The 56748-nt window shown below is 71.3% G+C and carries 47 protein-coding genes and 1 pseudogene (1 of these 48 only partly in view); 22 read left to right on the top strand and 26 right to left on the bottom strand.

What is annotated here, in order from left to right:
• Positions 1–431 carry the start of a sugar kinase gene (locus tag GTY47_RS31605; RefSeq protein ID WP_010045728.1) on the bottom strand. 604 nt of this gene lie to the left of the window's left edge, so only the first 431 of its 1035 coding nucleotides appear in the window; it begins with the start codon at positions 429–431; its stop codon lies off the left edge, out of view.
• A gap of 145 nt (positions 432–576) precedes the next feature.
• Here GTY47_RS31605 and GTY47_RS31600 point away from each other — a divergent pair, with 145 nt between their 5' ends.
• Positions 577–1854: an amino acid deaminase gene (locus tag GTY47_RS31600; RefSeq protein WP_010045726.1), complete on the top strand. Its 1278-nt coding sequence runs from the start codon at positions 577–579 to the stop codon at positions 1852–1854.
• A gap of 12 nt (positions 1855–1866) precedes the next feature.
• Positions 1867–3477 (top strand): D-aminoacylase, encoded by a 1611-nt coding sequence (locus tag GTY47_RS31595; RefSeq protein WP_010045725.1) that lies wholly within the window; start codon positions 1867–1869, stop codon positions 3475–3477.
• A gap of 28 nt (positions 3478–3505) precedes the next feature.
• Here GTY47_RS31595 and GTY47_RS31590 read toward each other — a convergent pair whose 3' ends face one another.
• Together GTY47_RS31590 and GTY47_RS31585 are read right to left on the bottom strand one after the other, a co-directional pair.
• A complete protein-coding gene (locus GTY47_RS31590) occupies positions 3506–4432 on the bottom strand; it encodes a serine protease (protein ID WP_010045721.1) in 927 nt (308 codons plus the stop codon).
• A 162-nt stretch (positions 4433–4594) separates the two neighbouring features.
• The gene (locus GTY47_RS31585) at positions 4595–5353 is read right to left on the bottom strand and encodes a hypothetical protein (RefSeq protein WP_010045720.1); all 759 of its coding nucleotides are present in this window, start codon (positions 5351–5353) and stop codon (positions 4595–4597) included.
• A gap of 126 nt (positions 5354–5479) precedes the next feature.
• On the opposite strand from GTY47_RS31585, the gene GTY47_RS31580 reads away from it, so the two are divergent.
• Positions 5480–6691 (top strand): pyridoxal phosphate-dependent aminotransferase, encoded by a 1212-nt coding sequence (locus GTY47_RS31580; protein WP_010045719.1) that lies wholly within the window; start codon positions 5480–5482, stop codon positions 6689–6691.
• Between the two features lie 114 nt (positions 6692–6805).
• Positions 6806–7228, top strand: a complete 423-nt coding sequence (locus GTY47_RS31575; protein WP_010045718.1) for a hypothetical protein — start codon at positions 6806–6808, stop codon at positions 7226–7228.
• 199 nt (positions 7229–7427) lie between these two features.
• Here the strand turns inward: GTY47_RS31575 and GTY47_RS31570 are convergent, their stop codons facing one another.
• Both GTY47_RS31570 and GTY47_RS31565 read right to left on the bottom strand, forming a co-directional pair.
• A complete protein-coding gene (locus GTY47_RS31570) occupies positions 7428–9161 on the bottom strand; it encodes an Ig-like domain repeat protein (RefSeq protein ID WP_173937253.1) in 1734 nt (577 codons plus the stop codon).
• Positions 9162–9400: 239 nt separating this feature from the next.
• Positions 9401–11230: a phosphoenolpyruvate carboxykinase (GTP) gene (locus GTY47_RS31565; protein WP_010045716.1), complete on the bottom strand. Its 1830-nt coding sequence runs from the start codon at positions 11228–11230 to the stop codon at positions 9401–9403.
• Positions 11231–11556: 326 nt separating this feature from the next.
• On the opposite strand from GTY47_RS31565, the gene GTY47_RS31560 reads away from it, so the two are divergent.
• The 4 genes from GTY47_RS31560 (at position 11557) to GTY47_RS31545 (ending at position 15320) form a co-directional block, all read left to right on the top strand.
• Positions 11557–12270, top strand: coding sequence for a hemolysin III family protein (locus tag GTY47_RS31560; RefSeq protein ID WP_010045713.1), 714 nt, complete (start codon positions 11557–11559; stop codon positions 12268–12270).
• A 108-nt stretch (positions 12271–12378) separates the two neighbouring features.
• Positions 12379–13929 carry a DHA2 family efflux MFS transporter permease subunit gene (locus tag GTY47_RS31555; protein WP_029181575.1) on the top strand — a complete coding sequence of 517 codons (1551 nt, stop codon included), beginning with the start codon at positions 12379–12381 and terminating at the stop codon, positions 13927–13929.
• Entirely contained in the window at positions 13926–14561 is a 636-nt protein-coding gene (locus tag GTY47_RS31550; RefSeq protein WP_029181574.1) for a TetR family transcriptional regulator, read from the top strand. The genes GTY47_RS31555 and GTY47_RS31550 overlap by 4 nt, the downstream gene beginning before the upstream one ends.
• A gap of 33 nt (positions 14562–14594) precedes the next feature.
• Positions 14595–15320 (top strand): Mut7-C RNAse domain-containing protein, encoded by a 726-nt coding sequence (locus GTY47_RS31545; protein WP_010045703.1) that lies wholly within the window; start codon positions 14595–14597, stop codon positions 15318–15320.
• On the opposite strand, the gene GTY47_RS31540 is transcribed toward GTY47_RS31545, so the two are convergent.
• From GTY47_RS31540 to GTY47_RS31520, 5 genes are all read right to left on the bottom strand, one after another.
• The gene (locus tag GTY47_RS31540; RefSeq protein ID WP_029181573.1) at positions 15317–17722 is read right to left on the bottom strand and encodes a galactose oxidase-like domain-containing protein; all 2406 of its coding nucleotides are present in this window, start codon (positions 17720–17722) and stop codon (positions 15317–15319) included. The genes GTY47_RS31545 and GTY47_RS31540 overlap by 4 nt on opposite strands.
• Positions 17719–18912: a glycosyltransferase family 2 protein gene (locus GTY47_RS31535; protein WP_010045699.1), complete on the bottom strand. Its 1194-nt coding sequence runs from the start codon at positions 18910–18912 to the stop codon at positions 17719–17721. Before GTY47_RS31535 ends, GTY47_RS31540 begins: the two co-directional genes overlap by 4 nt.
• Positions 18909–20558, bottom strand: a complete 1650-nt coding sequence (locus GTY47_RS31530) for a phospholipid carrier-dependent glycosyltransferase (protein WP_010045696.1) — start codon at positions 20556–20558, stop codon at positions 18909–18911. The genes GTY47_RS31535 and GTY47_RS31530 overlap by 4 nt, the downstream gene beginning before the upstream one ends.
• Positions 20555–21844 carry a glycosyltransferase gene (locus GTY47_RS31525; protein ID WP_010045693.1) on the bottom strand — a complete coding sequence of 430 codons (1290 nt, stop codon included), beginning with the start codon at positions 21842–21844 and terminating at the stop codon, positions 20555–20557. The genes GTY47_RS31530 and GTY47_RS31525 overlap by 4 nt, the downstream gene beginning before the upstream one ends.
• Before the next feature lie 137 nt (positions 21845–21981).
• Positions 21982–24015, bottom strand: a complete 2034-nt coding sequence (locus GTY47_RS31520) for a thioredoxin domain-containing protein (RefSeq protein ID WP_010045688.1) — start codon at positions 24013–24015, stop codon at positions 21982–21984.
• A 228-nt stretch (positions 24016–24243) separates the two neighbouring features.
• Here GTY47_RS31520 and GTY47_RS31515 point away from each other — a divergent pair, with 228 nt between their 5' ends.
• Positions 24244–27441 (top strand): tetratricopeptide repeat protein, encoded by a 3198-nt coding sequence (locus tag GTY47_RS31515; protein ID WP_010045687.1) that lies wholly within the window; start codon positions 24244–24246, stop codon positions 27439–27441.
• 92 nt (positions 27442–27533) lie between these two features.
• Here the strand turns inward: GTY47_RS31515 and GTY47_RS31510 are convergent, their stop codons facing one another.
• Together GTY47_RS31510 and mca are read right to left on the bottom strand one after the other, a co-directional pair.
• Positions 27534–27812 carry a hypothetical protein gene (locus GTY47_RS31510; RefSeq protein WP_078602942.1) on the bottom strand — a complete coding sequence of 93 codons (279 nt, stop codon included), beginning with the start codon at positions 27810–27812 and terminating at the stop codon, positions 27534–27536.
• A complete protein-coding gene (gene mca, locus GTY47_RS31505; protein ID WP_010045685.1) occupies positions 27805–28686 on the bottom strand; it encodes a mycothiol conjugate amidase Mca in 882 nt (293 codons plus the stop codon). The genes GTY47_RS31510 and mca overlap by 8 nt, the downstream gene beginning before the upstream one ends.
• A 146-nt stretch (positions 28687–28832) precedes the next feature.
• Between mca and GTY47_RS31500 the strand changes: the two genes are divergently transcribed.
• Positions 28833–29231: a DUF4307 domain-containing protein gene (locus GTY47_RS31500; RefSeq protein ID WP_010045684.1), complete on the top strand. Its 399-nt coding sequence runs from the start codon at positions 28833–28835 to the stop codon at positions 29229–29231.
• Positions 29232–29410: 179 nt separating this feature from the next.
• The gene (greA, locus tag GTY47_RS31495; protein ID WP_010045682.1) at positions 29411–29908 is read left to right on the top strand and encodes a transcription elongation factor GreA; all 498 of its coding nucleotides are present in this window, start codon (positions 29411–29413) and stop codon (positions 29906–29908) included.
• A gap of 58 nt (positions 29909–29966) precedes the next feature.
• On the opposite strand, the gene GTY47_RS31490 is transcribed toward greA, so the two are convergent.
• The 3 genes from GTY47_RS31490 to ilvA form a co-directional block, all read right to left on the bottom strand.
• Positions 29967–30824 carry an ABC transporter permease gene (locus tag GTY47_RS31490; protein WP_010045680.1) on the bottom strand — a complete coding sequence of 286 codons (858 nt, stop codon included), beginning with the start codon at positions 30822–30824 and terminating at the stop codon, positions 29967–29969.
• Positions 30821–31798 (bottom strand): daunorubicin resistance protein DrrA family ABC transporter ATP-binding protein, encoded by a 978-nt coding sequence (locus GTY47_RS31485; RefSeq protein WP_010045678.1) that lies wholly within the window; start codon positions 31796–31798, stop codon positions 30821–30823. Before GTY47_RS31485 ends, GTY47_RS31490 begins: the two co-directional genes overlap by 4 nt.
• A gap of 149 nt (positions 31799–31947) precedes the next feature.
• Complete coding sequence (gene ilvA, locus GTY47_RS31480) at positions 31948–33177, bottom strand: threonine ammonia-lyase (protein ID WP_010045676.1); 1230 nt, start codon at positions 33175–33177, stop codon at positions 31948–31950.
• A 163-nt stretch (positions 33178–33340) separates the two neighbouring features.
• Between ilvA and GTY47_RS31475 the strand changes: the two genes are divergently transcribed.
• The 3 genes from GTY47_RS31475 to GTY47_RS31465 all read left to right on the top strand — a co-directional run bounded on the left by GTY47_RS31475 (position 33341) and on the right by GTY47_RS31465 (position 34848).
• Positions 33341–33847: a MarR family transcriptional regulator gene (locus GTY47_RS31475; protein WP_029181572.1), complete on the top strand. Its 507-nt coding sequence runs from the start codon at positions 33341–33343 to the stop codon at positions 33845–33847.
• Between the two features lie 181 nt (positions 33848–34028).
• Positions 34029–34532 (top strand): sigma factor-like helix-turn-helix DNA-binding protein, encoded by a 504-nt coding sequence (locus tag GTY47_RS31470; RefSeq protein WP_010045672.1) that lies wholly within the window; start codon positions 34029–34031, stop codon positions 34530–34532.
• 64 nt (positions 34533–34596) lie between these two features.
• Complete coding sequence (locus GTY47_RS31465) at positions 34597–34848, top strand: hypothetical protein (RefSeq protein WP_010045670.1); 252 nt, start codon at positions 34597–34599, stop codon at positions 34846–34848.
• Positions 34849–34865: 17 nt separating this feature from the next.
• On the opposite strand, the gene GTY47_RS31460 is transcribed toward GTY47_RS31465, so the two are convergent.
• The gene (locus tag GTY47_RS31460) at positions 34866–36020 is read right to left on the bottom strand and encodes a cystathionine gamma-synthase (RefSeq protein WP_010045668.1); all 1155 of its coding nucleotides are present in this window, start codon (positions 36018–36020) and stop codon (positions 34866–34868) included.
• Positions 36021–36193: 173 nt separating this feature from the next.
• On the opposite strand from GTY47_RS31460, the gene GTY47_RS31455 reads away from it, so the two are divergent.
• From GTY47_RS31455 to GTY47_RS31435, 5 genes are all read left to right on the top strand, one after another.
• The gene (locus tag GTY47_RS31455) at positions 36194–37315 is read left to right on the top strand and encodes a hypothetical protein (RefSeq protein ID WP_010045665.1); all 1122 of its coding nucleotides are present in this window, start codon (positions 36194–36196) and stop codon (positions 37313–37315) included.
• Positions 37316–37412: 97 nt separating this feature from the next.
• The gene (gene msrA, locus GTY47_RS31450; RefSeq protein ID WP_010045662.1) at positions 37413–38081 is read left to right on the top strand and encodes a peptide-methionine (S)-S-oxide reductase MsrA; all 669 of its coding nucleotides are present in this window, start codon (positions 37413–37415) and stop codon (positions 38079–38081) included.
• Between the two features lie 142 nt (positions 38082–38223).
• Positions 38224–39360, top strand: coding sequence for an AI-2E family transporter (locus GTY47_RS31445; protein WP_050810317.1), 1137 nt, complete (start codon positions 38224–38226; stop codon positions 39358–39360).
• Between the two features lie 103 nt (positions 39361–39463).
• Positions 39464–40141 carry a DUF4389 domain-containing protein gene (locus GTY47_RS31440; RefSeq protein ID WP_010045656.1) on the top strand — a complete coding sequence of 226 codons (678 nt, stop codon included), beginning with the start codon at positions 39464–39466 and terminating at the stop codon, positions 40139–40141.
• 117 nt (positions 40142–40258) lie between these two features.
• Complete coding sequence (locus GTY47_RS31435) at positions 40259–41176, top strand: DUF5829 family protein (protein WP_010045652.1); 918 nt, start codon at positions 40259–40261, stop codon at positions 41174–41176.
• A 36-nt stretch (positions 41177–41212) separates the two neighbouring features.
• Here GTY47_RS31435 and GTY47_RS31430 read toward each other — a convergent pair whose 3' ends face one another.
• The 3 genes and pseudogenes from GTY47_RS31430 to GTY47_RS31420 all read right to left on the bottom strand — a co-directional run.
• Positions 41213–41974 (bottom strand): NAD(P)H-binding protein, encoded by a 762-nt coding sequence (locus GTY47_RS31430; RefSeq protein ID WP_010045650.1) that lies wholly within the window; start codon positions 41972–41974, stop codon positions 41213–41215.
• Positions 41975–42085: 111 nt separating this feature from the next.
• Positions 42086–42469, bottom strand: coding sequence for a VOC family protein (locus tag GTY47_RS31425; protein ID WP_010045648.1), 384 nt, complete (start codon positions 42467–42469; stop codon positions 42086–42088).
• Positions 42470–42614: 145 nt separating this feature from the next.
• A pseudogene (locus GTY47_RS31420) lies at positions 42615–43652 on the bottom strand (NAD(P)-dependent alcohol dehydrogenase); the annotation flags it as partial.
• Between the two features lie 180 nt (positions 43653–43832).
• Between GTY47_RS31420 and GTY47_RS31415 the strand changes: the two are divergent.
• Positions 43833–44753, top strand: coding sequence for a helix-turn-helix transcriptional regulator (locus GTY47_RS31415; protein ID WP_010045643.1), 921 nt, complete (start codon positions 43833–43835; stop codon positions 44751–44753).
• Between the two features lie 87 nt (positions 44754–44840).
• Here the strand turns inward: GTY47_RS31415 and GTY47_RS31410 are convergent, their stop codons facing one another.
• The 3 genes from GTY47_RS31410 to GTY47_RS31400 form a co-directional block, all read right to left on the bottom strand.
• The gene (locus tag GTY47_RS31410; RefSeq protein ID WP_029181570.1) at positions 44841–48155 is read right to left on the bottom strand and encodes a S8 family peptidase; all 3315 of its coding nucleotides are present in this window, start codon (positions 48153–48155) and stop codon (positions 44841–44843) included.
• A 315-nt stretch (positions 48156–48470) separates the two neighbouring features.
• Complete coding sequence (locus GTY47_RS31405) at positions 48471–49721, bottom strand: Ig-like domain-containing protein (RefSeq protein WP_010045640.1); 1251 nt, start codon at positions 49719–49721, stop codon at positions 48471–48473.
• Between the two features lie 276 nt (positions 49722–49997).
• Positions 49998–50330 carry a hypothetical protein gene (locus tag GTY47_RS31400; protein WP_050810316.1) on the bottom strand — a complete coding sequence of 111 codons (333 nt, stop codon included), beginning with the start codon at positions 50328–50330 and terminating at the stop codon, positions 49998–50000.
• Between the two features lie 109 nt (positions 50331–50439).
• Here GTY47_RS31400 and GTY47_RS31395 point away from each other — a divergent pair, with 109 nt between their 5' ends.
• A complete protein-coding gene (locus GTY47_RS31395) occupies positions 50440–50754 on the top strand; it encodes a hypothetical protein (RefSeq protein WP_231911128.1) in 315 nt (104 codons plus the stop codon).
• Positions 50755–50829: 75 nt separating this feature from the next.
• On the opposite strand, the gene hutH is transcribed toward GTY47_RS31395, so the two are convergent.
• From hutH to GTY47_RS31380, 3 genes are all read right to left on the bottom strand, one after another.
• Complete coding sequence (gene hutH / locus GTY47_RS31390) at positions 50830–52368, bottom strand: histidine ammonia-lyase (protein WP_029181568.1); 1539 nt, start codon at positions 52366–52368, stop codon at positions 50830–50832.
• A 93-nt stretch (positions 52369–52461) separates the two neighbouring features.
• The gene (locus tag GTY47_RS31385) at positions 52462–53616 is read right to left on the bottom strand and encodes a GGDEF domain-containing protein (RefSeq protein ID WP_029181567.1); all 1155 of its coding nucleotides are present in this window, start codon (positions 53614–53616) and stop codon (positions 52462–52464) included.
• Positions 53617–53699: 83 nt separating this feature from the next.
• Positions 53700–54500: an enoyl-CoA hydratase-related protein gene (locus GTY47_RS31380; RefSeq protein WP_010045628.1), complete on the bottom strand. Its 801-nt coding sequence runs from the start codon at positions 54498–54500 to the stop codon at positions 53700–53702.
• A gap of 215 nt (positions 54501–54715) precedes the next feature.
• On the opposite strand from GTY47_RS31380, the gene GTY47_RS40485 reads away from it, so the two are divergent.
• Positions 54716–55372 (top strand): hypothetical protein, encoded by a 657-nt coding sequence (locus GTY47_RS40485; RefSeq protein ID WP_010045626.1) that lies wholly within the window; start codon positions 54716–54718, stop codon positions 55370–55372.
• A gap of 48 nt (positions 55373–55420) precedes the next feature.
• On the opposite strand, the gene GTY47_RS31375 is transcribed toward GTY47_RS40485, so the two are convergent.
• The gene (locus GTY47_RS31375) at positions 55421–56524 is read right to left on the bottom strand and encodes an adenylate/guanylate cyclase domain-containing protein (RefSeq protein ID WP_010045620.1); all 1104 of its coding nucleotides are present in this window, start codon (positions 56522–56524) and stop codon (positions 55421–55423) included.
• Positions 56525–56748 lie beyond the last annotated feature (224 nt).

The raw sequence follows: 56748 nt of genomic DNA, 5'->3' as shown, positions 1-56748 counted from the left end.
TGCAGCACCCGGCCGGCGCGGACCGCGTCCAGGTCCGTGTTGCGGGCCGACATGGCCGAGGCCGCGGACCCGGACCGGTAGTAGGCCACCTCGTGCGCGCCGGTGGCCCGGTCCCCGGCGGTGCGGAAGTAGATGCCGGTGGGGCGGGCGGGGTCGCGCCGGACGTGTGCCACGTCCACCCCGTACCCGCCGATCGCCTCGACCAGGTGGTCGCCGAACGGGTCGTCCCCCACCCGGCTGACCCATCGCGCGGAGTGCCCGGTGGCGGCCAGCACGCACGCCGTGTTGGACTCCGCGCCGCCGATGCCCCGGTCGAAGGAGGGGACGTCGGCGAGCCGTCCCGGCCGGGACGGCAGGAACGTGACCATGGACTCGCCGAGCGCGACGACGTCCACGACGTCGGGGGCGTTGCGGGGTCCGGTGGGGGTCACGATGCTCGTAGCTCCTGGTTGCTCGGCGGGGGCGGCGTGTGCGGCCGCTTTCGTTGACCCCGGGTGGCCGAGATGTTAGACAGCGTTGAGCGATATACGCAATGAATGTTGCAGCTTATGCAACACCGCTGATCAGGGAGGCTCCATGTCAGCCGATACCGCCGCCGAGTCCCTCGCCCGGCTCGCCGCCGAGCGTGTCGACCACCGCTTCAAGGGCCTCCCGCCGGACGCCGACGGCCTGACCGTGGGCGAGCTGGCCGCCCAGCGCCGGAACCTCTTCACCGGTGGCTTCGCCACGCCCGTGCTCGCGCTGTCCGCCGAGCGCCTGGAGCACAACCTGAGGCTGATGGAGACCTACGCGGACCGGCACGGCCTGGCCTTCGCGCCGCACGGCAAGACCTCCATGGCGCCGCAGCTGTTCCAGCGTCAGATCGACCACGGGGCGTGGGGCATCACGCTGGCGGTGCCGCACCAGGTGCGGGTGGCGCGCGCGTTCGGCACCCGGCGCGTGTTCCTGGCGAACGAGCTGGTCGACCCGGCGGCCCTGCGCTGGGTCTCCGCCGAGCTCGACGCCGACCCGGAGTTCCGCTTCATCGCCTACGTCGACTCGGTGCGCGGGGTGGAGCTGATGGACGCCGCGCTGGGCGAAGCCCGGCGCCCGCTGGACGTCGTCGTGGAACTCGCCGCCGGGGAGGGCGCCCGTACCGGTGTGCGTACGGAGGCGGAGTGCGCGGCGGTCGCGGACGCGGTGGCCCGCACGCGGTCCCTGCGGCTGGTCGGCGTCGCGGGCTACGAGGGCGAGGTGCCGAAGGCCGACCCGGAGCGGGTGACGGCGTGGCTGCGGCGGCTGGTCGCGCTGGCCGCCGGCTTCGACGAGGCCGGACGGTTCTCCGGTGTGGACGAGATCGTCGTCAGCGCGGGCGGCAGCGCCTGGTTCGACGCGGTGGCCGACGTCTTCGCGGAGATCCCCGAACTCTCCCGGCCCGTCCTGAAGCTGCTGCGCTCGGGCGCCTACGTCTCGCACGACGACGGCCACTACCGCAAGCTGACCCCGTTCAACCGGGTGCCCGAGGAGGGCGCCCTGGAGCCGGCGTTCCGGCTGTGGACGCAGGTCGTGTCGCGGCCCTCCGCCGAGCAGGCCTTCGTCAACGCGGGCAAGCGGGACGCGGCCTACGACCTCGACCTGCCCTTCGCCCAGGTGATCCGCCGGGACGGCGCCGAGCGCCCGGCCACCGGCGTGTCGGTGACGGCCCTGTCCGACCAGCACGCCTGGCTGAGCACCACGCCGGAGGCGGATCTGGAGGTGGGCGACTGGGTCGGTCTGGGGCTGTCCCATCCGTGCACGTCGTTCGACAAGTGGCCGCTGATCCCGGTCGCTCAGGCGGACGGCACGGTCGTCGACTACGTCCGTACGTTCTTCTAGGAGGCCGGCGCGATGGAAGAGCTCGTCATCCGGGACGCGGACGTCGTGGACGGCTCCGGCGAACCCTCCTACCGGGCCGATGTCGTGGTCGACGGCGGCCGGATCGTGGGCATCGTCAAGGAGGCCGCCGCGGCCGGCTGCCAGCGGCCGAAGGCGCGCCGGGAGCTGGACGCCGAGGGCCTCGTCCTCGCCCCCGGCTTCGTCGACATGCACGCCCACAGCGACCTGGCCCTGCTGCGGGACCCCGACCACAGCGCCAAGGCCGCGCAGGGCGTCACGCTGGAGGTCATCGGCCAGGACGGGCTGTCGTACGCGCCGGTCGACGACCGCACGCTCGGCGAGGTGCGCCGGGCGATCGCCGGGTGGAACGGCTCCGGCGACGACATCCACTTCGACTGGCGGACGGTGGGCGAGTACCTGGACCGCCTCGATGGCGGCATCGCCGTGAACGCGGCCTACCTCGTCCCGCAGGGCACGGTCCGCGCGCTCGCCGTCGGCTGGGAGGACCGGGAGGCCACCCCGCGGGAGCTGGACCGGATGCGGCAGTTGGTCGCCGAGGGCATGGAGCAGGGCGCCGTCGGCATGTCGTCGGGGCTGACGTACACGCCCGGCATGTACGCGAAGGACGCCGAACTGACCGAGCTGTGCCGGGTGGTGGCGTCCTACGGCGGCTACTACTGCCCGCACCACCGCTCCTACGGCGCGGGCGCCCTGGAGGCGTACCGGGAGATGGTCGCGCTGACCCGGGAGGCGGGCTGCTCCCTGCATCTCGCCCACGCCACCATGAACTTCGGCGTGAACAAGGGCCGCGCGCCCGAGCTGCTGGCCCTGCTGGACGAGGCGCTGGCGGCCGGGGCGGACATCAGCCTCGACACGTACCCCTACACACCGGGCTGTACGACGCTCGCGGCCGTGCTGCCGAGCTGGGCGAGCGAGGGCGGCCCCGAGCAGGTCCTCAGGCGGCTGGCGGACGAGGAGACGGCCGGGCGGATCCGCCACGACCTGGAGGTCACCGGCTCGGACGGCTGCCACGGTGTGCCCATCGAGTGGGACACGATCGAGATCTCCGGCGTGGGCGATCCGGCCCTGGCCGATTTCGTCGGCCTAACGGTCCAGGAGTCGGCGGACGCGCGGGGCGAGGCCCCCTGGGTGACCGCGCGCGGGCTGCTGCTGGCCGACCGGCTGGCGCCGACGATCCTCCAGCACGTCGGCCACGAGGAGAACGTCCGGGCGATCATGCGCCACCGGGTGCACACGGGCGGCTCGGACGGCATCCTCCAGGGCGCCAAGCCGCACCCGCGCGCCTACGGCACGTTCCCGCACTACCTCGGCCACTACGTGCGGGAGTTGGGGGTGCTGTCGCTGGAGGAGTGCGTCGCGCACCTCACCTCGCGCCCGGCGGCCCGGCTCCGGCTGCCGGACCGGGGCCTGGTGCGCGAGGGGTACGTCGCCGACCTGGTGCTCTTCGACCCGGCGACGGTCGCGGCGGGGTCGAGCTTCGCCGAGCCGCGCGTGCTCCCGACGGGCATCCCGTACGTGCTGGTCGGCGGGCGGTTCGTGATCGAGGACGGGCGCCGCACCGACGCCCTGGCGGGCCGGGCGGTCCGCAGGACTCCCGCGTGACCGCCCGACCCGGGGACCTGCCCTGGCCTTACGGCCTGGGCAGGGTGCAGCCGCTCGCGCTCAGGTCGAGCTTGTTGTCGATGCCGAAGCAGGCCGGGATCTGATAGGTCTCCTGGCCGTAGTTGATGCCCTTGCGGACCGTCACGTTGCCGCTCGCGTCGACCTCACAGGGGTTGTTCACCGTGCAGCGCTCGCCGTCCTCGTTGCCGGTGTTGTTGATGGCGACGACCTTGCCGGTGGCCTGGTCGACGACGGGCGAGCCGGACGTGCCGCCGATGGTGTTGCAGGCGGAGGTGTAACGGACCGAGTCCTTCCAGGTCCAGTCGCCCTCCTTCAGGCGGTGCGCGAACCCGTCGATGTCGCAGCTGTAGATCCGCTTCCAGTAGCCGGAGGGGATGCTGATGGCGGTGCCGGCGACCGGGTGCGTGTCGTTCAGCGTCAGCGGGCTGATGCCGTACGAGCTCTTGATCTGCGCGTAGCTGGTGGTGAGCTGGTAGAACGCGACGTCCGTGTCGGTCATCGTGCCGTACGCGAGCTTGGCGGCGCGCAGGGTCGCGACGCGCGAGCCGGAGGCGTTGAGCAGGCCGAAGGTGCGGCTGGAGGCCTTGTCGACGAGCACCTCGCCGGGTGCGGGGAAGCCGCTGTCCAGGCAGTGGCCGTTGGTCATCACCAGCGCCGGGTCGTCGGCCTCGGAGTCCGGCATGCGGACGACGGAGCCGGAGCAGTTGCTGAGCGCGACCGTGCCGGCGAAGTTCACGCCCTTGGGCGCCGGGTTGGTGATCCCGGACACGGTCTCCGCTGCGGACGTGACCACGTCCGAGACGGCGGACGTGACCGCGCCCGTGTCCGCGACCTTGCCGACGCCCGTGGGGGCGGCCTCGGCAGCGGTCGCGGGAGCCGCGCCGGCCCCGGCTATCGCCAGGGCGCAGAACGCGGCTGCGAGAGGTTTTCTCATGGGGGGTCCCCTCTTGCGACGGAGGCGGCCGGAAATCTTCCGGCCGCCCGCACTGTTGTCATGCGCATTGTGATCGTCGCAAGGCGGGTGGGGCAAGGACTTGTTCCGCGACCGGAACCCGTCCGTCCGGTCTGACCCTACTCAACGGCCCTGGCGGGTCGGCTACTTGGGGCCCTTGGTGCCGCCGGGGCCGTGTCCGGGCTTTTCACCGGATCTGCCCGGGGCCGAGGTGCCGGCGGCGGGAGCGGAGGTCGTCGGGGTACCGGCCGTGGGACTGCCGGCCGAGGGACTCGCGGGGTCCGGCCCGGACTCGGACGGGGTGGGGCTCGCCGCGGTGGACGGGCTCCCGGACGCGGCGCCGGACGGCTCGTCACGATCCGTCGGCCCGCCGACGAACGGGGCCTGAGAGGTCGATGCCCGACCGCCGCCGGTGGACGGCGCCGAGGGCGACTCCCCCGCCGTCGGGCCCGTCCGGCCACCCCCGCCCGGGCGCGAACCGCCCTCGCGCGCCCCGCCGGAGGGCGCGTCCGAGAAGCCGAGACCGGCGATCAGCGCGGCCGCCGACACGGCGCCCACGACTCCGGCGGCGACCGCCACGCGGCGGGCACGCCACGGCGCTCGTCTGCGGCGGGAGCGGCGGCCCGCACCGGAACGGCCGTGCGCCGGTACCGCCGGCAGCTCGCGCGTGTCACCCGCACCGCCCGGACCGTGCGGGTCGTCGTGGGCGCCCCGGAGGTCCCGGGTGTCCCGGAGGTCCCGGGCGTCCGTGGGGTCGTACACGTCCTGCCATCCGTGTGCCGCCGCCGGATCCGCGTACGCGTCATAGGCCGGTGGCGGGTCGGCCTGCGGCAGGTACACGTTCGGCGGCCCCTGGGGGCCGCCGTTCGTCGCTCCGTCGGCGTACTCGGATGGCCTGGACATGGCGGCGCATTCTAGGCATCGATGGTGCTGGTGGGACAGCGCGCGGCGATATCCGCCCAAACCGACGCGTCTCACGTGGCGGAAAACACGACCCGTGACGCATTACCGCCCCGTAAGCTCCCAGACATGCAGGTGATCCAGTCGACCAAGCTCGCCAACGTCTGTTACGAGATCCGGGGCCCGGTGCTCGAGGAGGCGATGCGGCTGGAAGCCGCCGGTCACCGCATCCTCAAGCTGAACACGGGCAACCCGGCGGCGTTCGGCTTCGAGTGCCCGCCCGAGATCCTGGAGGACATCCTCCGGAACGTGTCCTCGGCGCACGGGTACGGAGACGCCAAGGGGCTGCTGGCGGCCCGCCGCGCGGTCGTGATGCACAACCAGACACTCGGCATCGAGACGGACGTCGAGCACGTCTTCATCGGCAACGGCGTCTCCGAGCTGATCGTGATGGCGATGCAGGGCCTGCTGGACGACGGGGACGAGGTGCTCGTGCCCGCCCCGGACTATCCGCTGTGGACCGCCGCCGTCTCCCTGTCCGGCGGCACCGCCGTGCACTACCGGTGCGACGAGCAGTCCGACTGGATGCCGGACCTGGCCGACGTCGAGCGCAAGGTCACCGACCGCACCAAGGCGCTCGTGATCATCAACCCCAACAACCCGACCGGGGCCGTCTACGACGAGGCGATGATCAAGGGGCTCACCGACATCGCCCGCCGCCACAACCTGCTGGTCTGCTCGGACGAGATCTACGACAAGATCCTCTACGACGGCGCCACGCACACCCCGACCGCCGCCGTCGCCCCCGACCTGCTGACCCTCACCTTCAACGGCATGTCGAAGGCGTACCGGGTGGCCGGCTACCGGGTCGGCTGGATGTCCATCTCCGGACCCCGCGCGCACGCCGACTCCTACATCGAGGGCCTGACGATCCTGGCGAACATGCGGCTGTGCGCGAACATGCCGGGACAGCACGGCGTCGTCGCGGCGCTCAGCGGACGCCAGACGATCAACGACCTGGTACTGCCGGGCGGCCGGCTGCGCGAGCAGCGGGACGTCGCCTACGAGCTGCTGACCCAGATCCCGGGCGTGACCTGCGTGAAGCCGAAGGGGGCGCTGTATCTCTTCCCGCGCCTCGACCCCAAGGTCTTCAAGATCAAGGACGACCGGCGGATGGTCCTGGACCTGCTCCGCCGCGAGAAGATCATGGTCGTCCAGGGCACCGGCTTCAACTGGCCGGAGCCGGACCACTTCCGGGTGGTGACCCTGCCGACGGTCGGGGACCTGCGGGACGCCGTGGGCCGGATCGGGCATTTCCTGGACGGCTACAGCCAGGCCTGACCGGCGACACCTCGCTCACCGTACGTGTGCATCCAGTCCGGTTTTGCGAACAACTCAACTTTAGACGAAATCTAAGCTAGGATGGGTTCCTGTAAGCACTCAGGAGGCCCTCCCATGTACGAACCGATCCGCGCCAAGTCGGTCCACAGCACGGTGGACGGCCCCAACCCCGACTTTCCCCACCGTTCCCGCGAGGAAGAGCTGGACATCCAGCTCGCGGGTCATCTCGCCGCCCTGCTCGCCGTCACGGACGAGCTGCGGGCGACGGAGACCTCGACCGACCTGGACACCGCGGCGGAGCGGCTCGCGGAGCAGGTGGGCCGGCTGCGGGGAGGGCGTACGCCGGTCCGCGCGCCGATGAGCGGCATCCGGCGGGAGCGCGGCGCGGCAGCCCTGCACCGGAGGGCGCACGCCCTGGCGGGCCGCGCGCTGGTCGTCGCCGCCTCCCGCGCCGACACGGCGGCAGCCATCCTGTCCGCCGAGCGGATGGACGCGCACGCCGCGGCCCTGGAGCCGCGCGAACTCGCCTCCCGCTGAGCCCCGGAGGGGCTCCCCCAGACGGCCCCGGTCCGCGCGCACCCGCAGCGACGCGCGGACCGGGTGCCATGCACTGCGCCGGCTTGAGCCGGTTATCGCCGCTGTGCTTCTTGGCTGTGGGTTAGTGCGGGTCGTGCGTGGCTGGTCGCGCAGTTCCCCGCGCCCCTGAGGACGTGCCCGCCCAGGGCGTTTGAGTGCCTCAGCGCCTCACGTACACCTCCGCCGAGGCCGTTGAGCTCTCGTGCAGGTCGTCGCCCGGCCAGCTGACCGTGTAGGTCACCTCGCGGCGGGTGCGCGGCACGTCGTTGATCGTGAACGTGCCGTCGGCGGCGACGGTCACCGACGACAGCGTGCCCGTGCCGAGCCGGTCCTCGCGTACGACCTCGAGCACGGCCCGCTCGGGCAGCGCCCTGCCCTGGGCGGTGAACGTGCCGGTGATCTCGATGCCGCCCGACATGCTCGCCTCCTCGGGGGCGGTGAGCGCGATCGACGTGGGCGCCTTGCCGACCGTCACGGTGTGGGTGACGTCGGTGGCCGGACGGTGGGTCAGATCACCGAGGTACGACACCGTGTACGTGGCCTCGCCGACCAGGCCGGGCTCGTCGAGGACGGTGAAGGTGCCGTCCGCCTTGACGGTGGCGGTGCCGAGGTCGTGGGTGCCGTCGGCGTCGGTGCGGGTCGCCCTGACCTTCAGCGGCTCGGCGGGCGCGGGCCCGTCCTGCTCCAGCCTGCCGCGCACGGCCAGCGGCTCGCCCGCCACGGCCCGGGCGGGGCTGTGGGTGAGACCGCCGGTGAAGCGGGTCTCGTACTGGACGGCGGGTGGCTTGATGATGTGCAGCCAGTACTGCCCGCCGGCCGCGTTGGTGGTGACCGCGAACAGCCGGGAGCCGTCCGACGACCACTCCATGCCGCGCGGTACGACCCGGTCGCCGTCGAGGCTGCCCTCGAAGACGAACTCCAGCGGGGTGGTGGAGTCGTCCGGGTCGGCCGGCTGCACCAGCAGGTCGGGGACGGCACCGGTGGCGGCGGCTCCGCGCGCGATGTACCCGCCGTCGCCGCTGAAGGCGACCGCGCTGGCGGTGGCACCGTCGGGCAGGGCCTGGTAGCCGGTGACCGCGTCCGACAGGTCGCCGGTGTTCAGCAGCCGGGTGCCGGCGGTGGCGTCGGCGACGGCGACCTTGCTGCCGTCGGCGGACAGCGCCAGGTCCTTGAGGTTCAGGGCACCGTTGCCGGCGCCGTCGGCGAAGCGGCGGGCGGCGCCCCGGACCAGGGCGCCGTTGCCCGTGTCGTACACGGCGAGGAAGGGGTTGGCCGCCTTGGCGTTGAGCGGCTGGCCCATGAGCATGCGGTCCCCGGCGCCGGCCTCCAGCAGCAGATCGCCGTAGTCGTTCCAGCCGGTGCGCGTGTGCACGCCGCGCACGATCCCGTCGAGCTGGGTCTCGGCGGTGGCGCACTGGGAGGTCGAGGCGGCGTTCGGTGTCGTGAAGTAGAGCTGGCCGCCGGACTGGGCGAGCTCCCGGCCGCACGCGTCGGTGTTTGCGGCGGAGACGGTGGTGCGCTGGAACGTGGTGGTGTCGTAGGCCTCGATACGGTCGCGCAGGCCCGCGTACAGCGTGCTGCCGTCGGCGCTGACCGCGAGGCCGGAGACGTGGGCCTGGTTGGTGGTGAGGGTCGTGAGGCGCTCGCCCTCGAAGGTGTAGACGGCGATGGTGCCGGAGTTGAGGTAGTAGCCGACGTTGCTGTCCGCCACGAAGACACGCTGGTGGACGTTGTCGACGGCCAGTGCCGAGTACGAAGAGATCGGCAGTTTGGCCACGGCGTCGGAGGCCGCCGCGTGTGCCGCGGGCGCGGCGGCGACGGTGAGTCCGGTCCCCGCGAGCATCGCGGCGGACAGCGTGGCCGCGAGCCGTCTGGAACGATGTGCAGTATTCAACTGTGCCCCCCACAGGCTGTCTTGCGGGCCTCACCGGGACGGGTGAGGCACCTGCAGAGAGCATGAAACAGGCGTGAAGATCCTGTGAGCAAGGGGGCACGACGGGAACGCCGGAGGCAGGGGCCCGCACGCCGTTGTGCGAACCCCTGCCCCATGTGGTGCTGTCACCGCGGCCGGCCGTGACGATGTTGCTGGTCAGGGCACGATCGGAGCCGGCCGCGGCGTCGGTGGAGGGCTTCTCAGCCCAGGCGCTGCACCAGCGCGCGGTACTCGTCCCACAGCTCCTTGGGCGTGTGGTCACCGAAGGTGTTGAGGTGCTCGGGGACCAGGGCGGCCTCCTCGCGCCAGACCTCCTTGTCGACCGTGAGCAGGAACTCCAGGTCGGAGTCGGCCAGTTCCAGGCCGTCGGTGTCGAGGGCGCCCTTGGTCGGCAGGATGCCGATCGGCGTCTCGACGCCCTCCGCCTTGCCCTCCAGGCGCTCCACGATCCACTTCAGGACACGGGAGTTCTCACCGAAGCCGGGCCAGACGAACTTGCCGTCGTCGTCCTTGCGGAACCAGTTGACGTAGTAGATCTTCGGCAGCTTGGACTGGTCCTTGCCCTTGGCCACGTCGATCCAGTGGGCCATGTAGTCGCCCATGTTGTAGCCGCAGAACGGCAGCATCGCGAACGGGTCGCGGCGCAGTTCGCCGACCTTGCCCTCGGCGGCGGCGGTCTTCTCGGAGGCCACGTTGGCGCCGAGGAAGACGCCGTGGTTCCAGTCGAAGGACTCCGTCACCAGCGGGACGGCGGTGGCGCGGCGGCCGCCGAAGAGGATCGCCGAGATCGGCACGCCCTTCGGGTCCTCCCACTCCGGCGCGATGATCGGGCACTGGGCGGCGGGGACGGTGAAACGGGCGTTCGGGTGCGCGGCCGGCGTCTGGGACTCGGGCGTCCAGTCGTTGCCCTTCCAGTCCGTGAGGTGGGCGGGCGGCTCCTCGGTCATGCCCTCCCACCACACGTCGCCGTCGTCCGTCAGCGCGACGTTGGTGAAGACCGCGTTGCCCCACAGCGTCTTCATCGCGTTGGCGTTGGTGTGCTCGCCGGTGCCGGGCGCGACACCGAAGAAGCCCGCCTCGGGGTTGATGGCGTACAGCCGGCCGTCCTCGCCGAAGCGCATCCAGGCGATGTCGTCGCCGATGGTCTCGACCGTCCAGCCGGGGATGGTCGGCTCCAGCATGGCGAGGTTGGTCTTGCCGCAGGCGCTCGGGAAGGCCGCCGCCACGTACTTGGCCTCGCCGCGCGGCGGGGTGAGCTTCAGGACCAGCATGTGCTCGGCCAGCCAGCCCTCGTCACGCGCCATCACGGAGGCGATGCGCAGGGCGTAGCACTTCTTGCCCAGCAGGGCGTTGCCGCCGTAGCCGGAGCCGTAGGACCAGATCTCGCGGTCCTCGGGGAAGTGCGAGATGTACTTGGTCGTGTTGCAGGGCCAGGGGACGTCCTCCTGGCCGGGCTCCAGCGGGGCGCCCAGGGTGTGCACGGCCTTCACGAAGAAGCCGTCGGAGCCCAGTTCGTCGAGCACCGCCTGGCCCATGCGCGTCATCGTGCGCATGGAGACGGCGACGTACGCCGAGTCGGTGATCTCGACTCCGAGCGCGGACAGCGGCGAGCCGAGCGGGCCCATGCAGAAGGGCACGACGTACATGGTCCGGCCGCGCATCGAGCCGCGGAAGAGGCCGCCCTGGCCCCCGGAGCCCTGGAAGATCTCCCGCATCTCGGCGGGGGCCTTCCAGTGGTTGGTCGGGCCCGCGTCCGCCTCCTCCTCGGAGCAGATGAACGTCCGGTCCTCCACGCGGGCGACGTCGGTGGGGTCGGAGGCCGCGTAGTAGGAGTGGGGGCGCTTGATCGGGTCGAGTTTCCGGAAGGTGCCCTTCTGGACGAGCTCCTCGCACAGTCGCTCGTACTCGGCCTCGGATCCGTCACACCAGACCACGTTGTCCGGCTGGGTCAGCTCGGCGATCTCGTTCACCCACGAGATCAGGCCCTGATGGGTGGTGGGGACGGTGGGAGCCGCGATGTCGCGCGCCACGATTGCTCCTAAATGAGGGATTTTTTTGATGTGGAGGCCCCGTGGGGGCTGCGACCCGGATGCTTCACGGTGAAACTTGGCGCTCATCCGGTGCCGACCGCACTCATTTGATCATCCGATGCCTGCGCCCATCTGTCCAGAGGAGCGCACAGGTGAGCAACGTGAGGATCGCCACGGTTTCTCGCGCCCCTTTACAGACACGTTGGGTTCACCTGACCGACCGTTTGCGTAACCATCGTTCGGCCACGGTGAGAGGATGGCCACTCTTCATCGGCCAATCGACCGGACCCTTAGGTCACTTACGGTTCCGTAGCTACCATTCGGCCATGACTGCGTTCGCCCCCGACGCGCCTACGGACACGCCGGCCGACGGCCGTGGTCCGACGGCGCTCTCACTGCCGCACCCGGTGAAGCCCAAGCTGCGCGGCTGGCTGCACCTCGGTATGTTTCCGGCCGTCCTCGTCGCGGGCCTGGTACTGACCGCCCTCGCCGACTCGACCAGAGGGCGCGTCGCCTGCGGGATCTTCGCACTGACGGCGTGCCTGCTGTTCGGCGTGAGCGCCCTGTACCACCGGGGCGACTGGAGTCCCCGCATGGACGGCGTCCTGCGCCGCCTGGATCACGCCAACATCTTCCTGATCATCGCGGGCACCTACACACCGCTGACCATGCTGCTGCTGCCGGGCGCCAAGGGCCAGTGGCTGCTGTGGGGCATCTGGGCCGCGGCGGCGGCCGGCATCATATTCCGCGTCTTCTGGGTCGGCGCCCCGCGCTGGCTCTACACGCCGTGCTACATCGCGATGGGCTGGGCGGCCGTCTTCTACCTGCCGGACTTCATGCGGACCGGCGGCATCGCCGTCCTCGTCCTGGTCATCGTCGGCGGTGTGCTCTACAGCGCGGGCGGCGTGATCTACGGGATCAAGCGGCCCAACCCGTCACCGCGCTGGTTCGGCTTCCACGAGGTGTTCCACTCCTTCACCCTGGCGGCCTTCATCGCGCACTACGTGGGGATCTCGCTGGTGGCGTACCAGCACGGGTAGCTCCCCCTCACCCCAGCCTCGGCCACGGCTTGCGAGCCGTGGCCTTTTTGCGTGCCCACAGGGCCCGGATATTGACAGTACCTATCTTTTGAGAGCTACTCTCATTTCATGGCTGCTGTCATCACACCCGATCCGCGTCGCTGGTGGGCCCTGGGGGCCTTGGTCGCGAGCATGCTCACGCTCGGTTTCGACATGACGATCCTCAACGTCGCGCTGCCGACCATGGCCGAAGAGCTCGGCGCGACCACCGGCGAACAGCAGTGGATGGCCGACGCCTACGTCGTCGTCTTCGCCGCGCTGATGCTCCCCGCCGGGCTGCTCGGCGACCGCTTCGGACGGCGGTTGATGCTGGTCACCGGTCTCGGGGTCTTCCTCGCCGGCTCGGTCGCGGGCGCCCTGGCCCCGGACGTGACCTGGGTCGTCGCCGCCCGTGCCGTGATGGGTGTCGGAGGGGCACTGGTCATGCCGCTCGCCCTGTCCGTGCTGCCCTCGCTGTTCGGGCCGGAGGAGCGCAGCAAGGCCATCGGCGTCATGTCGGCCGCCTCCGCGCTCGGCATGCCGCTCGGCCCGATCCTGGGCGGCTGGCTGCTCGACCACTTCTGGTGGGGCTCGGTCTTCCTGGTCAACGTCCCGATGGTCGCCATCGGCATCACGGCCTGCCTCTTCCTGCTTCCGGAGACGCGGGACCCGGCCTCCCCCAAGGTCGACACCGTCGCCACGGCGCTCATCACGGCCGGCCTCGGCGCTCTCGTCTACGCCATCATCGAGGCGCCCACCCGGGGCTGGGGCGACCCGGTGGTGGCCGGGTTCCTCGCCGGTGCGGTGGTCCTGCTGGCCGGGCTCGTGCTGCGCGAGCGCCGGGCGCCGCGGCCCATGCTCGACATGGAGCTGCTCGGACACCGCGGCTTCCTCGTGAACGGGCTCACGGCGACCCTGGTCACCTTCGTCCTGGCGGGCCTGCTGTTCCTGCTGCCGCCCTACCTCCAGGCCGTCCTCGGCCACGACGCCCTCGGCACCGGGCTGCGGCTGCTTCCCATGATGGGCGGCCTGATGGTCGCCGCGCGCGGTGCCCAGCCGGTCGTCGCCCGGTTCGGCCCGCGCGCGGTGGTCAGCTGCGGCCTGGTGGTGCTGGCCTTCGCCGCGTTCCTCGGCAGCCGTACGACGGTCGACTCCGGCTACGGCTTCACCGCGCTGTGGCTGACCATCACCGGCATCGGCTTCGGCTTCGCCGTGGTCCCGGCCATGGACGGGGCGCTGGCCGCCCTGCCCGCGGACCGGGCGGGGAGCGGCTCCGGGCTCCTGATGACCCTGCGCCAGGTGGGCAGCGCGATCGGCATCGCCCTGCTCGGCAGCCTGCTCGCGAGCGCCTACCGGGACCGGCTCGACGTCACCGGCCTGCCCGCCCGGGCCGCCGACACCGCCGGGGAGTCCGTGGTCGCCGCGCACCTGGTCGCCGAGCGCACCGGCGCGCCCGGCCTCGCCGCCTCCGCGAACAGCGCCTACGTCCACGGCATGGGCGTCGTCCTGCTGGTGTGCGGCGTCGCGGCCCTGGTCGCAGCGCTGATCGCCGGGGCGTTCCTGCCCGGCGGCCGGACCGCCCCGGACGACGGTGACGGCACCCCGGCCATGGCCGAGCCCGACGCCGATGTCCGACAATGACGCTCATGACGGCCCCACGCACCACCCCCGCCGACCGGCCCCCACTGGGACTCCGCGAGCGCAAGAAGATCAAGACCCGCCAGGCGATCCGCGCCGCGACCTACGCGCTGATCGAGGAGCAGGGCTACGACGCCACGACGATCGAGCAGATCGCCGACCGGGCCGAGGTGTCGCCGTCGACCGTCTTCCGGTACTTCCCGACCAAGGAGGACATCGTCATCACCGACGAGTGGGACCCGGTGATGCTGGCGGAGTTGCGGGCCAGGCCCGAGACCGAGTCGTGGTCGGACGTCCTGCGGCATGTGATGCGCACGGCCCTCGACCTGAGCCTCGCCGAGGAACCCGAGGTGATCCGGTTGCGGACCCGGCTCGGGGTCGAGGTCCCCGCCGTCCGTGCCCGCATGATGGAGAGCATGGCGGCGACCGGCCGGCTGCTCCGCGAAGCCCTCGCCGAGCGCTTCGGACTGGACCCCGACGGCCTGGAGCTACGGGTCTTCGCCATGTCCGTGATGGGCGGGCTGATGGAGGTCTCCCACTACTGGGCCGAGACCGGCCACCGGGACGACATCCGGGAACTGGTCGACCGTGCGCTGGACGTCCTGGAACGCGGCCTGCCGACCGGAAAACCCTGAGGCCGGCGCCCGTCGCCGTGACATCCTGACCGGGTGAACGGTCCCGAGATCCACGTCGAGTTCGCCCCCGAGCTGCACGTGTTCGTCCCCCAGGCCCGGCGGGCGGGCGCCCTGCCGGCCACCACGGACGGCGTCTCCAGTCTGGGCCATGTCGTCGAGTCGCTGGGTGTGCCGCTGACCGAGGTGGGCGCCCTGGTCGTGGACGGACGCGAGGTGCCCTTCTCGCACGTGCCGGCCTCCGGCGAGTCGGTGACCGTACGGACCGTCGCCCGCCCCCAGCGGGTGCCGGGCGCGCCCCTGTGCTTCCTCCTCGACGTACACCTCGGCACGCTGGCCCGCCGGCTGCGGCTGCTCGGCGTCGACACGGCATACGAGTCGACCGACATCGGCGACCCCGCCCTCGCGGCGCGTTCGGCGGCCGAGCGGCGGGTCATGCTGAGCCGCGACCGGGGGCTGCTGCGGCGCCGCGAGCTGTGGGCGGGGGCGTTCGTGTACAGCACCCGGCCGGAGGAGCAGCTTCGGGACGTCCTGGACCGCTTCCAGCCCGAACTGCGGCCCTGGACACGGTGCACGGCCTGCAACGGGCTGCTGCGCCAGGCCTCCAAGGACGAGGTGGCGGATCAGCTCAAGCACGGCACGCACGCGACGTACGACGTGTTCGCGCAGTGCACCGCGTGCGGCCGGGCGTACTGGAAGGGCGCGCACCACGAGCAGTTGGAGGCCATCGTGGAGCGCGCCCTCGCCGAGTTCGGGAGCTAATTCCTCCTCAGGTCCGCCTTGCCGCAGGCGATCCCGTCCCCGTCGCGGTCCAGGCCCAGCGGGTCGTCGCGGCCGTTGACCTTCAGGCGGCCGTAGTCGTTCTCCCTGAGCCACTCGCAGCGGGCGACCGTCGTCTTCTTCACCTGCGCCGGGAAGCCGGTCGGCACGCAGACGTTGATCGAGCCGTAGTGGCGGTCGCAGCCGGAGATCGTCGGGCTGACCTTCTGCGACGTGCGCTTCTTGCCGGGCTTCACGACCTTGCCCTCGGGCGCGCCCGCGAAGTCGTGGACGTGCGCCGAGGCGTCCGTCGCCTTGAGGGCCTGGGGGCCCTGGAGGTGCACCCACTTCGCCACCGACGGCACTCCGTTCGCGTCGACCGCGAAGAGCATGTACCAGCCGGGCGGGGCCAGGTTGGGGTTGCTCGTCACGTTCAGGTCGACGTTGTTGCCGTCGACGGACAGCGGCAGGTCCACGAACCGCTGGTTGGGGTCGGAGGAGTGCGTGACGGCGGCCGGGCGGATCAGCTCGGCCTTGGCGATGGGCCGGTCGACGGTGATGCGCTGGGTGTCGCCGTAGTTCCACTCGGTGTCGATCACCGAGGTGATCGTGGGGCGCGGGCCCTTGAACAGGTAGGGCGGGCTGTAGACCGACACGTCGTGGTTCCAGGAGCCGTTGCCCGGGTTGTCGCCGGTCGTCATGACGCGGCCGTCGGGGAGCAGGAACGCCGACGAGTGGTAGCCGCGCGCCTCGGGGTCGACGGCCACCGGGTCGAAGGTCTCCGACTCCGGGTCGAAGATCGACGTCTCGTAGACCGGGTTGGCACGGTTGTGCAGCGCGCCGCCCGTCTCCAGCACCTTGCCGTCGGGCAGGAGCACGGCGGAGACGTACATCTTGCCCTGGGCGCCGGTCTGCGGCACCGGGCCGTTGCCCAGGTCGACCGTGCCCTGCGGGATCGGCGGCCCGGCCACGTAGGCCGGGGCCGGCTGCTTGAGGTCGATGATGTCGGTCAGGCGGTTCGCCTCCGGGTTGGAGTCGATGTTGCCGCCGCCGAGGGTGAGGACCCTCTGGTCCTGCGCCGGGGGCAGCAGCACGCTGGCCGACTGGTCGCGCTCGTCCTTCTTCTGCAGGCCGGGGACCTGGGTGATGGTGTTGGCGCCGTAGTCGTAGATCGCCGAACCGGTGCCGGGGATGTTGTTGCCGAAGACATGGCTGCCCGAGTAGAAGAGGCGGCCGTCCTGCATGAGGATCATCGACGGGTACAGGCCCCAGTACGACCAGGTCTGGTTGACCTTCCAGGTCGGCTGCCACTGCTGTTCGGCCTCGGAGAACAGCTCGGCGGTGACCGAGCCGCTGGAGTCCTCGCGCAGGCCGCCGAAGGAGATGACGTCGCCGTTGCCGAGGATCGTGGCCGACGGGTACCAGTGGCCGTCGTTCATGTCGTTGGTCTTCGTGTAGGTCTCGGTCTCCGGGTCGAAGATGTACGAGTCCTTGTAGCCCTGGTAGCCGACGCGGCCGTCCGCCGTGGGGTAGCCCTTGTTGCCGCTCATCACCAGCACGCGCCCGTCCTGGAGCTGCACATGGCCGGCGCAGAACATGTCCTTCGGCGTGGGGACGACCTTGTAGGTGCCCTTCTCCGGGTCGTACACCGCCGAGGTGAAGGTGCCCGCCTCGAACATCGACTCGTCGTTGCCGGAGCCCGCGATCAGCAGCACCTTGCCGTTGTTGAGGACGACGGAGTGCATGGAGCGCACCGGGTTCCGCGTGGGCAGCACGTCCCACTTGCCGTTGGCGCACTGATCCGCGCTGCCGGTGCACTGCGGGGGCGGGACCGGGTCGGCGACCTGCTCCATCGTGTAGTCGTCGGTCGTGGCCGAGCCGGTGCCGTAGACGGAGACGCCCCAGGAGATGCGGTCGGTGCCGGCCGGGACCTCGGGGGTGCGGACCGTGGCCTCGGTCCAGGTGCCGGCCATGTCCAGCGTCTTGAGGTCGGTCCAGTACTGCCAGCCGGCCGTCGTGTCGTGCCGGAAGAGGGTGACCGAGGCATCCGGGGTGGTCGTCTTGTACCAGAGGCCGAGGTCGTACTGCTTGCCCGGCGTCACCACCGGCGCGCACTCGGCGGACTCGGTGATCAGGGCCTTGCGGTCGCCGTCGACGCGGCGGGTCAGCTCGACCTTCATGGCCTTGCCGCCGGTGTGCGCGTCGGCCGTCGTGGTGAAGGTGAAGTCGTTGTCGCCCCAGCCGGACTTCTCCCAGCAGTACGGCATGTCGCCGGTGCCGGCGGTCTCGAAGCCGGGGTTGCGGATGAGGTTGGCGGCGGAGGCGGGCTGGGGCGCGGTCAGCAGGAGGCCGGCCGTGAGCGCGCCCACGCCGACGAGTGCGGTTCTTCTCCGGTGTCTGTTCACACGGCTCTCCTCGCGGTGCGGCTCTCGCGCACGGGGTTCTCACGTCCCCGGCGCGGCAGGTAGACCAGCGCTTCGGTCCCCACGAAGCGCAGGACGAACGTCGTCACCAGCGCGAGCGCGGTGGCGGACAGCACGCCCAGGTGCAGCTGGTGCACGAACAGGGCGATGAGCGGGATGCGCAGCACCAGATCGGCGTTGGCGAGCAGCGCGAACCGCCCGGCCCGGTCCCACCAGCGCCGGTGCCGGCGCCGATCGCGGAACAGCAGGTGCTCGATGAGCAGGAAGTTCCAGGCGACGCCGAGCTGGTTGGCGAGGATCTCCGCCGGTACGTAGTGCATGCCGACGGCGGTCAGCGCCCACAGCCCGAGCAGGTTCGGCAGGAAGCCGGTGAGCCCGATCAGGCCGAAGCCGACCATGCGCGCGACCGGCGAGGCGGCGCGCAGCCCGGCCAGGTGGCGCAGGAACCGCAGGCCCTCCTGCGCGGTCGACTTGGACTCCCCGGCGAACCGGTCCTGGAAGACGAAGGGCACCTCGGTGACCCGGCGCGGGCGGCTGCGGACGGCGAGTTCGAGGAGGATCTTGTAGCCGAGCGGCTGGAGCACCTCGGCGGTGACCGCGCTGCGGCGGATCGCGAAGAAGCCGCTCATCGGGTCGCTGATGCCGTGCAGCCGGCGCGGGAACAGTGCCTTGGTCAGCCAGGTCGCCCCGCGCGAGACGGCCACGCGGTAGCTGCCCGCGAGTCCGGCCCGGCTGCCGCCCTTGATGTACCGGGAGGCGACGACCAGCCCGGCGTTCGCCCGCTCGCCGGTGGCGACCAGGTCGGGCACGAGGGACGGCGGGTGCTGGCAGTCGCCGTCCATGACGACGATCCAGTCGGACGTGGCGGCCTTCAGTCCCTCGACGACCGCGCCGCCGAGCCCGCCCACCGGCTCCTGGCGGTGCAGGACGGTCACCGGGAACGGGCAGTCCTGCGCCGCCTTCTCGATGACCTCGGGCGTGTCGTCGGTGGAGTCGTCCACGAAGAGGACCTCGCAGGGCAGCCGGGCCGGCACGGCCTCGGTGATCTGGTGCAGCAACTGCCGTACGTTCGCCGACTCGTTGAACGTCGGTACGACGATGGTGACGGCGCCCGGTTCGGGGATCTCGGCGGTCTCGACGACCTCTCCGGGGACGGTGGACTCCTGGCTCATCGCGCGCCTCCGGCGGACGTCTGGATCTGGCGGATCTCGATGCGGTCCTCGCCGGTGCCGAAGGTGGCGACCGGGTCCGAGTGCTCCATGGCGGCCTTGACGTTGGGCAGGTCGGCCGCGTCGCGCCGCACGGTCGGCGAGGCGACGACGTAGTCCAGGTCCTTCCAGCCGCGCGGCATCGTCTTGGTCACCGCCGGGTCGAGGTCGGCCTTGTAGAACCAGATGACGCCGAGGCCCGGCCGGTAGCCCTGGTGCACGAGGTCGAGCCAGAGGGCGTCGTCGACCAGCACCCGGGTGCGCTCCGGGTTCTCGACCTCGGTGGCCAGCCACCGGGAGGCGGCCTTGTAGGGGGCGTTGGCGTCGGTGGTGACGGCGGTTCGGGCGCCGTCGTACCAGTGCGGCACGACGTAGGCGCCGGCGGCGAGGGCGAGGACCGTGGCGAGCGCGTACCGGCCCACGCTGACGTACCGTTTCTCCGCCTCGGAGCGCCAGCGGCTCAGCACCGCGTGGGCGACGGAGGCGGTTCCTCCGGCGAGGACCAGTGCGAGGAACGGCAGGGCCTGGATGACGTACATCGCGGGCAGGTAGCCGTTCGGGCGCAGGGCCAGCGCGGCGAAGACGGCGACGGCCAGGGCCGGTCCGGCGAGGGCGCGGGCGGTGACCGACCAGCGCCAGGTGACGAGGAGGAGCAGGGCGCCCGCGAGGCCGCCGAGGGGCAGGATCCTGTCGTAGTACAGCCACGACTGGAGCACGCCCCAGGAGCCGGAGCCCTGGTCCAGGATGAAGCCGGAACCCGGCCTGGTCATCTGGTACTTGACGCCGTCCCAGAGGGAGACGTGCCCCGCGCCCGGCAGCAGCTCGCCCTTGAGCAGGGCGAACAGCGGATACGAGAAGCCGATCAGGGCGCAGGCCGTGACGGCGCCGGTGAGGGCGAACTTGCGGGTGTCCTTGTGGCTGTGCCGCCACATGGTGAGGAACAGGGCGGGCAGGACGACGAGCATCGTCTCCTTGGTGAGGACGGCCGTCGCCGCCGCGATGCCCGCGCCGAAGTGGTGCCACAGGTGGCGGCTCGGGGAGGCGGCCAGCGTGAAGGCCAGCAGCGTCCACATCACCGCGAGGTTGTCGAGGAAGATCTCCCGCTGGAGGACGACCGCCAGCGGCGAGAGGCCGAAGAACACCATGCCGAGCGCGGCGGCCCAGCGGGGCAGGGCGAGGCGGCGGCCCAGGACGTAGACGAGGACCGCGCTGATGCCGCTGATCACCAGCATCGCCGCACGCATGGTGCCCACCGTCATCGACTCGGGGCTGATCAGCGCCGGGATCCAGGTCAGCACGGCGATCTGGATCCAGCCGAGCGGCGGGTGGTCGTACCAGTAGGTGTAGTGGGCGAGGCCGTTGCCCTGCTGGACCGACCAGGCCTGGGCGAGGTAGGTGCCCTCGTCGTCGCTGAGGGCCGGGTAGTCGGCGATGTTCCAGCCCTGCACGACGAGGATCGCCACGAGGAGGACACCGCACAGGAGCAGGTCGGACCGGGAGGAGCGCAGCCGGCTCGGCGGCTCCGGTCGCCGGTGGGCACCGGTGCGGGGCGCGGGCTGCCGCTGCGCGGGGACCTTCGCAGGGGTCACCGCTGGAAGGGTGGAGGTCACGCGGGAACGTCCTCTCGGGTCACGGGAACGTCCCGCCGGCTCACGGCCGTCTCGTCGAGATGCGCGCCGACGTGGGTCGTCAGCTCCCAGTCGTTGCGGCCGCGCTGCTCACGCCACACGGCACGGACGGCCGCCCCGGCGAGCAGGACCTGGTAGAAGGGGCCGCCCAGGATCAGCTTCAGGTAGTGCGCGAACCGCACGCGCAGCCCGTACTGCTTGCCGAAGTCGTGCAGGCCGACGATCTCGAAGACGAAGGTGACCAGGGCGGTGACGGCCGGCAGGAAGGTGATGAAGGCGATGCCGACGGGCACGTCCAGGAACAGCGCGACCGCCACGTTCAGCGGGATGATCAGGCCGGTGAAGGCCTGCATGAACGGCGTCATCAGGGTGTAGCGGGCGAGCAGCCGCTGCCCGAGGGTGGGCAGTTGCTTCCAGTCCTTCTTCCGGTACACCTGGAGGAACCCCTGGTTCCAGCGGGTGCGCTGCTTCAGCAGGGACATCAGCGAGCCCGGGGTCTCCTCCCGGGTCACCATGTCGGAGTCGTAGGCGACGACGACCTTCTTGCCGATGCTGGAGAGCCGGACGCCCAGGTCGCAGTCCTCGGCGAGGCAGTTCGGGTCCCAGCCGCCGGCTTCCCTCAGGACGCCCGTGCGGACGAAGACGGTGTTGCCGCCGAGCGGAATGAATCCTTTCTGCGCGTGCAGATGGAGCCGCGAGCGGAACCAGAAGAAGTACTCCAGGCAGTTGCGCAGGCTGTACCAGCTGGAGTGGAAGTTGATCAGCTGCACGCCGCCCTGGACGACGTCCGCACCGGTGGTGCGGAAGGCGTGGTCGACGTGGGCGAGGAGCTCGGGGTGGACCTGGTCCTCCGCGTCGAAGACCCCGACGACGTCGCCGCGGCAGTGCGGCAGGGCCGTGTTCATGGCCTTCGGCTTGTTCTTCTTCTCGTGGCGGTCGACGACGACCCGGACCCGTGGATCACGCGCCGCGGCCTGCTCGGCCACGGCGGTGGTCTCCGGGTCGTCGTGCCCGACGATCACGATGATCTCGAAGTCGGTGTGGCTCGACTCCAGCAGCCGCTGGATCGTGTGGTCCAGCACCGCCTGTTCGTGCCGGGCGGGCAGCAGCAGCGAGAAGGAGACGTGCTCGTTCCCGTCCGGGCTGCTGAACCGCGTGGAGGCGAGCACTTCCGGCGTACGCCAGGCGTGCATCTGCCACCACAGGGTGAACGCCGCCATCCAGAACAGGGCCAGTGAAACGGCAGCGATGAAGACAGACGTGAGCAAACAGATCCCCCCAGATCCCAGAACCCCCCGCCGTGACGGTTTATCTCATGCGTCACGGCACTGTGCAGAGATTAAGGGGGAACGGTGAAGCCTGGGGGCCGTTCGTATAAAGAACGTGTTTCCGTTGAATCCCGACTTCAGTCGCTCAAGGTCGCACGCAACCTGTCAGCCTCGGTCGTCGGGGCGTCGCATGTGAAGTTACGGCAGACGTACGCGGCCGGTTCACCGCCGACCAGCGGACGGTCCGCGAGCAGCGGAAACTCGTCGCTCCCGGGGGCGCCGACAGCGACCACCGCGCCGGGCGCGGTGCCCAGAAGTGCCGTGCGGTGCAGGGTCCTTGTCCCCTCGTGCTCGAGGGACGGCCCCACGACGGCGACCTCACGCGGGCCGTCCAGCGCGGCCTCGGCGGCGGCGAGCCCCCAGCCGATGAAGCGGGGCACCCGCGGCCCGAGCGCCTTGACGACGCCGAGGGCCTTCTCCGCGGCGGTGCGGTGGGGCTGCGACCCGGTGTGCGCGGCGTAGCTCAGCAGCGCGCCCGCCGCCGCGGTCCAGCCGGACGGGGCGGCGTTGTCGGTCGGGTCCTGCGGGCGGCGGATCAGCCGCTCGGCGTCGGCGGCCGTGTCGAACAGGGCGCCCGACTCCTCGTCGGTGAAGCGGGCCAGGACGTGGTCGAGGAGGAACCCGGCGAACTCCAGCCAGACGCCCTCCCCCGTGACGGACGCCAGTGCGAGGAAGCCCTCGGCCACATCGGCGTAGTCCTCCAGCACGCCCGCGTTGGCGCCGGCGTGGCCGTCCTTGCTGGTGCGGGTGAGCCGGGCCTGCTCGTCGAGGTGCAGCCGGACGAGGAGGTCGGCGGCGGCGAGGGCGGCCTCGACGAGGTCGGGCCGGTCGAAGTAGGCGCCGGTCTCGGCGAGGGCGGCGATCGCGAGCCCGTTCCAGGCGGCGACGACCTTGTCGTCCCGGCCGGGAGCGGGACGCCCGGACCGTGCTGCCAGCAGGCGTTCCCGGATCGAGGCGATCCTGTCGGCGTCGAACAGCCCGTCCTGCTGCGGAAGTTGGAGGACGGACCGGCCGTGCTCGAAGGTGCCCTCCTCGGTCACGCCGAAGTACCGGGCGGCCAGTTCGGCGTCCTGCTCGCCGAGCACCTCGCGCAACTGCGCGGGCGTCCACACGTAGTACGCGCCCTCGACGTGCTTGCCGGTGCCGTCGTCGCTGTCGGCGTCCAGCGCGGAGGCGAACCCGCCCTCCGCCGTACGCAGTTCGCGCACCATGAAGTCGGCGGTCTCCAGGGCCACCCGGCGGGCCGGCTCGGAACCGGTGGCGCGCCAGAGGTGGGCGTAGACCCGGCACAGCAGGGCGTTGTCGTACAGCATCTTCTCGAAGTGCGGCACGATCCAGTCGCGGTCGACGGAGTAGCGGGCGAAGCCGCCGCCGATCTGGTCGTAGATGCCGCCCCGGGCCATGCGCTCGCAGGTGTCCTGCGCCATCTGGAGGGCCCCCTCGGCGCCGGTGCGGGCGTGGTGGCGCAGCAGGAACTCCAGCACCATGGACGGCGGGAACTTGGGCGCCCCGCCGAATCCGCCGCGCTGCGGGTCGTACTCGCGGGTGAGCGCGAGCAGCGCCTGCGCGAGTTCCTGCTCGCCGGGCGTCTGGGCGTCACCGTAGGAGATCTCCCGCCCGGCCAGGTCCCGGACGATCTTCCCGGCGACCTCGGTGACCTCGTCCCGCCGCTCCTCCCACGCCTGGTGGACACCCTGGAGCACCTGCCGGAAGGACGGCATGCCCTGGCGCGGGGCGGGCGGGAAGTAGGTGCCGAAGTAGAACGGCTCGGCGTCCGGGGTGAGGAAGACGGTCATGGGCCAGCCGCCCTGGCCGGTCGCCGCCTGCACGGCCTCCATGTAGACCGCGTCGACGTCCGGGCGCTCCTCCCGGTCCACCTTCACGCTCACGTAGTGCGCGTTGAGGTACTCGGCGGTCTGCTGGTCCTCGAAGGACTCGTGCGCCATCACGTGACACCAGTGACAGCTGCTGTAGCCGATGCTGAGCAGCACGGGCACGTTCCGCTTGCGGGCCTCCTCGAAGGCCTCCGCCGACCAGGGCCACCAGTCGACGGGGTTGTCGGCGTGCTGAAGGAGGTAGGGGGACGTCTCGTGCGCCAGTCGGTTCGGCATGGTGTCCATCCTGCCGCAGTACCCCACCCGGCACGCGTCAGGCGCCGCGCGGGCGCCGCCCGGGGCGCACGCCCGACGGACGCGCGGCGCCTCGATCCGCCCGTGTCTTCACATAATCGGGCCGGGCACGCCCCCTCGCCCCGATGCGCCGTCGGCAGCACACTTGACCAAGGAAACGAACGGGACGACGACCTGGGTACGCCGGGTGCCGCCGGAGGGGGACGTGACATGCGGGACAGTCATCGGGCGGAAGCCGAGCGGCTGTTGGCACGGGCCGTGGAGGAGGAGGTGCGCCGGACGGGCGGGCGCACGGACGGGAAGGTGCTGCTCGCGCGGGCGCGCGGGGCGCTCGACACGATGGCGCAGAGTGCGGCCGAGGAGTACGAGGCCTACACGCGCGCCCTGGACGAGGCGGCGGCCGGGCAGCTCACCTTCGGGCAGCGTTACGCCCGGGAGGGCGCCGGCACACCGCTGCTGGTGGCCGGGGTCGCGGCGGTCGCGGCCGTCGTCGCCGACATGGCTCTCGGCACGGGCACCGGGACGGCGCTGGGCGCGGGCCTGACCGTCGGTGTCGTGGGCGCCGCGGCGACCGTCGTGAAGGTCGTCGGCTCGCATCTGCCGGCCGCACACCACCGGGCCGGGGCCGCGAGCCAGCCGGGCGGGCCCGAACAACTGCGGCTCCAGTGGCTGACGGCACTGGAGGTGCGGGGCATCCGGCCGTTCCTCGACCAGCAGCGGGTGCTCGCCGCCTCCACGGGGCCGAAGAAGACCGGGCCGCGGCTGCGGGGCGCCGACAAGAGCGCGGCGGCGCGCGGGCGCAACGTGCTGGAGCAGTCCTTCGCGCAGCTCCCGGAACCGGCTGAGCCGTTCGCGGGCCGGCGGCACGAACTGGCGCAGATCCGGCAGTGGGTGCAGGCGGCCCGGGCGAGCACGGAGACCCAGCCGACGGTGGTCGTCCTGCACGGCACGCCCGGCAGCGGCCGGACGACCCTCGCGGTGCACGCCACGCACGATCTGAAGGACTACTTCCGCGGCGCCTGCGTCGTCGACCTGCGCGCCGAGGGCACCGGCGAGTCCCCGCTGTCCACCCGTGACGCCCTGCTGCATCTGCTCAACCGGCTCGGCGCGCCCCGCGAGCAACTGCTGTTCCGCGAGCGCTCCTCCCCCGACCAGCAGGTCAAGCGGCTGAGCGAGCTGTACCACCAGCATCTGACCGGCCTGCCCGTCACCGTCGTCCTGGACGACGCCTCGGACGCCGGGCAGGTCCGCGCCCTGGTCCCCGAGCGGTCCGACAGCCTGGTGCTGGTGACCGCGCGGAAACCCCTGGAGCTGGGCGAGCTGCCCGCGCGGGTGCACCAACTGCCCGTGACGCCGCTGGACGCGGCGGGTGCGGAGGAACTGCTGGGCGCGGCGGCCCAGGACCGTTCCGGGCCGTACGACGCCGAGTCCGCCGACCGGGTCCGGGAGCTGTGCGGCGGGCTCCCGCTGGCGCTGCGCATCGCCGGTTCGTGCCTCGGCCCGCGCTCCCCGCGCGCGCTGGCCACGGACCTCGGCGCGTACGGCCCGGTCGATCCGGTCGAGCGCGCCCTGTGGCTGCGCTACACCGACCAACCGGAGCCCGTACGCCGACTGCTGCGCCGCCTGGCCCTGGCCGGCCGGGCCTCGCTGGGCGCCGCCGCGGCCGCCGCGCTGCTGGCCACCGACGAGGCGGAGGCGAAACGCCACCTCCAGGCCCTGACCCGGGCGGGCCTGATCGACCACGTCCGGGGCGACCGCTACCGGCTGCACGACCTGGTCCGCGCCTTCGCCCAGGCCCGGCTCCTCGACGAGGAGGAACCGGCCGAGCGCACGGCGGCGCAGGAACGGCTGATCGTGAACTACGCCGAGCTGGCCGACTCGGTGCTGCGCATGGTCGACGGCAACATGTCGACCCGCACGAACCGCTTCAGCCCGTACGGCTTCCCCTCCCTCGACGAGGCGCTGCGCTGGCTGGACGACGAGTCGAGCTTCATCACGGCGGCGCTGCGGCACGCCGAGGGCGTGAACCAGGCCGCCGTCCTGAACCTCCTGGGCGCCCTGTGCGACTACTGCCTGCTGCGCGGCGACCTCTACCGCCTGGGCGAGATCAGCGAGCTGGCCCAGGCGGTGGACGAGGGTCTGCTGGTCCGCTCGGTGCAGTGGCGCACCGGCATCGCGGCACGGCAGCTCGGCGAACTGGACAAGGCGCGTACGACCCTCGCCTCGGTCGTCGACCTGTACCGGGAGGCCCATCACGAGGCGGGTGCCGCCCGCGCCCTGTGCTCCCTCGGCATCACCCTGCACCACCAGGGCAATCTGACGGAGGCGTCGGCGAAGCTCCGCGAGGCCCTGGCCCTCCAGTCCTCCGCCGAGCTGGCGACCGACCGGGCCTGGACGATGCACGCCCTGGCGGCGGTGGAGCGGGACCGGGCCCGGCTGGCGGAGGCGCTGGACCTGCTGACCGAGTCACTGGTCCTGCACCGGCGGGGTGAGTCCGTGCACGGCCAGGCCTGGGCCCACTTCCAGCTCGGCCAGCTCGGCCTGCGCATGGGCGACGTCCCGCGCGCCGAGGCCGAGCTGCGCGCGGCCCTGCAGCTGTACGGCCGGACCCGTGACGCCCGTGGCGAGGCCTGGGCCCTGACCCAGCTGGCCCGTGCCCTGCTGGTCGCCGGTGACGCGTCCCCGGCCGTGGAGGAACTGCGCGGGGCCGCCGCCCGGCACCGCGAGAACGAGGACGCGCGCGGCGAGGCGTGGACGCTGTACTACCTCGGCCAGGCCCTGGAGGAGACGGGCAACCTGGACCAGGCGGTCCGCGAACTGGAACGCTCCCGCACGATGTTCTCCCGTATGCGGGACGTCTACGGCCTGGCCTGCGCCCGCCACCACTCGGCGCGCGTCACCCGCGACCAGCGGGCGGCCCAGACGGGCTCCCTGCGCAACTCCGGCTTCGCCCGCCAGCTCCTCGTGGACGCCCGCGCCGACTTCCAGCGGATCGGCGTCGCCCACGGCGAGGCGTGGACCTGCCTGGAACTGGCGGTGGTGGACGCGGGCAACGCACGCACCCAGCAGGCGCTGACGCTGTGCGACGAGGCGGCGGACCTCTTCAGGTCGTACGGCGACCGCCGGGGCGAGGACTGGGCCCGCTTCCTGCGCTGCACGCTGCTGCCGTACGCGGCCCCCGGTGGCATGGAGGTCGGCACGGCCGTGGCCCAGGAGGAACTGGCCCAGCTGGCCCGCGCGAGCCATCCGCTGCGCGACCAGAAACTGGACGACTACCTCGACGCCTACACCCTGCTGCTGGAACGCGGCGTGACCCTGGAGGCGGGCTGGCAGGCCTGGCGCCTGGGCATGGTGCCGAACCGGCATGCGCGGGAGGTGATGGGCGTGGCCGTGGAGTCGAAGGCCTAGGGACACCCTCCGGCGCGCGCGGCGCACCCGTCGGAGGCGAAACGGCCGCCGACGGGTGTTCCCGGGGAGAGACGGCCGCCCCGGGAGGGGGGTCAGCCCCGCTGCTGCTTGCCCTGGCCCGATGCCTCCGCGTCCGCGGGCTCCGGCTCGGCCTGCTCTGCCTGCTCTGCCTTGGGGTCCGGGACCTGGGTGAAGTCGACCCTGTTCATGTGCCGGCTCATGGACTTCATCAGGGCCCACACCGCCAGGGCCATCGCCGCGAAGACGATGAAGCCGAGGACGCCGGGGGTGACCTTGTCCTCGTCGACCTCCTTGGCGAAGGTGACGAGGTGCGTCATTGCCAGGGTTGCGCTTGCGCTCATGTCAGGCATTGTCGCGGACGCCCGCGAAGAGGTCGTCCTCGGGGAGGGAGGTATCGACGAGGGACTTCGCCAGCTCGTACTCCTCCGTCGGCCAGACCTCCTTCTGGATCTCCATCGGCACCTTGAACCAGCCGCCGTCCGGGTCGATCTGCGTGGCGTGCGCGATCAGCGCCTTGTCGCGGATCTCGTAGAAGTCGGCGCAGGGGATGTGTGTGGTGAGCGTGCGCTGCTTCATCCCGAACTCGTCCCAGCGCTTGAGCCAGTCCCCGTAGGGCGACTCCAGACCCCGGTCGAGCATCGCCTGGTGCAGGGCCTCGGTGCGCGGGCGGTTGAAGCCCTGGTTGTAGTAGAGCTTCTGCGGCTGGTACGCGGGGCCGTACTCGGCCTCCGGGTACTTCTCGGTGTCCGCCGCCCCCTCGAACGCCACCATCGAGATCTTGTGGGTCATGATGTGGTCGGGGTGCGGGTAGCCGCCGTTCTCGTCGTAGGTGGTGATCACCTGGGGACGGAAGGAACGGATCTTCCGCACCAGCTCACCGGCCGCGTGGTCGACGTCCTCCAGGGCGAAGCAGCCCTCCGGCAGCGGCGGCAGCGGGTCGCCCTCGGGCAGGCCCGAGTCGACGAAGCCGAGCCACTCCTGCTTGACGCCCAGGATCTCCCGGGCCTCGTCCATCTCCTTCTTGCGTACCTCGTGGATGTGCTCCTCGACGTACTTGTCCCCCTGGAGCTTCGGATTGAGGATGGAGCCGCGTTCCCCGCCCGTGCAGGTCACGACCAGCACGTCCACCCCCTCGGACACGTACTTGGCCATGGTCGCCGCGCCCTTGCTCGACTCGTCGTCGGGGTGGGCGTGAACGGCCATCAGTCGCAACTGGTCAGTCAAGACTCATTCCTCAGTAAGTCGGCGCCCTGTGTGCGTCGGCGCAATCAGCGGCTTCTATAGTGACCGAATCGGGGGGCGAATAATTCCGGGCCCCGGTCCCGGGCCCCTTACGGGACCTTCGTCCCGGCCCCGTCTGGAGGACGATCATGAGTACGGCGAGCACGCGACTGCCCGAGGGGCGTTACGGCCGTTCCTCGGACGAGCGTGCCGACCGCACGCTCAAGATCGTCGGCGCCGTCCTCGCGGTGGCGCTGCTGGGGCTCGTCGGCTGGTTCGGCTACCACTACGTCGCCCAGAGCGAGATCAGCGCCGAGGTGATCAGCTTCGAGCCCGGCAAGGAGTCCGTGCAGGTGCACCTGGAGGTCCGCAAGGACGCCGGTACCGACGGCTACTGCACCGTGCGCTCGCAGGCCGAGAACGGTGCCGAGGTCGGCCGGGCCGATTTCCGCTTCGGCGGGGACGCCACCCGCATCGACAAGGTCGTCACGCTCCGTACGACGTCCCCGGGGACGACGGCCGAGCTGCTGGGCTGCCACACCGGCTGAGACCCCGCCCGGGTCACCTGCAATACGTAGCGCCTGACCTGCGTTGACGTGAATCTGGTGGCTTATGTCCTCCCCCTTCCGCCCCTGAATTGTTAGGCTCGTGGTTTCGCCCATCCGTGAAGGAACATGCTTCTGGGTAGGGCGATGCTTTGTATTCCCAGTACCTACGAGGAGCACCTGTGACCCAGACCAGCGAGAACGTCACCTGGCTGACCCAGGAGGCGTACAACAAGCTCAAGGCTGAGCTTGAGTACCTTACTGGTCCCGCGCGGGCTGAGATCTCCGCGAAGATCGCCGCCGCGCGCGAGGAGGGCGACCTGCGTGAGAACGGCGGGTACCACGCAGCCAAGGAGGAGCAGGGCAAGCAGGAACTCCGTGTGCGCCAGCTCACCCAGCTCCTCGAGAGCGCCAAGGTCGGCGAGGCGCCCGCGGCGGACGGCGCCGTGGCGCCCGGCATGGTCGTCACGATCGCCTTCGACGGTGACGAGGACGACACTCTGACGTTCCTGCTCGCCTCGCGCGAGTACGCGAGCACCGACATCGAGACGTACTCTCCGCAGTCCCCGCTGGGCACCGGCGTGATCGGCCACAAGGTCGGCGAGGACGCGGAGTACGAGCTCCCGAACGGCAAGAAGGCCTCGGTGAAGATCCTCAAGGCCGAGCCGTACGAGGGCTGAACCACCCCGGCCGATGTCCTGACCTGCCCCCGGCGTCCTCGCGGCGCCGGGGGCATCGTCATGCCGTCGCGGACCGGTACTTGCGCACCGCCAGCGTCCGGAAGACGACCAGGATCAGGATCGAGTAGATCAGCGAGGCCCAGACGGGGTGCTGCATGGGCCAGGCCGCCGACGGCGACTGGCCCGGGTTGGCGAACAGCACGCGGCAGGCCTGGACCGTGGCGCTGAAGGGGTTCCACTCGGCGATATGGCGCAGCCACGGGGTCATGTGGCTGGTGTCCACGAACGCGTTCGAGATGAAGGTGACCGGGAAGAGCCAGATCAGCCCGCTGGACGTGGCCGCCTCCGGGGTCCGGACGGACATGCCGATCAGGGCGCCGATCCAGGTGAACGCGTAGCCGAGCAGGAGCAGCAGGCCGAAGGCCCCGAGCACCTTGCCGACGTTGGTGTCGCCGTCCGAGCCGACGCGCCAGCCGACCAGGAGGGCCACCACCGCGAGGACGACCAGGGTGAGGGCAGTCTGCGCGGAGTCGGCGAGGGTGCGCCCGGTGAGCACCGCGCCACGCGCCATGGGCAGGGAGCGGAAGCGGTCGATGAGGCCCTTGTGCATGTCGTCGGCGATGCCGGCGCCGGAGCTGGCGGTGGCGAACGTGACGGTCTGCGCGAAGATGCCCGCCATCAGGAAGTTCTTGTAGTCGACGGCGCTGGTGCTGCCGCCGATCTGCATGGAACCGCCGAAGACGTAGGTGAACAGCACCACGAACATGATCGGCTGGATCAGCCCGTAGATGATCATCTCCGGGATCCGGGACATGCGGATCAGGTTGCGTTTCGCGATGACCATCGAGTCCCGGATGGACTGGCTGACCGGGTTCGCGGCCGGCGCGACCCGCACGGTGTCGGTGACGGCGCTCACTTGACGGCCTCCTCGTCGTTCTCCTCGTTCTTCGCCTCTGCCACGTGTCCCGTCAGCGACAGGAAGACGTCGTCGAGGGTCGGCCGGCGCAGGCCGATGTCGTCGATCTCGATGCCCCGGGCGTCCAGTTCCCGGATGACCTCGGCGAGGAGCTTGGCACCGCCGGTCACGGGCGCCGTGAGCTTGCGCATGTGCTCCTCGACGGTGGTGTCGCCCTTGCTGAAGCCGGCGAGCACCTCGGCGGCGGACCGGATGTGCTCGCGCTCGTGCACCACGACCTCGACGCGCTCTCCGCCGGTGCGGGCCTTGAGCTGGTCGGAGGTGCCCTTGGCGATGACCTTGCCGTGGTCGACCACCGCGATGTCGTGCGCCAGGTGGTCGGCCTCTTCCAGGTACTGCGTGGTCAGCAGCAGCGTCGTGCCGCCGGAGACCAGTTGCTTGATGACCTCCCACAACTGCTGGCGGTTGCGGGGGTCGAGGCCGGTCGTCGGCTCGTCCATGAACATCACGGGCGGCGAGACGACGAGGGCCGCCGCGAGGTCGAGCCGGCGGCGCATGCCTCCGGAGTAGGTCTTGGTGGGGCGGTCGGCCGCGTCCGCGAGGTGGAACTGCTCCAGCAGCTCGACCGCGCGCTCCTTCGCCGCCTTCGCCTTCATCTGGTAGAGCCGGCCGACCATCTGCAGGTTCTCGCGGCCGGTCAGGTACTCGTCGACGGCTGCGAACTGGCCGGACAGGCCGATGGAGCGGCGGACGGCGTCGGGCTGTTTGAGCACGTCGAGGCCTGCGACGACCGCCCGTCCGCTGTCGGGGCGCAGCAGGGTGGTCAGGCAGCGGACGGTGGTCGTCTTGCCCGCGCCGTTCGGCCCGAGCAGGCCGAGGACCGTGCCCTCGGGCACGTCGAGGTCGACACCGTCCAAGGCCCTTACGTCGCCGAAGGTCTTGACCAGACCCTCGGCATAGATGGCGCCTGGCATAAAAGTCTCCACGTATTCGGGGATCGCCGGACAGGGTGGATCAGTTTTCGCACGAACACATCATAACGCGATGTATCGCGTCTCTCAACAAGGTTTCCCATGTTCCGTTTCATGCGACGAAAGGATCTTGAGCCCGGCTCGCCAGGCGGTCAGCCCATGACCGTGTAGCCCGCCTCGCGCAGCGCCTGGCCCACCTCGGCGCAGTGCGCCGGGCCCTTCGTCTCCAGGTGCAGCTCGACCTCCGCCTCCGTGAGCCCGAGCCGTGGGTCGGTTCGTACGTGGCTCACATCAAGGACGTTAGCGTCGACCACTGACAACACGCCCAGAAGCGTGGCCAAGGCTCCGGGCCGGTCCGTCAGCCGCAGCCGGACGGCCAGGTAGCGGCCCTGCGCGGCCATGCCGTGCCGCAGCACCCGCTGCATCAGCACCGGGTCGACATTGCCGCCGGACAGCACCGCGACCACCGGCCCCTCGAAGGAGCCGGGCCGGCTCAGCAGCGCCGCGACCGGGCTCGCCCCGGCCGGCTCCACGACCAGCTTGGCCCGCTCCAGGCACAGCAGCAGCGCGGCGGACAGCTCGTCCTCGCTGACCGTGCGCACCTCGTCGACCAGCTCGCCGACGATCCCGAACGGCACGTCGCCGGGCCGCCCGACCTTGATGCCGTCGGCCATCGTCGCCGGATTCTCGACCGTGACGGGCCGGCCCGCCGCCAGCGAGGGGGGATAGGCCGCCGCGCCCTCCGCCTGGACGCCCACGATCCGCAGATCCGGCCGCAGGGCCTTCACCGACACCGCGATCCCGGCGGCCAGCCCGCCCCCGCCGATGCCGACCACGATCGTGCGCGCCTCCGGGCACTGCTCCAGGATCTCCAGGCCGACCGTGCCCTGGCCCGCGATGATGTCGGGGTGGTCGAAGGGGTGGATGAACACCGCGCCCGTCTCGGCCGCGTACTCCTGCGCGGCGGCCAGCGTCTCGTCGACCACCTGGCCGTGCAGCCGCACCTCGGCCCCGTAGTCCCGGGTGGCGCTGACCTTGGGCAGCGGGGCGCCCTTCGGCATGAACACGGTGGAGCGCACGCCGAGCAGCGCGGACGCCAGGGCCACGCCCTGCGCGTGGTTGCCGGCGCTCGCGGCGACGACTCCGGCGGCGCGTTCCTCGGGCAGCAGGCCGGCGATCCGCACATAGGCGCCGCGCAGCTTGAACGAACCCGTCCGCTGGAGGTTCTCGCACTTGAGATGCACCGGCGCGCCGACCAGCTGGGACAGGTGCCTGCTGCCCTCCAGCGCGGTCACCCGAGCCACGCCCGAGAGCATCTTCTGGGCGCCGCGCACGTCGTCGAGGGTGACGGGCCGCAAGGAGTCAGCCGTGCTGTAGCTCATGACTCCAGCATCGCAGTTCACGAGCGGGAACGGCCGTTGTGACCAACCTCCGAGACCCGCTTTGCGCAGCGCCGGTACGGCCCGCCCCCCGGCCGCGTACCCTGTCCCCCAATCAGCCAGCCCTCCACGAAGTGAGCCCCCGGCCATGCCCACAACACCTGAAATGTCGATGGACATGACGACCGTCGGTGACACCGGTCTTCTCGACACCCTCCAGCACGAGGTGGCGGTGTTCGCACGCCGTGCCGAACAGACCCGGCTCGGCGGGGTCGGGCAGGTGCGCAACTCCATGGACCGCGCCGCGTACCTGCTGCTCAACCGTCTCGACAAGGAAGGCCCGATGGGCGTCAAGGCCCTCGCCGCGAGCATGGGGATCGACTCCTCGACGGTCACCCGGCAGGTCGCTCCGCTCGTCGACACCGGCCTGGTCAAGCGCACCTCGCACCCCGAGGACGGGCGTGCTGTGGTGCTCCAGCTGTCCCCGCGCGGGCAGTCTCGGCTGGAGGAAGTGCGCTCGTCCCGGCGGCAGTTGATGGCCGAGCTGACCGAGGACTGGAAGCCGGAGGAGCGTGAGGCGTTCTGCTCGCTCCTCACGCGCTTCAACAGCGCGCTGTCCGCCCGGATGGCGGTACAGGGGGTGCCGGGGCCGGAGGCGCAGTCGCCGTCCTGACCCCGTGGTGCGACGCGGCTTCCGGGCCCGTTGCTCTCCGGGGACGCCTGTACGGTGCGCGGCTCTTGACCTCGGGGCCACCCCTGGCCTGATATGAGACCGGGTCCCCGTCGTACGCGGCCGTCGCGCCCGTACCCGGCCGGGCCCGCATCCTCAGGGTCGCCGTCAGGCGGGAGGCGCGATGCGAGAGCGGCATGCGTCCCAGGCAACCCGTCGAGCCCGGGAGTTCGAGGCGTTCGTCGCGGGCGCGGCCGGGCGGCTGCTGCACGCCGCCACCCTGCTCACTGCGGAGGCCCCGGACGACAACCCCCGCGCGCGGCGCCTGCTGACCCTGTCGCTGGCGCACACGTACGCGTGCTGGGACCGGCTGCGCGGCGAGGATCCGTACGACCGAACCCGGCAGTACCTGGCGACCCGCTTCGCGCGCGGCGCCTGGCACCACTACGGCGGTCCCGGCCGCTCGCGGCCGCACCCGGCGAGTCCCCTGGCCCCGCTCACCCCGCAGGAGCGGCTCATCCTGGTGCTCAGGCTCTACGAAGGCGTCGCCGAGGAGCAGACGGCCGCCCTGCTCGGCCTGTCCACGGAGCGCGTACGGGCCGTCTGCCACCGGGCCACGACGACCCTGCTGCGCCGCTCGCGGGGCGCGGCCCCGGCGGTGACGGCCGCGAAGACGGTGCCGTCATGAGTTGTCGCGGCCCTCTCGACGAGAGCCGCCTCGGCGAGTGCTCTCCCGGCGAACGGAGGCGGGCATGAGCGGGAACGACCGAGACGCTGCGGTACGGCGGCTGCTGGAGCAGGCGTCGTCGCGGCCCGTGCCACCCGAGATTCACGCCGAGGCGGTGCGCCGGGGCAGTCGGATGCTGCGGCGCAGGACGGTCGCTCTGCGCCTGCTGTGGCTGCTGATGTTCGCGGCGGCCGTGGCGTTCACCGTGTGGGCGCTGACGGCCCGCCCGTGGGTGGAGCCGCCGTCGGACACGACTCCACCCCTCACCGGCTGGTGACCCCGCCGGGGCCCGTCCTAGCCGAGCGCCTGCTGGAGGTCCTCCAGCAGATCGTCGGCGTTCTCGATGCCGACGGACAGCCGCACCAGGTCTCCGGGCACCTCCAGGAGCGAGCCGGCCGCGGAGGCGTGCGTCATCCGGCCGGGGTGCTCGATCAACGACTCGACGCCGCCCAGGGACTCGCCCAGCGTGAACACCTTGGCGCGGTTGCAGACCTCGACGGCCGCCTCCTCGCCGCCCGCCACGCGGAAGGACACCATGCCGCCGAACGACTTCATCTGCTTGGCGGCGACCTCGTGACCGGGGTGCTCCGGCAGGCCCGGGTACAGGACGCCCGTCACGCGCGCGTGCCGGGTGAGCATGTCGGCGATCTTCGCGGCGTTCTCGCTGTGCCGGTCCATGCGCACCGCGAGCGTCTTGGTGCCGCGCAGCACCAGCCAGGAGTCGAAGGGCCCGGCGACCGCGCCCATCGCGTTCTGGTGGAAGGCCAGCTCCTCGCCCAGGCCCGGGTCGTTGGTGATCAGGGCGCCGCCGACGACGTCCGAGTGGCCGCCCATGTACTTCGTCAGCGAGTGCACGACGACGTCCGCGCCCAGCGAGAGCGGCTGCTGGAGGTAGGGCGTGGCGAAGGTGTTGTCGACGACGAGCCGGGCGCCCGCGTCCCGGGCGACCTGAGCGACGGCGGCGATGTCCGTGATGTGCAGGAGCGGGTTGGAGGGCGTCTCCACCCACACGGCCTTGGTCTTCGGGGTGATCGCGGCCCGTACGGCGGCCGGGTCGCTGGTGTCGGCGACCGACCACTCCACTCCCCAGCGGGCGACGACCTTGGCGAAGAGGCGGAACGTGCCGCCGTAGGCGTCGTTGGGGATGACCACGTGGTCGCCGGGGCTGAGCAGCGTACGCAGCAGGCAGTCCTCGGCCGCCAGCCCGGACGCGAACGCGAGACCGTGACGGCCGCCCTCCAGGGCGGCGAGGTTCTCCTCCAGCGCGGTCCTGGTCGGGTTGGCGCTGCGGCTGTACTCGTAGCCGCCGCGCAGGCCCCCGACACCGTCCTGCTTGTAGGTGGACACCTGGTAGATCGGCGGGACGACCGCGCCCGTCAGGGGGTCGGCGGTGTTGCCCGCATGGATCGCGAGCGTCTCGAAGTGCTGACTGATATGCCTGTCACTCATGAGCACCGAGGGTAATGCGCCGACGCGATGAGTGCCGGGGGAAGCGCCGGGGAGGAGGCGACACGGCCCCGGGCCGGGGTTTCCACTGGGCGGTGGGTGCGGCTCGGCCGGGTTTTCCACAGGTTCGCGGACCAGGTTGGCCAATTGTCGGCGCGGTCTGGTTCGCTTGTTGCATGGAGATTCTCTGGGTCCTGATCGCTCTGGTCATGCTGGGCTTCGTGCTGCTCCCCTTCCTGCGGCGCAGGCGCGGGGCCGCGATCGGGCTGGTCTCGCCCGACCACCCGGACGCCGCGGACCCGGCGAACTACGGCTTCGTCCGCGAGGAGGAGCTGGACATCCGCATGCCCGGTCCCGACCAGGACCTGCTGGACGTCCTGGACGTGGTGCAGCGCACGCAGGACTACCGCGCGGCGCAGCAGCTCCTCGCCGGCACGGAGAGGGAGGGCGAGCGCCGCTGGCAGCGGGTGCAGGCCTTCGCGGGTGCGGCCTCGCTGGAGCTGCAGCAGCGGCCCGGCGGGGTGAGCGAGGCGCCGGGCGGGCAGTGGCTGCGGGTGTGGCGGGCCGAGGCGCCCAAGGACGCGGGCGGGGCCGCGGTGCACGCCGAGTTCCTGGTACAGCAGGCGTGGCGGACGGCGACGCCCGGGACGGACGAGTTCCGGATCATCATGGAGGAGGCGAAGGCGGCGTGCGGCGAGGCTGCGCTGCTGGCCCCCGGCGACCCGATCCCGTACATCGTGGAGCTGTCGGTGGCCCGCGGGCTGGGCTACTCCCAGAAGGACTTCGAGCAGCTCTGGCTGAAGATCCTGGACCGCGCCCCGACCCATATGGGAGCGCACCTGGCCGCGCTGCACTACTGGTGCGAGAAGTGGCACGGCTCGCGTGAGCTGGCGTACGAGTTCGCCGAGGCCGCGGCGGCCCGCGCGCCCAGGGGCTCCCTGCTGGCGGCGATGCCCCTCTTCGCCGTGTTCGAGCACCTCCCCGAGGTGACCCTGGTCAGCAGCTTCTGGCAGACCGAGGTCGTCACGAAGGCCGTCCACGGCGCGCTGCACGCGGTGCACTCGGCCCGCCCCGACGACCCGATGCTGGCGCACGTGCGGCACATGCTGGTCTTCTTCCTGGTCCGCAGCGAGCGCTGGGCGGAGGCCATGAACCAGCTGGTGCACATCGACGGCCACGTCGGCGCCCTGCCCTGGACCCTGTCCACCGACCCGGCGGCGGAGTTCGCGGTGTACCGGGCCCTGGCGGTGGCAGGCTACGAGGCGAACGGCGGCAGCCCGGCGAGCCTCCCGCACTGAGCCCCTGGCCGGGCGGGCCCCGGCCGGAATTCCCCCCGGTCCCCGCACGTTGAACAGGGTGTCGCCCCGCGTGGGTGTCGCGCCGATTGGAGACCGCATGTTCCTGCACAGCCGTACGCCCCAGCTGCCGACCCCCGAGCAGGCGCTGCCCGGCCGCCCGGAGCCGGCCTTCACGGTCCCCGACCGCCACACCGTCCTCGGCAACGCGCTGCTCGGCCCCTACCCCGAGGGCCTGGAGACCGCCGACTTCGGCCTGGGCTGCTTCTGGGGCGCCGAGCGCAAGTTCTGGCAGCTCCCGGCAGGGGTGTGGACGACCCTCGTCGGCTACCAGGGCGGCTACACCGAGAACCCCACCTACGAGGAGGTCTGCTCGGGCCTGACCGGCCACACTGAGGTCGTCCGCGTGGTCTACGACCCGAAGCTGATCTCGTACGAGCGCCTGCTGAAGACGTTCTGGGAGTCCCACGACCCCACGCAGGGCTTCCGCCAGGGCAACGACGTGGGCACCCAGTACCGCTCGGCGATCTACACCCACACGCCCGAGCAGGCGGCCACCGCCAAGTCCTCGCGCGACTCCTACCAGAGGGTCCTCACCGCTTCCGGCCACGGCGAGATCACCACGGAGATCGTCCCGGCGGAGGGCCGCCCGTTCTACCCGGCGGAGGCCTACCACCAGCAGTACCTGGACAAGAACCCGGCGGGTTACTGCGGCATCGGCGGTACGGGCGTGTCCTGCCCGATCGGCGTGGCCAAGGCAGAGGGGTGACGACGGGCGTCACCCCGACGCCGCGGCGAGCCGAGGTGGCGCCGCCACATCGTCACTGCCGCGTCCACGGTTCGCACCGCGCCGCTACCGTATCGGAGTGATCGGCCGTACCACTGGGACTTCGTGGCAATAAGGTGCCCCCGTGACTGCGCCTTTGAGTTCCACGAAGACCCGTGACGCGCTCCGGATATCCGCCCGCGTCTCCGCAGAGTTGCTGTTGGTGCTTGCGATGCTGGCGGTGACTCTGTGGTTGCTGGGGCGGATGTGGTCGGTGGTCTGGCCGCTCGTCGTCGGGCTGCTGCTGACCACGCTGACCTGGCCCGCGGCCCGCTTCCTCCGGCGGCGCGGGTGGCCGCCCGCGCTCGCCGCGTCGGTCGTGACCGTGCTGTTCCTGCTGGTCGCCGCGGGTGTCGTGGCGCTGATCGCCGTGCCGGTGGCATCCCAGTCCGGTCAGCTGACCGACGGCGTCGTCGAGGGCATCCAGAAGATGCGCGAGTGGGCCGCCGGGCCGCCGTTGAACATCGGTGACGCCCAGATCAACAAGGCCTTCGACACCGCCGTCGCGCGGGCACAGGAGGGCCTCGGCAGCATGGTCGGCGCTGTCGTCACGGGAGTGAGCACCGTGGTGAACGGCTTGGTCACCGCCGTTCTCGCCCTCTTCCTGATGTTCTTCTTCCTCAAGGACGGACCGCGGTTCCTGCCGTGGCTCTCGCGTCAGCTGCCCGGCCGGCTCGCCGCCGACGTCCCGACCGTCTTCGAGCGCGGCTGGAACACGCTGGGCGCCTTCGTGCGTTCCCAGGCGGCCGTCGGCCTGCTCGACGCCGTACTGATCGGGCTGGGCCTGTGGATCCTGGGCGTACCGCTGGTGCTCCCGCTGGCGGTGCTGACCTTCGTGTCCGCGTTCGTGCCGATCATCGGCGCCCTGTTCGCCGGTTTCGTCGCCGTCCTCATCGCGCTCGTCTCCAACGGCCTGACGGACGCGCTGATCGTGCTGGCCATCATCGTCGTGGTGCAGCAGTTGGAGGGCAATGTGTTCCAGCCCATGATCCAGAGCCGGGGGCTGGGTCTGCACGCGGGGGTGGTGCTGCTGGCGGTGACGCTGGGCGGCAGTCTGGCCGGCATCGTGGGCAGTCTGCTCGCCGTCCCCGTCGCCGCGCTGATCGCGGTGGTCTGGAACTACGTGCGCGAGCAACTCGGCGATCCGCCGCAGGAACCGGACGGTACCGATGAACCGGACGGCACCGACGAGCCGGACAGCGCCGCCCCACTCCCGTCGTGACAGTCCCGGACGCACGAGCCCGCCACGGGCGCGCGAACGGACCCGCCCAGGTCGCGGGGCTCCCTCTCGCTTGCGAGCCTGCAGGCGAAGGGAGTGCCGCCCCATGGTTCCTGTCACCGCGTCGCCCGTGCGGCTGGAGGCGTCCGTCGACGCCCGGTTGTCCCGATGGCTGTGGCTGCTGAAGTGGTTGCTCGCGATCCCGCACTACATCGTGCTGTTCTTCCTGTGGATCGCGTTCGTCCTCGTGAGCGTCGTGGCGTTCTTCGCCATCCTGTTCACCGCCCGGTACCCCCGGTCCCTCTTCGACTTCAACGTCGGCGTACTGCGGTGGAACTGGCGGGTGACCTACTACGCCCACACCGCGCTCGGCACCGACCGGTACCCGCCGTTCACCCTCGCCGACGTGCCCGGCTATCCGGCCCACTTCGACGTCGCCTACCCCGAACGGCTCTCGCGCGGCCTGGTCCTCGTCAAGTGGTGGCTGCTGGCGATCCCGCACTACATCGTCGTCGCGATGTTCGTGGGCGGCGGCTGGGGCTGGGACGGGGACGGCTGGCGGGGAACCGGGCTGATGCCCTTCCTCTCGCTGGTCGCGGTGGTCGTCCTGCTGTTCACCGCCCGCTATCCGCGGCACCTCTTCGACTTCCTGCTCGGCCTCGCCCGCTGGTGCGCGCGGGTGACCGCGTACGCCGCCCTGATGACCGACCAGTACCCGCCCTTCCGCCTCGACCCGGGCGGCCAGGAGTCCCCCGACCGAGGGCCCCTGAGCAAGGGCCCCTGACAAAGGGCCGTCACAGCTCCCGTGTCACAGGGCCCTCCGACAGACGCCGCAATCCCCAGCGGAAGCGATTGTTCCCGCTCTACGCTCCTCCGCATGACGGTCAGACGAGCATTACAGATGATCATGGTCGTCGCCCTGGCCCTCGCGGGGGCGGTCCAGGGCGGGGTGAGCTCCGCGCAGGCCGAGGACGGCGGACGGCAGCTCCTGTTCTACAACCACGCCTACGGCGTCCTCGACCGGGAGACCGCCGACGCCATCGAGCACTCCGACTATCTCAGGGACTTCGCCGACTTCCAGGTCCGCACCACGACCGGTTCCGGCGGGCAGACCTGGACCGGCCGATACCTGATGGGCCGCGAGACCTACATCGAGCTGTTCGGGATCGGCGACGTCCCCGGCAAGGACGGCACCCTCGGCGCCACCGGCCTGGGCGTCTCGGCCGAGCGGGAAGGCGACCTGGCGACGGTGATCGCGCGGCTGCGCGAGCTGGGGATCAGCGACCCCGTCGAGTTCCAGCAGACCCGCGACTTCGGCGACGGCGTCCCGGTGCCCTGGTTCGACGCGGTCCTCACCACCGAGGAGTACGACCTCTTCGGCGCCTGGGGCATGGAGTACCGGCCGGAGTACTTCGCCGACCCGCGCAGCAACACCGAGCCCGCCGCACACCCCGGTGACGTGGGCCGGGAGCGCTATCTGCCCGACGCCTACCGCGATCACCTGATGCGGGACGTGACCGGCATCCGGCTCGCGGTGACCGCCCGGGACCTCGCCGGCACGCTGCCGCTGCTGAAGGCCGGCGGGTTCGCCGTCCGGTCCCTGCCAGGTGGGGGCGCCGTCGCGAAGGGCGGCGGCACCACGGTGCGGTTCGACGCCGTGCCGCTCGACCGGGTGGGACTGCGGCAGGTCGAGATGTCGCTGAACAGGCCGGTGTCGTACCGGCACGAGGAGCGGATCGGTCACTCCGCCCTGGTCGTCGGCCCGGGGTCCCGCGCCGTGTGGACCTTCGGCGAGCAGGACCGGCCGACGGCCCGGTAGCACCCGGCCGGCAAGGGTTCGGCCCGGCCGGAAGGATCAGCCCAGCTTCTCCGCGAGGAACTCCTCCCAGGTCCGCTTCCCTGCCTCCGCCCCCTCCAGTGTCAGGTTCGCGCCCGCCCGGTACGCCCGCCCCGCCTTCCCGGGGATGCGCACCGGCAGCATCGGTCGGCGCCGGCCGCTGTGGCGGAGGTAGGGACGGGCCAGGGCGGCGAGATCGTGGACGCGCGGGCCGGTCAGGTCCGGGACCAGGCCGGCCGGGGCGCCGAGGGTCAGGTCCGCGAGGCGGGCGGCGACCTCCCGCGAGTCCACCGGCTGGAGCCGGAGGCCACCGGGCACCGGGAAGACCGGCAGCTTCGTCATCTTCTCGACCACGGTCAGTGCCAGGTCGTGGAACTGGGCCGCGCGCAGGATCGTCCACGGGATGCCCGAGCCGGCGACGGCCCGTTCCGACTCCAGTTTCGTGCGCATCCAGGCCAGCGGGACCCGGTCCGCGCCGACGACCGAGATGTGCACCAGGTGCCGTACGCCGGCCGGCGACGCGGCACGCACCAGGGTGCGGGTCGCCTCGTCGTCGCCCTTCGGTCCGCCCGCCAGATGCAGCACGGTCTCCACACCGTCGACGGCAGTCTCGACGCCCTCGCCCTTCAGCAGGTCACCGGTGACGTACTCGACACCGTCCGTGGCGGGGCGGGGGTGCCGGGTGAGGATCCGCACGTCGTGGCCGGACGCGCGCAACAGCGGGACGACGTGGCGGCCCAGCGTGCCCGTGCCGCCGGTGACCAGGATCGGTGAGGTCATGGCTGCTCCCCAGCTCTTCGCCTTCTGATTCGCCTTCGCCGGTATGACGAAGGGCGGCGCGAAGATGTGACGAGCGGGGTGCGAACACTCGGCCGCCGGCTCGCCGACGGCTCAGCCGCCGCTGCCGTACGGCCGCGTGATGATCTCCAGGCGGTGGCCGTCGGGGTCGTCGAAGTACGCGCCGCGGCCGCCGTCGTGGTGGTTGATCTCGCCGGGACGGCTGTGGAACGGGTCCGCCCAGTACGTCAGACCGGCCTCCTGGATCCGGGTGAAGATCTGGTCGAACTCGTCCTCCGAGACGAGGAAGGCGTAGTGCTGCGGTGTGATGGCGCCGGGGCTGTCCATGTAGTCGAGCGTCACGCCGTTGGGGATCTCGACGGGGAGGAACGGACCGTAGGGCGGGCTCACGTCCAGTCCCAGGATGTCGGCGAGGAACCGGGCCGAGACGCGCTTGTCGTGGGCGGCGACGATGGTGTGGTTCAGCTGCACGGTCATGGTGGGCCTCCCCTGACGTACCTGGCGAACCCCTTGGTGCACTCGTGTACCCCCGCAGGCACCTCCTCGCGCATCACGAACGCCCTGAGGGCCCCGGGCGAGCTGCCGGGGCCCTCAGGGCAGATGCGAAAACCGACCGGTCGCAGATGGTCGCCGTGTCGATCACGAACCGGTAGCGCACGTCGCTGGCGACCACGCGCTCGTACGCCTCGTTGATCTGGTCACCGCGGATCAGCTCGATCTCGGCACCGAGGCCGTGCTCGGCGCAGAAGTCCAGCATCTCCTGGGTCTCCGCGATGCCGCCGATCATGGAACCGGCGAGGGTCTTGCCGCCGCCGATCACCGAGAAGAGGTTGAGGGCGATGGGCTCCTCGGGGGCGCCCACGTTGGCCAGCGTGCCCTCGGTCTTCAGCAGCGAGAGGTAGGCGTTGAAGTCCAGCGGCGCCGAGACCGTGGAGACGATCAGGTCGAAGGTGCCGGCCAGCTCCTCGAAGGTCTTCGGGTCGCTGGTGGCGTAGTAGTGGTCCGCGCCCAGCTTCAGGCCGTCCTCCTGCTTGCGCAGGGACTGCGACAGCACGGTCACCTCGGCGCCCAGCGCGTCCGCGATCTTCACGCCCATGTGGCCGAGGCCGCCCAGACCGACGATCGCGACCTTCTTGCCGGGGCCGGCGCCGAAGCGCTTGAGCGGGGAGTAGAGGGTGATGCCGGCGCACAGCAGCGGCGCGGCGACATCGAGGGAGAGGCCGTCGGGGATGCGGACGACGAAGTTCTCGTCGACGACGACCTTCTGCGAGTAGCCGCCGTAGGTGGGCTCGCCGTCCTTGCCTATGCCGTTGTACGTGGGGACGTTGCCCTTCACGCAGTACTGCTCACGTCCGGCCTTGCAGTTCTCGCACTCGCGGCAGGAGTCGACCATGCAGCCGACGCCCACACGGTCGCCGACGGCGAACTTCGTGACGCCCGGACCGACCTCGGAGACGACACCGGCGATCTCGTGGCCGGGGACCATCGGGAAGATCCCCTCGCCCCAGCCCTCCCGGGCCTGGTGGATGTCCGAGTGGCAGATACCGGCGAACTTGATGTCGATCAGGACGTCGAACTCGCCGACCTCGCGGCGATCGATGGTGGTGCGCTCCAGCGGAGCCTTGGGCGCGGGGGCGGCGTATGCAGCAACAGTGGTCATGCCGGGGGTTCTCCTAGCAGGGTTCCGTGCCCGGCTGCCTTCTGGATGTTCTGACCGGGCACGATCACCAGCGTGCCGGGTCCGCGAGCGTCTACCCAGGCCACGGTTTTGCGTATGCACAGCGTGCGTACCACTGGCGGGGTCAGGCTCGTGTGCGTACGACCGTGAATACTGGAGGCCATGGACGAACAGCCCGAACCCGTACAGGAGCCCGCACCGGAGACCGGCGGGGGCCTGGACCGGCGTGCCGAGCTCAGCGAGTTCCTGCGCACCCGGCGCGCCCGGCTGAAGCCGGAGGACGTGGGGCTGCCCGACTTCGGACGGCGGCGGGTCCCGGGGCTGCGCCGTGAGGAGCTGGCCCAGCTGGCCGGTGTGTCCGTGGCGTACTACACACGGCTGGAGCAGGGCAACGGGCGCAACGTCTCCGCGGAGGTGCTGGACGCGATCGCGCGCGCCCTGCGGCTGACCGGCGCCGAGCACGCCCACCTGATGCACCTGGCGAAGCCGAAGCAGCACAAGAAGAAGCAGGCGGCGCGGGCCCAGCAGGTGCGGCCGGCGTTGCGGCATCTGCTGGACTCGATCGACACCGTCCCGGCGTACATCGTCGGGCGCCGCTCGGACATCCTGGCCTGGAACCGGATGGCCGCGGCCCTCTTCGGCGACTGGGCGGAGCTGCCGGCGCCGGAGCGGAACTGGGCGCGGCTGGTGTTCCTCAGGCCCGACTACCGCGAGCTGTTCGTCGAGTGGGACCAGAAGGCGGCCGACATCGTCGGCTTTCTGCGCATGGACGCGGGCTGCCATCCGGACGACCCGCGGCTGTCCGCCCTGGTGGGCGAGCTCTCCGTGAAGAGCGAGGAGTTCCGCCGGCTGTGGGCCGCGCACGACGTCAAGGAGAAGAGCTACGGCGTCAAGCGGATGCGGCACCCGCTGGTCGGCGACCTGACCCTGTCCTTCGAGACGTTCCGCCTCGTCGACGAGGCCGAGCAGGCCCTCATCACGTACCACGCGGAACCGGGTTCCCCGTCGGCGGAGGCGCTGCGGCTGCTGGCGAGCTGGGGCGCGGACGCGACCCGGGCGGCGACCGGCACACCGGCGCAGTGAACAGGAACGGCCCGCCGGAAGCCGAGGCTTCCGACGGGCCGCTCACTGACGAGCCCTACGGCTCACCCCGCGGGTGAGCCCGGCGGCTCACTTGCCGTAGTACGCGTTGTAGATCGAGACCGTCGACTTGTTGCCCTTCTTGTCGGCGATCTTGGCGTGGAAGGAGATGGCCTTCCCCTTCGCCGGGTTCTTGAAGCTGACCTTGCCCTTCTTGACGTCGAGCTTCTTCCAGGTCTTGCCGTAGTCGTACGACACGTACACCGACAGCGACTTCAGGTTGCTGCCCTTGGCCGCGCCCTCGACGGTGACCGGGATGGTGACCGTCTTGCCGGCCGGGACCTTGCTGTCCAGGCCGGTGGCCGCGTTGAAGCGGACCGTGGAGGCGGGCAACTGCTTGATGCCGGAGCTCTTCTTGGAGCGGAACGTCCAGCTCGCGTCGATGCGGGTGGAGGCCGCCGCGACCTTGACGCTGCGCTTGACCGACGTCGTCAGCTTGTACTCGGCGTCACCGGCCGGGACCTTGAACTGCTTCTCGCCGAACAGCGGGTCGTCGTTGCTGCCGACCTTCTTGCCGTTGCGGTAGAGCGTCGTGTCGACCGAGGAGAAGTTCGAATAGCCCGCGTTGCCCTTGCCGTCCGCGAACAGCGGCAGCGAGCCGTAGAGCTGGTTGCCCTCACGGAAGAGGCCGAAGTCGGCGCTGAGGCGCGGTCCGAAGACGGCCGTGTTGACGGTCTTCGAGTAGGTCTTGCCGGCGGCGAACTTGTGCGTGCCCAGCGTGTAGCCGGCCTCGTCGACCGGGAAGCCGTCCGCGTCGCGACCGCCGTACTGGGAGAAGTCGAACTGCCACTGCACGCCGCCCGCGGTGGACAGGTGCAGCGTCCGGGTGCCGGGCAGGGACTGCTCGATGCCGATCGAGGAGGCGCTGCTGCTCCACGGCATCCAGCCGACGGCGCTGATCGAGCCCTTCTTGCCGCTCGCCGCGGCACCGAGACCCGCCTTCACCGTGGCGAGCTCGCTCGCCTTGTAGTGCTTGGTGTAGCCGGTGGCGAGCTGCTTGACCGGACCGCCGCCGGTGACGCTGTACTGCTCCTTGTCACCCTTGGTCCAGTGGCCGTCCCACTGCTGGGTCACCGAACCGTCGGTGATCTGCGGGCCGACGTGCGCGGTGCGGATGTCGGCGTACGAGTCGAGGAGCCAGCCGAAGCCGTAGCTGGAGTCCTTGGTCTCCACCGTGTAGTCGGCGGTGGCGAACTCCGACTTGGCGGCCTTGTCCGGCACGGTGATGTCCACCGGCTTGGCCTTGCGGGCGTCCAGCGTGATCGTCGTGTTCTTGGTGACGTTCAGCTTGGGCTGGGCGAGCCAGTCGGCGCCCTGGAACTTCTCCGGGTCGTCACCCACGTAGACGTTGGTGTTGAGGACGTAACCGCCCTTGGGCACCCGGGTGGTGACGGTGCCGTCCGCGTCGTACGGCGAGTAGAACTTGCCCTTGCCCACGCCCGAGACCGCGGCCAGGTCGGCGCTGTAGTTCTTGGCGGGCTTGCCGTCACGGTCGAGGAACTTCAGCGTGACGTCGTACGACTCGACCTCGCGCTGCACCGCTGCGGCCGTGCGGACGGTCTGGCCGCCGCCCGTCGCCGTCACGTAGGACGAGTAGGCGCCGTCGAGCGTGCCGCCCAGCTTGGTGTTCACGGTGAACGGGACGGAGGCCTTGCCGCCGGCCGGGACGGTCACCGAGGTGGCGCCGAGCTTGAAGAAGCCGGCCGGGGCGGCCTGGCCCTTCGGGTTGGTGGCGGTCGACGTCAGCTTCAGCGTGACGTCCTTCGTACCGAGGTTGCGGTACGTCAGTTCCTTGGTGACCGGCTTGTCGTCGGTGTGCGGCCACTGCTGGACGCCGAAGCTCACCGACGCCGGGTCGGCGATCACGGACTGCGTGATGGCCTTGTCGACCTGGATACGGCCCGAACCCTGCTGGAACGGCGTGTACTTGCCGCCCTTGGTGGAGCCGGTGAGGGCGCCCTTCAGCTCGGGGTACTTCCAGTCCGGGTGCTGCTGCTTCAGCAGCGCCGCGGCGCCCGCGACGTGCGGGGTCGCCATCGACGTACCGGAGATCGTCATGTAGCCGGCCGGCTTCTCGCCGACCTCGGCGGCTATCTGGTTGCCGGGGGCGGAGGCCGCGGTGATGTCCACGCCGGGCGCGGTCACATCGGGCTTGAGGGCGCCGTCCAGGCCGGGGCCGCGGCTGGAGAAGTCGGCCAGCACGTCCTTGTCGTCGACCGCGCCGACGGTCAGGGCCGCGGCGGCGCTGCCCGGGGAGCCGATGGTCTGCTCGCCGAAGTCGCCCTCGTTGCCGGCCGCGATGGCGAACAGGATGCCCTTCTCCTCGGACAGCTTGTTCACCGCCGCTTCCAGCGGGTCGATCGCGGGCGTGTCGCCGCCGCCCAGGCTCATGTTGACGACGTCGACGCCCTCCGCGGCGGCCCACTCGATGCCGGCGAGCACCTCGGAGTCGCTGCCGAATCCGCCGTCGTCGAGCACCTTGCCGTTGAGGATCTTCGCGCCGGGCGCGACACCCTTGTACTTGCCGCCGGACTTCGCGCCGGTACCGGCCGCGATGGAGGCGACGTGCGTGCCGTGGCCGACCTTGTCGGAGGTGTCGGGCGAGGTGGTGAAGTTCTTGGCGCCGATCACCTGGCCCTTGAGGTCGGGGTGGGTGGCGTCGACACCGGTGTCCAGGACGGCGATCTTCACGCCCTTGCCGTCGTAGCCGGCCGCCCATGCCTTGGGGGCGCCGATCTGCGGGACGGACTTGTCGAGGCTGGCCTTGCGGACGCCGTCGAGCCAGACGTGCGCGATGCCGGAGGCCGTCTTGTCGCCGTTGGTGACGGCGTCCCACAGCTCGGGCGCGTCCTCCTGCGGCGTCTGCACCGCGTCGGCGTTCACAATCTTCAGAGAGTGGCTGAGCCGACCGGCGTCGCGGACGTCGGCCTTGGTGGCCGCGGCGCTGCCCTGGTAGCCGACGATGACCTTCAGGCCCTTCTTCTGGGCCTTGCGGGTCGCGGACTTGTTGAGCTCGGTGACGTCGAAGAGCCGCTGGTCGAGCTTGCCGGTGGCGACCAGGCGGGCCGCGTCGGCCGGGATCACGAGCGTGTGGCCGTCGAGCTTGCGGACCTGGACGGGTATGTCCTCGCGTCCCTTGGCCCGCTCGAGGCCGATGACACGGCCCTTGGCGTCCAGGACGACCCGGTCACCGGTGATCAGTGTGATGCGGTGCTTGGCGGTGACCGACGCCTGCTTCGCGGCTGCGGTCGTCTGCTCGCCGTTCGCCGACGCCGGGCTGGTCATACCCGCCGCCAGGGCCACGGCTGCAGCTGTGGCGACCGTGGCCGCGCACGCTCTTTTCACTTGTCTGCGCAAGTTTCCCCCTTGCAGAAGTACCGGGCGAATTCCCCGTTCACCCGGCCGGGGGTGGTCTCGTACACATGGGCGTACACCCCCCGGAATAGGCAGTATGCCGACGGGTGATCAGGTGCTCAATAGATGAGAGCGAGGTAAGAAATCCGTCGGCAGGCTGTTACACGGCTGCCGGAACTCCGTTACAGGGGTGGACGGTTGCGCACGCGTGTTCTCCTTGACACGCCCGTACGCAAGGCGAGCCGCCGCCCGCCCCGGGATCGGGGCAGGGCGGCGGCTCGCCTGGGTGCGGCTACGGAATACCCGTCAGACCGCCGAACCGGCCTTCCAGTCGGCCCAGCTCATGTTCCATCCGTTGAGGCCGTTGTCCGGCGCGATGGTCTTGTCGCCGGTGTTCTCGACGACCACCACGTCACCGATCATCGAGTTGTTGTAGAACCACGCGCCCGGGGTGTTCGGGTCGTTCGCGCCCTTCGCGTCCTGGAGGCCGACGCAGCCGTGGCTCGTGTTCACGTTGCCGAAGATGGACTTGGCGCCCCAGTAGTTGCCGTGGATGAACGTGCCGGAGCTCGACAGGCGGATGGCGTGCGGCACGTCCTTGATGTCGTACTCGCCCTTGCCGTCGTCGTCCGTGAAGCCCACGGTCGCGCCGTTCATGCGCGTCTCCTTGAACTTCTCGGACATCACCATGATGCCCTCGTAGGTCTTGTTCGCCGGCGAGCCGGCGGAGATCGGGATCGTCCGGACGACCTTGCCGTCCTGCGTGATCTTCATCTGCTTGGTCTTCGCGTCGACGTACGAGACCTGGTTGCGGCCGATCTTGAAGGTGACCGTCTTCTGCTGGACGCCGTAGACGCCCTCGGCACCCTGGACACCGTCGAGCGCGAGCTTCAGCGTGACGGTGGAGCCTTCCTTCCAGTAGTCCTCGGGGCGGCAGTCCATGCGGTTGGCGTTGAACCAGTGGCAGGCGACCTCCTGGCCGCTGGTCGTGCTGACCTTGATGCCCTTCTGGACGGCGGCCTTGTTGGTGATCGCCTTGTCGAAGTTGATCGAGACCGGCATGCCGACGCCCACGGTGGTGCCGTCGTCCGGGGTGAAGGTGCCGATGAAGCTGTTGGCCGGGGAGACCGTGGTGAACGAGGCGTTCTCGTGGGCGACGCGGCCGTCGGAGTCCTTCGCCTCCGCCGCCAGCTTGTAGGTCGTGGAGCGCTCCAGCTGCGTGCTGGGCTTCCAGCTGGTCTTGTCGGCGGATATCTGGCCGCTGACCTCCGTGCCGTCGGCCGTCGTCATCTTGACGCTCGTGAGCGTGCCCTTGCTCACGGTGACGGCTGCGGAGTTGTTGATGGAGGCGTTGTCGGAGCCGTCCTCGGGTGTGATCTTGATCTGGGCCTTGGAGGCCTTCTTGGCCGCGGCCTCGTCGACCTTCGACTGGGAGCTGCCGCCGCCGTCGCTGCCGGAGGCGTTGTCGTCGCCGCCGGAACAGGCCGAGAGCACCAGCACTCCGCCGAGCAGTGCGGACGCGACCGTCAGGCCCTTGCGCCGCTTACTGACCGTCATCACACGCTTCTCCATCGTTGCCGATTTCCCCAAAACCCCGAGTGTCCCCGTCAAAGTCCAAGTGCCCCCGTCAGGACTCGTGAGTCCTCGCCCGGAACTTTCAACGCTACGACCGGTTCATCCGGTTCCCCATGCCGCGCACGTGTGGGGATCACCACGTCCGCGCACGTCCGCGGCGAACGGGCGCGGACGGTGCGGCTCAGGGCGGTGCGCCGCTTGAGACGCAGTGACCCCGGACGACGGTTGCCGCCCGGGGTCACTGTTTTCCCAAGTGCCTCAGCTGTCGCTGTCGTCGTCGACATCATCCTCGTCGAGGTCCCAGTCCGGCGAATCGGGGTCGTACTCGATCCGCTCGCTGCTCCAGGAGGCCTGCTGGAGCTCCACCCCCGGCACCTTGCTGACCAGGTCGAACGGATCCACGAGGTACGCGAGGGCCTCGGCAGTGTCTTCCGTCACAGCGGCTTCGCCGTGGGCCCGTTCCGCGGCCGGCATCTCGCCGTCGTCGGCGATCCGGCGCAGCGCGGCCTTGGTGATCCCGTCCGCGTCCTCGACCTCGAGAACGAGTTCCACCCGAAGCCGGACAAAACGTGATGTCTCTGGAGTGCTCATGGCGCGAGCGTACGTCCAGGCCCTCCCGTGACTTTCCCGTGACCCGCGACTTTCACTAACATCGCCCCACACGGCCAATTCGCCAGCGCCACAAGGGGATCGATATTCCGTGTCATCCGCTCGCCGTCCGTTGCTGACCGCCACCGCCGCAGCGACCCTGCTGGGCGCCCTGTGGTTCGTCCCCTCCGCCAACGCGACGTCGGACTCCCCGGTGAGAGACGCGGTCGCGGCGAGCCCGTCGCCGCAGGTCACGGAGCAGGCGCGGATCGCGGCCACGACCGCGGGCGACTCCGTCACCGGCACCCGCCTCGCCGACACGGGCAGCTTCGACAGCACGCCGTACGTCATCGGCGGCACGCTCTTCCTCACGCTGGGCGCGGGCTTCGTCGCGTACTCGGTCCGCCGGGAACGCCTCGGTTTCTGAGGTCGGCTTCCGACGTCACGCGGCCGGGGCCCTGCCACGCGGCGGGGCCCCGGCCGGCCTTCCCCTCCTGACCGCCTACTGAAGCGGGCCGGTGACCGTCTCCACCGCGGCCAGCAGCCGCCCGTCGCGCACGAACGCGTCCGCCGCGGCCAGGTCGGGCGCCAGGAACCGGTCCGGGCCCGGGCCCTGGACTCCGGCTTCGCGCAGGGCGTCGATGACCGCCCGCGTCGCCGGCGCCGGGGTCAGCCCCTCGCGCAGTTCGATCGCGCGCGTGGCGGCGTACAGCTCGACGGCCAGGACCCGGGTGAGGTTGTCGACGGCCGTGCGCAGCTTGCGCGCCGCCGACCAGCCCATCGAGACGTGGTCCTCCTGCATCGCGGAGGAGGGGATCGAGTCGGCGGACGCCGGTACGGCGAGCCGCTTCATCTCGCTCACCAGCGCGGCCTGGGTGTACTGAGCGATCATCAGGCCCGAGTCCACACCGGCGTCGTCGGCGAGGAACGGCGGCAGGCCGTGGCTGCGGTTCTTGTCGAGCAGCCGGTCGGTGCGCCGCTCGGCGATGGAGCCGAGGTCGGCGACGGCGACGGCGAGGAAGTCCAGGACGTAGGCGACCGGCGCGCCATGGAAGTTGCCGTTGGACTCCACGCGCCCGTCGGGCAGTACGACCGGGTTGTCCACCGCGGAGGCCAGCTCGCGGTCGGCGACGAGCCGGGCATGGGCCATGGTGTCCCGCCCGGCCCCGGCGACCTGCGGGGCGCAGCGCACCGAGTAGGCGTCCTGGACGCGCGGCGCGTCGTCCTGGTGATGCCCGGTCAGACCCGAACCCTTCAGCACCGCCAGCATGTTGGCGGCACTGGCGGCCTGCCCCGGGTGCGGCCGGATGGCGTGCAGTTCAGGGGCGAGGACCTTGTCGGTGCCGAGCAGGGCCTCCAGCGACAGAGCGGCCGTGACGTCGGCGGACCGGTAGAGCGTGTCCAGGTCGGCCAGGGCCATGACCAGCATGCCGAGCATGCCGTCGGTGCCGTTGAGAAGGGCGAGGCCTTCCTTCTCGCGCAGTTCGACCGGCTGGATGCCGTGCTCGGCGAGGAGTTCGGCGGCCGGGCGCACGGCACCGTCGGGCCCCTCGGCGTCTCCCTCGCCCATGAGCGCGAGCGCGCAGTGCGACAGCGGCGCCAGGTCGCCGGAGCAGCCGAGGGAGCCGTACTCGTGCACGACCGGGGTGATACCGGCGTTGAGCAGGTCGGCCATGGTCTGCGCGACCTCGGGCCGTACGCCGGTGTGCCCGGAGCAGACGGTCTTCAGCCGCAGGAACATCAGGGCGCGTACGACGTCCCGCTCCACCCTCGGTCCCATGCCGGCGGCGTGCGAGCGGACGATGTTGCGCTGGAGCTGTGCGCGCAGCTCAGGGCTGATGTGCCGGGTCGCCAGGGCCCCGAAGCCGGTGCTCACGCCGTACACGGGATCGGGCTTGGCCGCCAGCGCGTCCACGATCTCGCGGGCCGCGGCGAGGGCGGCCAGCGCCTCCTCGGAGAGCTGGACGCGGGCGCCGCCGCGCGCCACGGCGAGCACGTCGGACGCGGTCACCCCGGACGTCCCCACCACCACAGTGTGCATATCCATATTCAGGAGCGTACGCAGTGAATTCGATGATGTCACCACTGGGGGCGGGGTTCACCCCTTACTGATGCGTCACACGGCCGGCCCGCTTCAGGGCGCGTGCCGCCCCCGGAAGCGCCGGCGCTCACCGTCGGCCTCCTGGGACGGCTCGTCCGCGAGCCGCACGACGGGGTCGTCGGGGCCGGCCCGCCCGGCGACGACCGGCCGCGTGGCCCGCTCGGCCTTCGCCCGGTACTGGGCCGCGTCGGCGAGCCGGAACAGCCGCCGGGCCGAGCGCACGGGCCCGATCGGATCCTCGGTGGACGCGACCCCGCAGGCCACACCGTCCCCGAGCTCCAACTCCGCCGCCCTGCGGCACAGTTCACCAGCCGCCTTCACGACCTGGTCGGCGGGCGGCCCGACCGCGAGCAGACAGAACTCGTCCCCGCCGAGCCGCGCCGCCAGGGCCCCCGGCAGCATGGCCCCGCACAGCGACAGCACCGAGCCGAAGCGCTCCAGGAGCCGGTCGCCGGCGGCGTGCCCGTGGGTGTCGTTGACGCGCTTGAGCCCGTTCAGATCGCAGACGACGAGACTGACGACGGCTCCGTCCCCGCGGTGCCGCTCGATCGCCTGCTCCAGGCGTACGTCGACGGCACGGCGGTTGGCCAGTCCCGTCAACGCGTCGGTGAACGCGAGGCGCCGGGCCTCCTCCAGCCGCTCGGTCTGGGCGATACCGGCGGCGACGACGGCGGCCAGGACGGTGGCGAAGTCGGCGTCGGCCCGCTCGAAGACGGGCTCCCCGACCGGCCGGGCGACGTACAGCTCGCCCCAGGCCCGGCCGTGCAGCACGATGGGCGCGACCACGCAGCAGCCGCGACCCCGGCGGCGCAGGGCGGCGACGCGCTGATGGCAGTACCCGGGACGCCGCCCGGCGGCGGGCCCCTCGGCGGTCTCCACCCAGGCGTCCGGCTCCCCGCCACCGGCGGCCCACCGCTCGTGCAGGAATTCGGTGATCTCCGCGAACTGGTGCACCGGGTAGGACTCGTCCTCCGGGAACTCCTCTTCCCCCTCGGCCAGCTCACCGACGTTCACGAGGACCTTCAGCCGCCCGAGCTCCCGCTCCCACACCGACAGCGCGGCGAAGCTCCCGCCCAGCGCCCGGCACGCCCCGACAGCCGCCGCACGCCACGCCTCACGCGACCCGTGCGCGGCCGCCATCCCCTGAGCCAACGCGACGACAGCCACAAGCCGTCTGTCCTCACCCATCACCCCAGGCTAGGCAGTTTCCAGCCATTTGGTTCTGTTGACGGGGCGAACGGGGAGGACCGGACGCCCCCAGCGGCCTCGGCTCACTCCCCCGGCCACTGCGGCCTCCGCTTCTCGTTGAACGCGGCGACCCCCTCCGCCCGATCCCCCGAGAACGCCACAGCCCGCCAGGCCGCGTCCTCCACCTCGAGCCCGGCCCGCAGGTCCAGCCCCTGCCCCAACCGCAAGGCCCGCTTCGCCGCCCGCAGCCCCACCGGCGAGTTCCCGGCGATCCGAGCAGCCAGCTCCAGCGCCGACTCCCGATCCCGCCCCTCCTCCACCACCTGGTCGACCAGCCCCAACTCCCCCGCCTCGACGGCCTCCACCCGCCGCGCCGAGAAGATCAGCTCAGCCGCCCGCGCCGCCCCCACCCGCCGCGGCAGCAACTGCGTCCCCCCACCCCCGGGAATCACCCCCACCGAGACCTCCGGCAACCCCACCACCGCCGTCCGGTCCGCCACGATCACGTCACACGCCAGCGCCAGTTCGAACCCGCCCCCCAGCGCGAACCCGTGCACCGCCGCCACCGTCGGCACCGGCAGTTCGAGCACCCCGGTGTACGCCCCCCGCGCGACGGGCCGCTGCCGCACCAGCTCGGCATCGCTGAACGAGTTCCGCTCCTTCAGATCGGCCCCGACGCAGAACGCCCGCTCATGCGACGAGGTCAGGACGACCACCCGTACGTCCCGGTCCTCACCCAGCGCCGCACACGCCCCGGCGATCGACCGCGCCATCTCCGTCGACACCGCGTTCATGGCCTTGGGCCGGTCGAGGACGAGCTCCGCGACATGCCCCTGCTCATGCCGCCGCACCAGCACGAACTCCCCGAACCGTTCCTCACTCATGACACCCTCCGGTTAACGCGGGTTAACACCTTCACCGCTCCGATCATCGCAGCCCCACCCCACCCGCGGAAGAGCGGACGCGTCCGGTTCCGGCCCCGCCACCCCGCCCACCCGTTCGAGTGACATCACCCCGACTCCGGCCCGATCACCCACGGCAGCGCATAGCGTGCGTTGGCCACGGCGCGCTGGGGGCGCGTGCGTACCGGGGAGGGACCATGACGACGACGAACACGCCGGCGAGGCCGCAACGGAACACCGACCCGGCCACGCCGTACGCCCCGGCCCCCACGGAAACGGAAACCGGCCCCTCCTCCCCCCGCACCCGAGGCCGCCACCGCAAGCCCCGTCCCCGCAAGGCCCTGCTCGCCGCCGGCGGCCTCGCCCTGGCAGCCGGCGCCCTGAGCCTCGTACGCCTGACCTCCGGCCCCGGCACCGACAGCGTCGGCACGGTCGAGGCCGAGCCCCGCCCGGACCCCGTCACGACCGGCACGGACGACGCCACGAACACCGCCGCCACCGCACCCGCCACCCCCGAGGCGAGCCCCTCGTCACCCACCGCCCTGGGCGGCCTGACCCCGTCGCCGGGCACCCGCGGCCAGGCCAAGGCCTCGCCCACCCCGTCCACGCCGCCGTCCGCCGACACCCGGGGGGCACATTCGGCCGCGGCTCCCCAGCCCACGACCATCCCCGACACGCCGAACCCCCCGGCACCGTCGGCGACGGGCAAGGCCCCCCGCCCGGCCCCGCCCCAGTCCTCACCACCGAGCCGGACGGCCCCAGCCCCGGCACCCGAGCCCGAGAAGCCGAAGAAACCGCAGGACCCGGGCCTGTGCGTGCCGGTCATCGGCGTGTGCGTGGACCTACCGGGCTGAGAGCACCCGTCGGCCCCGGCCGGCCTCCGCCGGCCTCCGCCGGCCTCGTCAGGCGCTGTCCCGCCGTGTGAGCAGCCACGGCTCCACGACGCCCAGCCCACGCACCGGCCGCTGCCACATCGGCTGCAACGCGAACCGGTACGACGGCGGCTCCTCGCCCTCCTTCTCCGCCGCCGCGGCCTCCTCGGCCGCCTCCGCCTCCGAGGAGGGGGCGTCCTGCGTGCGGATCAGCTCCTCGGCGAAGGCGGTGTCGACGAGTACGGCGTCCTTCGGAGCTATCGAGGTGAGCCGGGAGGCCAGGTTCACGGTCGTACCGAAGACATCACCCATTCGGGTGGTCACCGTGCCGAACGCCATGCCGACGCGCAGCTCCGGCATCGTCTCGTCGTGCGCCATGGTCTCGATCAGCCGGAGGGCGATCTCGGCGGCCGTGCCCGCGTCGTCGGCGGCGTACAGCACCTCGTCACCGAGGGTCTTGATCAGCCGACCGCCGTTCGCGGCGACCAGGTCGGCGGCGGTGGTCTCGAAGGCCTCGACCAGCTCGCCGAGCTCCTCCTCCTCCATCCGGCGGGTCAGCCGCGTGAACCCGACCAGATCGGCGAAGCCGACCGCGAGCCGCCGGTCCACCATCTCCTCGTCGTCGGCGGCCTGCACGACCCGTCCGGCCGAGGCGGCGAGCTGCCGCCGCCAGACGTAGACCAGGAACTCCTCCAGCTCGGGCAGGAGCAGCTCGACGATCGGGTACGTCACCTCGGTGCGCGTCATGCCCGGCTCGGGCGGCTCGGTCAGCCCCTCCAGGAAGGAGTCGATCTGCCATTCGGCGAGCCGCGCCGTGGTCTGCCCGGTGGACCGGGCCACCTGGACGGCCATCGCCTCGCTCAGCAGCCCCGCCTCGACGAGACCGGCCAGGCGCCGCAGTGCGAGGACGTCCGCCTCCGTGAGCGCCTTGGCCTGCCCGATGTCGGCGAAGCCCATGGCCCGCCAGAAGCGGGAGGCCAGTTCCATGGAGACGCCGGCGCTGCGGGCCGCCTGGAACGGGGTGTAGCGGCGCTCGGCGCCCAGGATCAGGTGTTCCAGACGCAGGGCGAGCGGATCCTCGCCGGGGTCGGCGCCCTGCGCGTCCGTGCCGGAACCCGAGTCGTCGACGGTCACGCGTGCTGCCCTTCCGATCTGTCACGGCCATGTATCGACCGGCCTCAACTCTACGGCAGGTGTGCGCCAGCTCACTCCGTCAGGTTCAGCCGTGGGATGAGGCGCCCGGCGTCTCCAAGGCACCCGGCGCTGCCCCACCGTCCCAAGGGGCCTCAGTCGCCGGACGGGCTGAGCGGGCTGATCGACTCGCCCAGCTGCGGGCAGTCGTGCCGCTTGGGGCGGCA

This window comes from Streptomyces sp. SID5464 (assembly GCF_009862985.1).
Taxonomy (GTDB): Bacteria; Actinomycetota; Actinomycetes; order Streptomycetales; family Streptomycetaceae; genus Streptomyces; species Streptomyces chartreusis_D.
Note: the sequence above shows the minus strand (reverse complement) of the source record. Positions and strands in the feature narration are given on the sequence as shown.

What these genes read in the sequence shown, in the direction of transcription:
- GTY47_RS31600 (WP_010045726.1), top strand. Translation starts at nt 577, where the DNA reads ATGTCAGCCGATACCGCCGCCGAGTCCCTCGCCCGGCTCGCCGCCGAG.
- GTY47_RS31595 (WP_010045725.1), top strand. Translation starts at nt 1,867, where the DNA reads ATGGAAGAGCTCGTCATCCGGGACGCGGACGTCGTGGACGGCTCCGGC.
- GTY47_RS31590 (WP_010045721.1), bottom strand. Translation starts at nt 4,432, where the DNA reads ATGAGAAAACCTCTCGCAGCCGCGTTCTGCGCCCTGGCGATAGCCGGG.
- GTY47_RS31585 (WP_010045720.1), bottom strand. Translation starts at nt 5,353, where the DNA reads ATGTCCAGGCCATCCGAGTACGCCGACGGAGCGACGAACGGCGGCCCC.
- GTY47_RS31580 (WP_010045719.1), top strand. Translation starts at nt 5,480, where the DNA reads ATGCAGGTGATCCAGTCGACCAAGCTCGCCAACGTCTGTTACGAGATC.
- GTY47_RS31575 (WP_010045718.1), top strand. Translation starts at nt 6,806, where the DNA reads ATGTACGAACCGATCCGCGCCAAGTCGGTCCACAGCACGGTGGACGGC.
- GTY47_RS31560 (WP_010045713.1), top strand. Translation starts at nt 11,557, where the DNA reads ATGACTGCGTTCGCCCCCGACGCGCCTACGGACACGCCGGCCGACGGC.
- GTY47_RS31555 (WP_029181575.1), top strand. Translation starts at nt 12,379, where the DNA reads ATGGCTGCTGTCATCACACCCGATCCGCGTCGCTGGTGGGCCCTGGGG.
- GTY47_RS31550 (WP_029181574.1), top strand. Translation starts at nt 13,926, where the DNA reads ATGACGCTCATGACGGCCCCACGCACCACCCCCGCCGACCGGCCCCCA.
- GTY47_RS31535 (WP_010045699.1), bottom strand. Translation starts at nt 18,912, where the DNA reads ATGAGCCAGGAGTCCACCGTCCCCGGAGAGGTCGTCGAGACCGCCGAG.
- GTY47_RS31520 (WP_010045688.1), bottom strand. Translation starts at nt 24,015, where the DNA reads ATGCCGAACCGACTGGCGCACGAGACGTCCCCCTACCTCCTTCAGCAC.
- GTY47_RS31515 (WP_010045687.1), top strand. Translation starts at nt 24,244, where the DNA reads ATGCGGGACAGTCATCGGGCGGAAGCCGAGCGGCTGTTGGCACGGGCC.
- GTY47_RS31510 (WP_078602942.1), bottom strand. Translation starts at nt 27,812, where the DNA reads ATGCCTGACATGAGCGCAAGCGCAACCCTGGCAATGACGCACCTCGTC.
- GTY47_RS31500 (WP_010045684.1), top strand. Translation starts at nt 28,833, where the DNA reads ATGAGTACGGCGAGCACGCGACTGCCCGAGGGGCGTTACGGCCGTTCC.
- GTY47_RS31485 (WP_010045678.1), bottom strand. Translation starts at nt 31,798, where the DNA reads ATGCCAGGCGCCATCTATGCCGAGGGTCTGGTCAAGACCTTCGGCGAC.
- ilvA (WP_010045676.1), bottom strand. Translation starts at nt 33,177, where the DNA reads ATGAGCTACAGCACGGCTGACTCCTTGCGGCCCGTCACCCTCGACGAC.
- GTY47_RS31475 (WP_029181572.1), top strand. Translation starts at nt 33,341, where the DNA reads ATGTCGATGGACATGACGACCGTCGGTGACACCGGTCTTCTCGACACC.
- GTY47_RS31470 (WP_010045672.1), top strand. Translation starts at nt 34,029, where the DNA reads ATGCGAGAGCGGCATGCGTCCCAGGCAACCCGTCGAGCCCGGGAGTTC.
- GTY47_RS31465 (WP_010045670.1), top strand. Translation starts at nt 34,597, where the DNA reads ATGAGCGGGAACGACCGAGACGCTGCGGTACGGCGGCTGCTGGAGCAG.
- GTY47_RS31460 (WP_010045668.1), bottom strand. Translation starts at nt 36,020, where the DNA reads ATGAGTGACAGGCATATCAGTCAGCACTTCGAGACGCTCGCGATCCAT.
- GTY47_RS31455 (WP_010045665.1), top strand. Translation starts at nt 36,194, where the DNA reads ATGGAGATTCTCTGGGTCCTGATCGCTCTGGTCATGCTGGGCTTCGTG.
- msrA (WP_010045662.1), top strand. Translation starts at nt 37,413, where the DNA reads ATGTTCCTGCACAGCCGTACGCCCCAGCTGCCGACCCCCGAGCAGGCG.
- GTY47_RS31440 (WP_010045656.1), top strand. Translation starts at nt 39,464, where the DNA reads ATGGTTCCTGTCACCGCGTCGCCCGTGCGGCTGGAGGCGTCCGTCGAC.
- GTY47_RS31435 (WP_010045652.1), top strand. Translation starts at nt 40,259, where the DNA reads ATGATCATGGTCGTCGCCCTGGCCCTCGCGGGGGCGGTCCAGGGCGGG.
- GTY47_RS31430 (WP_010045650.1), bottom strand. Translation starts at nt 41,974, where the DNA reads ATGACCTCACCGATCCTGGTCACCGGCGGCACGGGCACGCTGGGCCGC.
- GTY47_RS31425 (WP_010045648.1), bottom strand. Translation starts at nt 42,469, where the DNA reads ATGACCGTGCAGCTGAACCACACCATCGTCGCCGCCCACGACAAGCGC.
- GTY47_RS31415 (WP_010045643.1), top strand. Translation starts at nt 43,833, where the DNA reads ATGGACGAACAGCCCGAACCCGTACAGGAGCCCGCACCGGAGACCGGC.
- GTY47_RS31405 (WP_010045640.1), bottom strand. Translation starts at nt 49,721, where the DNA reads ATGACGGTCAGTAAGCGGCGCAAGGGCCTGACGGTCGCGTCCGCACTG.
- GTY47_RS31400 (WP_050810316.1), bottom strand. Translation starts at nt 50,330, where the DNA reads ATGAGCACTCCAGAGACATCACGTTTTGTCCGGCTTCGGGTGGAACTC.
- hutH (WP_029181568.1), bottom strand. Translation starts at nt 52,368, where the DNA reads ATGCACACTGTGGTGGTGGGGACGTCCGGGGTGACCGCGTCCGACGTG.
- GTY47_RS31385 (WP_029181567.1), bottom strand. Translation starts at nt 53,616, where the DNA reads ATGGGTGAGGACAGACGGCTTGTGGCTGTCGTCGCGTTGGCTCAGGGG.
- GTY47_RS31380 (WP_010045628.1), bottom strand. Translation starts at nt 54,500, where the DNA reads ATGAGTGAGGAACGGTTCGGGGAGTTCGTGCTGGTGCGGCGGCATGAG.
- GTY47_RS40485 (WP_010045626.1), top strand. Translation starts at nt 54,716, where the DNA reads ATGACGACGACGAACACGCCGGCGAGGCCGCAACGGAACACCGACCCG.